The organism is Paraburkholderia sp. RL17-373-BIF-A (assembly GCF_046030175.1).
GTDB lineage: Bacteria > Pseudomonadota > Gammaproteobacteria > Burkholderiales > Burkholderiaceae > Paraburkholderia.
Genome location: NZ_JARESO010000039.1, coordinates 1 through 57671, shown reverse-complemented (window position 1 = coordinate 57671; position 57671 = coordinate 1). Strand labels below are relative to the sequence as shown.

At 62.9% G+C, this 57671-nt stretch carries 49 protein-coding genes and 1 tRNA gene; 16 read left to right on the top strand and 34 right to left on the bottom strand.

Annotated elements, in window-relative coordinates:
- Positions 1–348: 348 nt before the first annotated feature.
- From P0D80_RS34190 to P0D80_RS34175, 4 genes are all read right to left on the bottom strand, one after another.
- A complete protein-coding gene (locus tag P0D80_RS34190; protein ID WP_408180867.1) occupies positions 349–3345 on the bottom strand; it encodes a ribonucleoside-diphosphate reductase subunit alpha in 2997 nt (998 codons plus the stop codon).
- Positions 3346–3887: 542 nt separating this feature from the next.
- Positions 3888–4484, bottom strand: a complete 597-nt coding sequence (ampD, locus tag P0D80_RS34185) for a 1,6-anhydro-N-acetylmuramyl-L-alanine amidase AmpD (RefSeq protein ID WP_408290463.1) — start codon at positions 4482–4484, stop codon at positions 3888–3890.
- Positions 4481–4795 (bottom strand): PP0621 family protein, encoded by a 315-nt coding sequence (locus P0D80_RS34180; RefSeq protein WP_408290461.1) that lies wholly within the window; start codon positions 4793–4795, stop codon positions 4481–4483. The genes ampD and P0D80_RS34180 overlap by 4 nt, the downstream gene beginning before the upstream one ends.
- Positions 4796–4804: 9 nt before the next feature.
- Positions 4805–5734, bottom strand: a complete 930-nt coding sequence (locus P0D80_RS34175; protein ID WP_132372976.1) for a cytochrome C assembly family protein — start codon at positions 5732–5734, stop codon at positions 4805–4807.
- Between the two features lie 81 nt (positions 5735–5815).
- Here P0D80_RS34175 and ffh point away from each other — a divergent pair, with 81 nt between their 5' ends.
- Positions 5816–7183, top strand: a complete 1368-nt coding sequence (gene ffh, locus P0D80_RS34170) for a signal recognition particle protein (protein WP_408180864.1) — start codon at positions 5816–5818, stop codon at positions 7181–7183.
- A gap of 142 nt (positions 7184–7325) precedes the next feature.
- The gene (locus P0D80_RS34165; protein ID WP_007180337.1) at positions 7326–7877 is read left to right on the top strand and encodes a hypoxanthine-guanine phosphoribosyltransferase; all 552 of its coding nucleotides are present in this window, start codon (positions 7326–7328) and stop codon (positions 7875–7877) included.
- A gap of 112 nt (positions 7878–7989) precedes the next feature.
- Here the strand turns inward: P0D80_RS34165 and P0D80_RS34160 are convergent, their stop codons facing one another.
- Together P0D80_RS34160 and P0D80_RS34155 are read right to left on the bottom strand one after the other, a co-directional pair.
- Entirely contained in the window at positions 7990–8589 is a 600-nt protein-coding gene (locus tag P0D80_RS34160; protein WP_132372972.1) for a MarC family protein, read from the bottom strand.
- Positions 8590–8601: 12 nt separating this feature from the next.
- Positions 8602–10338, bottom strand: a complete 1737-nt coding sequence (locus P0D80_RS34155; RefSeq protein ID WP_408290458.1) for a proline--tRNA ligase — start codon at positions 10336–10338, stop codon at positions 8602–8604.
- Between the two features lie 315 nt (positions 10339–10653).
- Here P0D80_RS34155 and P0D80_RS34150 point away from each other — a divergent pair, with 315 nt between their 5' ends.
- Positions 10654–11394, top strand: coding sequence for an RNA pyrophosphohydrolase (locus tag P0D80_RS34150; RefSeq protein WP_132372968.1), 741 nt, complete (start codon positions 10654–10656; stop codon positions 11392–11394).
- A 77-nt stretch (positions 11395–11471) separates the two neighbouring features.
- Positions 11472–12029: a CNP1-like family protein gene (locus tag P0D80_RS34145; protein WP_132372966.1), complete on the top strand. Its 558-nt coding sequence runs from the start codon at positions 11472–11474 to the stop codon at positions 12027–12029.
- Positions 12030–12160: 131 nt separating this feature from the next.
- Here the strand turns inward: P0D80_RS34145 and proB are convergent, their stop codons facing one another.
- From proB to rplU, 4 genes are all read right to left on the bottom strand, one after another.
- Positions 12161–13279: a glutamate 5-kinase gene (gene proB, locus P0D80_RS34140; protein ID WP_132372964.1), complete on the bottom strand. Its 1119-nt coding sequence runs from the start codon at positions 13277–13279 to the stop codon at positions 12161–12163.
- A 69-nt stretch (positions 13280–13348) separates the two neighbouring features.
- Entirely contained in the window at positions 13349–14470 is a 1122-nt protein-coding gene (gene cgtA / locus P0D80_RS34135; protein WP_132372962.1) for an Obg family GTPase CgtA, read from the bottom strand.
- 233 nt (positions 14471–14703) lie between these two features.
- A complete protein-coding gene (rpmA, locus tag P0D80_RS34130) occupies positions 14704–14967 on the bottom strand; it encodes a 50S ribosomal protein L27 (protein WP_007180330.1) in 264 nt (87 codons plus the stop codon).
- A 25-nt stretch (positions 14968–14992) separates the two neighbouring features.
- Positions 14993–15304 (bottom strand): 50S ribosomal protein L21, encoded by a 312-nt coding sequence (gene rplU / locus P0D80_RS34125; RefSeq protein ID WP_007180329.1) that lies wholly within the window; start codon positions 15302–15304, stop codon positions 14993–14995.
- Positions 15305–15550: 246 nt separating this feature from the next.
- Here rplU and P0D80_RS34120 point away from each other — a divergent pair, with 246 nt between their 5' ends.
- The 9 genes from P0D80_RS34120 to P0D80_RS34080 all read left to right on the top strand — a co-directional run bounded on the left by P0D80_RS34120 (position 15551) and on the right by P0D80_RS34080 (position 23730).
- Positions 15551–16543 (top strand): polyprenyl synthetase family protein, encoded by a 993-nt coding sequence (locus P0D80_RS34120; protein WP_132372958.1) that lies wholly within the window; start codon positions 15551–15553, stop codon positions 16541–16543.
- A gap of 48 nt (positions 16544–16591) precedes the next feature.
- Positions 16592–16668: transfer RNA gene (locus tag P0D80_RS34115), tRNA-Pro, on the top strand.
- Between the two features lie 215 nt (positions 16669–16883).
- Entirely contained in the window at positions 16884–18182 is a 1299-nt protein-coding gene (locus P0D80_RS34110) for an HlyC/CorC family transporter (protein WP_408180860.1), read from the top strand.
- Positions 18183–18356: 174 nt separating this feature from the next.
- A complete protein-coding gene (locus tag P0D80_RS34105; protein WP_408290454.1) occupies positions 18357–19652 on the top strand; it encodes a GspE/PulE family protein in 1296 nt (431 codons plus the stop codon).
- Positions 19649–20878: a type II secretion system F family protein gene (locus tag P0D80_RS34100; RefSeq protein ID WP_408290452.1), complete on the top strand. Its 1230-nt coding sequence runs from the start codon at positions 19649–19651 to the stop codon at positions 20876–20878. The genes P0D80_RS34105 and P0D80_RS34100 overlap by 4 nt, the downstream gene beginning before the upstream one ends.
- Positions 20879–20905: 27 nt before the next feature.
- On the top strand, positions 20906–21847 hold the full coding sequence (locus tag P0D80_RS34095; RefSeq protein WP_408290450.1) for a prepilin peptidase: 942 nt from the start codon (positions 20906–20908) through the stop codon (positions 21845–21847).
- 3 nt (positions 21848–21850) lie between these two features.
- Complete coding sequence (coaE, locus tag P0D80_RS34090) at positions 21851–22459, top strand: dephospho-CoA kinase (RefSeq protein ID WP_408290448.1); 609 nt, start codon at positions 21851–21853, stop codon at positions 22457–22459.
- A 194-nt stretch (positions 22460–22653) separates the two neighbouring features.
- On the top strand, positions 22654–23409 hold the full coding sequence (zapD, locus tag P0D80_RS34085) for a cell division protein ZapD (protein ID WP_106285174.1): 756 nt from the start codon (positions 22654–22656) through the stop codon (positions 23407–23409).
- A 123-nt stretch (positions 23410–23532) separates the two neighbouring features.
- Positions 23533–23730, top strand: a complete 198-nt coding sequence (locus P0D80_RS34080) for a DNA gyrase inhibitor YacG (protein WP_408180855.1) — start codon at positions 23533–23535, stop codon at positions 23728–23730.
- Positions 23731–23805: 75 nt separating this feature from the next.
- On the opposite strand, the gene P0D80_RS34075 is transcribed toward P0D80_RS34080, so the two are convergent.
- The 4 genes from P0D80_RS34075 to secA form a co-directional block, all read right to left on the bottom strand.
- Positions 23806–24228, bottom strand: a complete 423-nt coding sequence (locus P0D80_RS34075) for an NUDIX domain-containing protein (protein ID WP_408290445.1) — start codon at positions 24226–24228, stop codon at positions 23806–23808.
- Between the two features lie 8 nt (positions 24229–24236).
- The gene (locus P0D80_RS34070) at positions 24237–25106 is read right to left on the bottom strand and encodes an ATP-binding protein (protein WP_408290443.1); all 870 of its coding nucleotides are present in this window, start codon (positions 25104–25106) and stop codon (positions 24237–24239) included.
- 54 nt (positions 25107–25160) lie between these two features.
- A complete protein-coding gene (argJ, locus tag P0D80_RS34065; protein WP_408180853.1) occupies positions 25161–26402 on the bottom strand; it encodes a bifunctional glutamate N-acetyltransferase/amino-acid acetyltransferase ArgJ in 1242 nt (413 codons plus the stop codon).
- A gap of 151 nt (positions 26403–26553) precedes the next feature.
- Positions 26554–29364, bottom strand: a complete 2811-nt coding sequence (secA, locus tag P0D80_RS34060) for a preprotein translocase subunit SecA (RefSeq protein ID WP_132372940.1) — start codon at positions 29362–29364, stop codon at positions 26554–26556.
- Between the two features lie 290 nt (positions 29365–29654).
- Here secA and P0D80_RS34055 point away from each other — a divergent pair, with 290 nt between their 5' ends.
- Positions 29655–30140, top strand: coding sequence for a DciA family protein (locus P0D80_RS34055; protein WP_132372936.1), 486 nt, complete (start codon positions 29655–29657; stop codon positions 30138–30140).
- A 71-nt stretch (positions 30141–30211) separates the two neighbouring features.
- On the opposite strand, the gene lpxC is transcribed toward P0D80_RS34055, so the two are convergent.
- From lpxC to coq7, 18 genes are all read right to left on the bottom strand, one after another.
- The gene (gene lpxC / locus P0D80_RS34050; protein ID WP_132372934.1) at positions 30212–31129 is read right to left on the bottom strand and encodes a UDP-3-O-acyl-N-acetylglucosamine deacetylase; all 918 of its coding nucleotides are present in this window, start codon (positions 31127–31129) and stop codon (positions 30212–30214) included.
- Between the two features lie 288 nt (positions 31130–31417).
- Positions 31418–31921 (bottom strand): peroxiredoxin, encoded by a 504-nt coding sequence (locus P0D80_RS34045; RefSeq protein WP_408290439.1) that lies wholly within the window; start codon positions 31919–31921, stop codon positions 31418–31420.
- 266 nt (positions 31922–32187) lie between these two features.
- Entirely contained in the window at positions 32188–33384 is a 1197-nt protein-coding gene (ftsZ, locus tag P0D80_RS34040) for a cell division protein FtsZ (RefSeq protein ID WP_132372932.1), read from the bottom strand.
- Positions 33385–33516: 132 nt separating this feature from the next.
- Positions 33517–34749 carry a cell division protein FtsA gene (ftsA, locus tag P0D80_RS34035; protein ID WP_007180311.1) on the bottom strand — a complete coding sequence of 411 codons (1233 nt, stop codon included), beginning with the start codon at positions 34747–34749 and terminating at the stop codon, positions 33517–33519.
- A 27-nt stretch (positions 34750–34776) separates the two neighbouring features.
- A complete protein-coding gene (locus P0D80_RS34030; RefSeq protein WP_132372930.1) occupies positions 34777–35529 on the bottom strand; it encodes a cell division protein FtsQ/DivIB in 753 nt (250 codons plus the stop codon).
- A 24-nt stretch (positions 35530–35553) separates the two neighbouring features.
- Entirely contained in the window at positions 35554–36495 is a 942-nt protein-coding gene (locus tag P0D80_RS34025; RefSeq protein ID WP_408180850.1) for a D-alanine--D-alanine ligase, read from the bottom strand.
- A 5-nt stretch (positions 36496–36500) separates the two neighbouring features.
- Entirely contained in the window at positions 36501–37904 is a 1404-nt protein-coding gene (murC, locus tag P0D80_RS34020) for a UDP-N-acetylmuramate--L-alanine ligase (RefSeq protein WP_408290436.1), read from the bottom strand.
- Positions 37901–39019, bottom strand: a complete 1119-nt coding sequence (murG, locus tag P0D80_RS34015; protein ID WP_408290434.1) for an undecaprenyldiphospho-muramoylpentapeptide beta-N-acetylglucosaminyltransferase — start codon at positions 39017–39019, stop codon at positions 37901–37903. Before murG ends, murC begins: the two co-directional genes overlap by 4 nt.
- Positions 39016–40290, bottom strand: a complete 1275-nt coding sequence (gene ftsW, locus P0D80_RS34010) for a putative lipid II flippase FtsW (RefSeq protein WP_132372922.1) — start codon at positions 40288–40290, stop codon at positions 39016–39018. The genes murG and ftsW overlap by 4 nt, the downstream gene beginning before the upstream one ends.
- On the bottom strand, positions 40287–41801 hold the full coding sequence (gene murD, locus P0D80_RS34005) for a UDP-N-acetylmuramoyl-L-alanine--D-glutamate ligase (RefSeq protein WP_408290431.1): 1515 nt from the start codon (positions 41799–41801) through the stop codon (positions 40287–40289). Before murD ends, ftsW begins: the two co-directional genes overlap by 4 nt.
- Before the next feature lie 23 nt (positions 41802–41824).
- Positions 41825–42994 (bottom strand): phospho-N-acetylmuramoyl-pentapeptide-transferase, encoded by a 1170-nt coding sequence (gene mraY / locus P0D80_RS34000; protein WP_106285161.1) that lies wholly within the window; start codon positions 42992–42994, stop codon positions 41825–41827.
- A 17-nt stretch (positions 42995–43011) separates the two neighbouring features.
- On the bottom strand, positions 43012–44424 hold the full coding sequence (locus P0D80_RS33995; RefSeq protein ID WP_408290428.1) for a UDP-N-acetylmuramoyl-tripeptide--D-alanyl-D-alanine ligase: 1413 nt from the start codon (positions 44422–44424) through the stop codon (positions 43012–43014).
- Complete coding sequence (locus tag P0D80_RS33990) at positions 44421–45968, bottom strand: UDP-N-acetylmuramoyl-L-alanyl-D-glutamate--2,6-diaminopimelate ligase (RefSeq protein WP_408290426.1); 1548 nt, start codon at positions 45966–45968, stop codon at positions 44421–44423. Before P0D80_RS33990 ends, P0D80_RS33995 begins: the two co-directional genes overlap by 4 nt.
- The gene (locus P0D80_RS33985; RefSeq protein ID WP_408290424.1) at positions 45965–47830 is read right to left on the bottom strand and encodes a peptidoglycan D,D-transpeptidase FtsI family protein; all 1866 of its coding nucleotides are present in this window, start codon (positions 47828–47830) and stop codon (positions 45965–45967) included. The genes P0D80_RS33990 and P0D80_RS33985 overlap by 4 nt, the downstream gene beginning before the upstream one ends.
- A complete protein-coding gene (gene ftsL, locus P0D80_RS33980; protein WP_408290422.1) occupies positions 47827–48177 on the bottom strand; it encodes a cell division protein FtsL in 351 nt (116 codons plus the stop codon). Before ftsL ends, P0D80_RS33985 begins: the two co-directional genes overlap by 4 nt.
- Entirely contained in the window at positions 48174–49127 is a 954-nt protein-coding gene (gene rsmH, locus P0D80_RS33975; protein WP_408290420.1) for a 16S rRNA (cytosine(1402)-N(4))-methyltransferase RsmH, read from the bottom strand. Before rsmH ends, ftsL begins: the two co-directional genes overlap by 4 nt.
- Positions 49128–49142: 15 nt before the next feature.
- Entirely contained in the window at positions 49143–49571 is a 429-nt protein-coding gene (gene mraZ, locus P0D80_RS33970) for a division/cell wall cluster transcriptional repressor MraZ (RefSeq protein ID WP_012434430.1), read from the bottom strand.
- A 409-nt stretch (positions 49572–49980) separates the two neighbouring features.
- On the bottom strand, positions 49981–50619 hold the full coding sequence (gene coq7 / locus P0D80_RS33965; RefSeq protein ID WP_132372908.1) for a 2-polyprenyl-3-methyl-6-methoxy-1,4-benzoquinone monooxygenase: 639 nt from the start codon (positions 50617–50619) through the stop codon (positions 49981–49983).
- A 303-nt stretch (positions 50620–50922) separates the two neighbouring features.
- Here coq7 and P0D80_RS33960 point away from each other — a divergent pair, with 303 nt between their 5' ends.
- Positions 50923–52092: a porin gene (locus P0D80_RS33960; protein WP_132372906.1), complete on the top strand. Its 1170-nt coding sequence runs from the start codon at positions 50923–50925 to the stop codon at positions 52090–52092.
- Between the two features lie 182 nt (positions 52093–52274).
- Here P0D80_RS33960 and P0D80_RS33955 read toward each other — a convergent pair whose 3' ends face one another.
- Entirely contained in the window at positions 52275–53948 is a 1674-nt protein-coding gene (locus P0D80_RS33955; protein ID WP_408180843.1) for a long-chain fatty acid--CoA ligase, read from the bottom strand.
- A gap of 146 nt (positions 53949–54094) precedes the next feature.
- On the bottom strand, positions 54095–56173 hold the full coding sequence (locus P0D80_RS33950; RefSeq protein ID WP_408180842.1) for a molybdopterin-containing oxidoreductase family protein: 2079 nt from the start codon (positions 56171–56173) through the stop codon (positions 54095–54097).
- 187 nt (positions 56174–56360) lie between these two features.
- Between P0D80_RS33950 and P0D80_RS33945 the strand changes: the two genes are divergently transcribed.
- Positions 56361–57557: a M20 aminoacylase family protein gene (locus tag P0D80_RS33945; protein ID WP_408180879.1), complete on the top strand. Its 1197-nt coding sequence runs from the start codon at positions 56361–56363 to the stop codon at positions 57555–57557.
- Positions 57558–57671 lie beyond the last annotated feature (114 nt).

The following is a 57671-nucleotide window of genomic DNA, read 5'->3' as shown; positions in this document are numbered from 1 at the left end:
GGCGAGGTGAAGTTCAATGCAATGTCGAGCGATGCATCGGGCCGGCTGCGTTGATCGACCCATCGATCGAAGCGTTTGCTGCGCGCACTGTGTCGCGCGCTTCGTCTGGTGCTGCCGACTGCTGACTGCTGATTGACCGGGTCACGATGACCGCGTTACGGCTTCAGTGACCTGCCCTGCTTCGCTGCGTTGCGATGAACGGCGCGCTTCGTATTCCACTCGCCGCGCCGCTCATCGACTTCACTTCTACTTCACTTCCTTCGCTTCGCTGCTCGCTGCATGCGGGTCATTACCTACGACCCGTCAGCAAGCAGCGATCCTGCTGCCTGCCGCGCACTTGCCAACTACTTACTGGCAAGCCTCGCACTCGTCGAAGCCTGGATCGCCCGGACGCATCATGCACACCGGACCATCCGCTTCCGGCGCTGCTTCAACCGCGACTGCCGGAGCGGCCGCCGCTGCCTGAATGCCACCCGAAGCCGCGCCGCCGCTCACGCCGAAGCCACCCGCCGCGCCGCCGGCAGCACCGCCCGAACCTTCGCCGCCACCCGAGCTCACCGCGTTCAGCGCGCCGTGCGCCACCGTCGACTTCTCGACGTGGGTCGCCGCCATCGTGCGGAGGTAGTAGGTCGTCTTCAGGCCGCGCACCCATGCGAGCTTGTAGATCTCGTCGAGCTTCTTACCCGATGCGCCGCCCATGTAAATGTTCAGCGACTGCGCCTGGTCGATCCACTTCTGACGACGCGAGGCCGCTTCGACCAGCCACTTCGGATCGACTTCGAACGCGGTGGCGTAGATCGCGCGCAGGTCGGCCGGGATCCGGTCGATGCGCGAGAGCGTGCCGTCGAAGTACTTCAGGTCGGCGACCATCACTTCGTCCCACAGGCCGCGCGCCTTCAGGTCGCGCACCAGGTAGTCGTTGACCACCGTGAATTCGCCCGACAGATTCGACTTCACATACAGGTTCTGGAAGGTCGGTTCGATACAAGCCGACACGCCGATGATGTTCGAGATCGTCGCCGTCGGCGCGATCGCGACGCAGTTCGAGTTACGCATGCCGTAAGTGGCGATGCGCGAACGCAGTTCGGTCCAGTCCATCGACTCGCTCGAATCGACTTCCACGTAACCGCCGCGCGCTTGCTCCAGCAGCTTCACCGAGTCTTGCGGCAGGATGCCGCGATCCCACAGCGAGCCGCGGTAGCTCGAGTAGCGGCCGCGTTCCTGCGCCAGTTCCGTCGACGCGTAGTAAGCGTAGTAGCAGACCGCTTCCATCGACGTGTCGGCGAACTTGACCGCTTCTTCCGACGCGTAGGGCGTGCGCAGCAGGTGCAGGCAGTCCTGGAAGCCCATGATGCCCATGCCGACCGGACGGTGCTTCAGGTTCGAGTTACGCGCCTTGGCGACCGCGTAGTAGTTGATGTCGATCACGTTGTCGAGCATGCGCATGGCCACGCTGACGGTGCGCTTCAACTTGTCGTGGTCGAGCACCAGGGTGCCGTCGGCCTGTTCCTTCAGGTGAGCGACGAGGTTCACGGAGCCCAGGTTGCAGACGGCGATTTCGGCGTCGCTGGTGTTCAGCGTGATTTCCGTGCACAGGTTCGACGAGTGGACGACGCCGACGTGCTGTTGCGGCGAGCGCACATTGCACGGATCCTTGAACGTGATCCACGGGTGGCCGGTTTCGAACAGCATGCCCAGCATCTTGCGCCACAGTTGCGCCGCCGGGATCTTCTTGAACAGCTTGATCTCGCCGCGCGCGACCTTGTCTTCGTAAGCCGTGTAAGCCGTTTCGAACTCGGCGCCGAACTTGTCGTGCAGGTCCGGGCAGGTGGACGGCGAGAACAGCGTCCAGTCGCCGCCTTCCATCACGCGCTTCATGAACAGGTCGGGAATCCAGTTCGCCGTGTTCATGTCGTGGGTACGGCGGCGGTCGTCGCCGGTGTTCTTACGCAGTTCGAGGAATTCCTCGATGTCCAGGTGCCACGATTCCAGGTACGCGCAAACCGCGCCCTTGCGCTTGCCGCCCTGGTTCACGGCGACCGCCGTGTCGTTGACGACCTTCAGGAACGGCACGACGCCTTGCGACTTGCCATTGGTGCCCTTGATGTGCGAACCGAGCGCACGCACGCGCGTCCAGTCGTTGCCGAGGCCACCGGCGAACTTCGACAGCAGCGCGTTTTCCTTCAGCGCTTCGTAGATGCCGTCGAGGTCGTCGTCGACCGTCGTCAGGTAGCACGAGGACAGTTGCGAACGGCGCGTGCCCGAGTTGAACAGCGTCGGCGTGGACGACATGAAATCGAAGCTCGACAGCACGTTGTAAAACTCGATCGCGCGCGCTTCACGGTCGATCTCGTTCAGCGACAGACCCATCGCGACACGCATAAAGAATGCCTGCGGCATTTCGATGCGCACGCCGTCGTGATGCAGGAAGTAGCGGTCGTACAGCGTCTGCAGACCGAGGTAGCCGAATTGCAGGTCGCGGTTGTTATCGAGCGCGGCGCCGAGGCGCTTCAGGTCGAACTGCAGCAGCTTGTCGTCGAGCAGCTCGGCTTGCACGCCGCGCTTGATGAACTGCGGGAAGTACTCGGCGTAGCGCTCGCCCATTTCCGTTTGCGTGACTTCCTCCTCGAGGATTTCGCGGCGGATCGTGTGCAGCAGAATGCGAGCGGTGACCTGGCTGTACGCCGGGTCCTTTTCGATCATCGTGCGGGCAGCCAGGATGGCCGAGTCGTAGACCTGGCTCATCGGCACGCCATCGTACAGATTCTTGACCGTCTCCGCGATGATCGGATCAGCGCTCACGGCGTCGCCGAGATTCGAGCAAGCGAGTTCGATGATGCCGCGCAGAGCAGCCATATCCAGCGGACGCGTGACGCCGTTGTCGGTCACGTTCAGACCCGGCGTGTTCGCCACGATCTGGTCGTCATGACCGCGGGCTTGCGTGCGCTTCTCGCGATACAGCACGTACGCACGTGCGACGTTGTGCTCGCCGCCGCGCATCAGCGCGAGTTCGACCTGATCCTGAATGTCTTCGATATGGAACGTGCCGCCGTTCGGGCGGCTGCGCACGAGGGCGCGCACCACGTTCTGCGTGAGTTGCTCGACCAGTTCGCGCACACGCGCCGAGGCGGCGCCTTGACCACCGTTCACGGCCAGAAATGCCTTCGTCACGGCGATGGCGATTTTCGACGGTTCGAACGACACGACGCTGCCATTACGGCGGATCACCTTGTAGTCGGCGAAGGTCGCTTGCGGCGCGAGCGCTTGTGCGCCTTGTGCCTGGCCAAAGGCCTGGCCAGTCGGTGAGCCCTCGTACCGGGTCGTCACGTTGTCGGTGGTTTGCATGTGCAAAGCTCCTGGTCCTGGAAATGTTGCGGGAAAATCCGCGGATTAAAACGAACGCTGCGCCGCCGCGTGCGCAAGCGATGGGGTGCAGGAAGGGGACCGGCTGAGCCGGTTGGCGGGCTGCGACTGCGATGAAGCCTGGTTCGAATTGATAACGGTCTTCATCGTGTGTGTCGCGATCACTTGCCAAGCCCCTTTCCTGAATGCTTCTGAATGCCGCCGGTGGTCTCTCCGGCCGCGCCACAGGAATATTTTTTTCGCTGCCTGAAATGCTTGCGGCGCCATGCTCGGAGAGCGGACGCCGCTGACTTATTCACCCAGTTGTGCACTTGGTTATTCACATGGTTATGCACAGCACAACACAAGATATAGTGCAAAACTGGATTTGTGGCACCAAGTATAGTGGAGAATCGAGACAGGTCAAATCGTTTTATTTGCTTTCGAAGTCTTGACTTTTGCTTGGCGCGGCGCGCAGCCGACTCCCCGGAGAACAAGGCGGCGCCTTGTTCTCCTCGCATCACGCGAAGTTGCGCGAAGGGTCGTTACGGCGTTTTGGAAAACTTGAGATAGGGGAAATACTGAGCGTCGAGCGACGTGTCGTGCTGCAGACGCGACCACTCGAAATGCGGCCCTGGATCGGTCTTGCGACCGGAGGCGATGTCCGAGTGACCGGCGAGCGCCGCGACCGGATAGCGGGCCTTGAGCGCGCTCACGAGGGCGCCGAGCGTGCGGTATTGAGCTGCTTCGAAAGGCGTGGTGTCGCTCCCCTCCAACTCGATGCCGATCGAGAAATCATTGCAGCGCTCGCGACCAAAGAAATTCGACGGCCCGGCGTGCCACGCGCGCTCGTTGCACGACACGAACTGCTCGAGCGCGCCGTCGCGATGAATCACGAAATGCGCCGACACCCGCACGCCGCGCAGGTGCGAATCGTAGTACGGGTGAGCGTCGCAATCGAGCGTGTTGAGGAACAGTTCAGCGATCGCAGTGCCGCCGAATTCGTTGGGCGGCAGGCTGATGTTGTGAACCACGATCAGGGACGGCACGGCCCCGTCGGGCCGCGCTTCGAAATTCGGCGATGGCAGTTTGCGTGCGGCGGCGACCCAACCGTCGGTATCGACGGTGAACTCGACGCTCATCGAGCGTCGCGGCCCGTGGGTCGCGCGCCATGACGCTGCGCGTGCGCGGCGCTGCAGAACGGCTGCCCCGCCACGACCACGGAATCGCTCTTCGGCGCGTGCACGCCGCATTCGACGCAACGGATCATCGGCTCGGCGAGTTGCGCCGGCGCGGCAGCGCGTGCGCCGCCGTTCGGACCATTCGCGCCTTTGGCACCCGCGGCGCCGTTGGCGCCGCTGCGTTGGGACGCCTGCGCGTCATGACGACGCAGCGCCTTCACCAGCCACTGGCCGACGATGAACAACAGGATCAGCAGAAATATTTGTCGCATGGGACACGCTCACACTACAGCACGGTGCAACAGCACCTCGAAAACAAAACGGCTGCCGACGTACGCCAGCAACAGCGCGACGAACGACGCCAGCACCCAGCGCAATGCCGCACGGCCGCGCCAGCCGGAAACCTTGCGCGCGGTCAGCAGCGCGCCGAACATCACCCAGGAAAGAATCGCGAACACGGTTTTGTGATCGAGCCGCAACGCGCGGTCGACCAGTTGCTCGCTGAACAGAATGCCCGACACCAGCGTCAACGTCAGCAGGACAAAACCCGCGCCGATCAGACGGAACAGCAGCTTCTCCAGCGTGAGGAGCGGCGGCAGCGTATCGAGCCAGCTCGACAGCCAGCCGTTGCCCGCCGCAGCCGCGTGCCGCTGCGCCATGCCGCCGCGCATGGCATGCAGACGCCGCTCGACCAGCAGCATCAGAATGGCGTGCAGCGCCGCGATCGCAAACAGACCATAGGCGATGTTGGCGATCAGGAAGTGCAGCTTGAACATCGGCGCGGCCGAATACGGCAGCACGCGCACGCCGTTGAACGCAAGCGGCAACAGCGAGGCGACGCAGGCGAGCGGCAGGACCAGCAGACGCAAGCCGTCGAGCGGAAAGAAAAAGCTCTCGATCCAGTAGATGCCGGCGCCGAGCCAGAACATGGCCGACAGCGCGAACGCGAAACCGAACACCATCGCGTTCTGCGGGAAGATGGTGGTATGCAGCAGCACGCCGTGGGCGAGCAGCGCCACGAACAGCAGCGCGCGGCCCGACGCGCTCATACCCGAAGCGGCCGATGGGGCCGACACGGGCGCCGCTGCGGCGGGCACCGGCGGCACGCTTTCGAGCATGGGACGCATCGCGGCGTGCCGGTGCGAGCGCCAGCCGGCCACGGCTAAACCGCCGTAGAGGAGCGCAGTGAGGGCATACAGTACAATATCCATATTCGAAGTTTACACTAGGCCCCTACTCCGCGACGTCTTCCGCTTCGCGCGCTGCCCGGGCCGCACTGTTCATCGCTCCCCATGCTCGACAATCTGACTCAACGGATGGCGCGCGTCGTCAAGACGCTGCGCGGCGAAGCCCGGCTCACCGAGGCGAACACCCAGGAAATGCTGCGCGAGGTGCGCCTTGCGCTGCTCGAGGCCGACGTGGCGCTGCCCGTCGTGCGCGAGTTCATCGCCAAGGTGAAGGAAAAGGCGCTTGGCGAGGAAGTCATCAGCAGCCTCTCGCCGGGTCAGGCGCTGGTCGGCGTGGTGCAGCGCGAGCTGACCGCGATCATCGGCGGCGACTACGAAGGCAAGGCGGTCGAACTGAACCTCGCCGTCACGCCGCCGGCCGTCATCCTGATGGCGGGTCTGCAGGGCGCGGGTAAGACGACCACCGTCGGTAAGCTCGCCAAGCTGCTGCGCGAGAAGTACAAGAAGAAAGTACTGACCGTCTCGTGCGACGTCTACCGCCCCGCCGCTATCGCACAGTTGAAGACGGTGACCGAGCAGGTCGGCGCGGATTTCTTCCCGTCGGAACCGGATCAGAAGCCGGTCGACATCGCGCGCGCCGCCGTGGATTGGGCCAAGCGCCACTATCACGACGTGCTGCTGGTCGACACCGCCGGCCGTCTCGGTATCGACGAAGTGATGATGCAGGAAATCACCGCGCTGCATAACACGCTGAAGCCGGCGGAAACGCTGTTCGTCGTCGACGCGATGCTTGGTCAGGACGCGGTGAACACCGCCAAGGCCTTTAGCGACGCGCTGCCGCTCACCGGCGTGGTCCTCACCAAGCTCGACGGCGACTCGCGCGGTGGCGCGGCGCTCTCCGTGCGCCATGTCACGGGCAAGCCGATCAAGTTCGTCGGCGTCGCGGAAAAGCTCGACGGCCTCGAAGTCTTCTACCCGGATCGCATGGCGAACCGGATTCTCGGCATGGGCGACATTCTCGCCCTCGTCGAAGAAGCGCAACGCGGCGTGGACGTTCAAGCCGCTCAGAAGCTCGCCGACAAGGTCAAGAAAGGCGGCGACTTCGATCTGAACGATTTCCGCGCGCAGTTGACGCAAATGAAGGGCATGGGCGGGCTGTCGTCGCTGATGGACAAACTGCCCGCGCAATTCCAGCAGGCCGCCGCCGGCGCTGACATGAGCCAGGCCGAAAAGCAGATGCGCCGCATGGAAGGCATCATCAATTCCATGACGCCGCTGGAGCGTGCCAAGCCCGATCTCATCAAGGCCACGCGCAAGCGCCGCATTGCCGCGGGCGCGGGCGTGCAGGTGCAGGAAGTCAACCGCATGCTGAATCAGTACGACCAGATGCGCACCATGATGAAAAAGCTCAAGGGCGGCAATCTGCAAAAGATGATGCGCGGCATGAAGGGCATGTTGCCCGGCATGCGCTAAGCTTTAGCAAGACGGCGGCGCGTGCGTTCCGAGCCTGGACCACGGAACGCGCGGCTGACTCCGGATTCGTGCGGGTTTATTCTGTACCGCGCGCCGCCGATCTCACCCACACTATGTATACAGTTACCGTCCGTCAGACGTCATGAACCGCGAAGAAGCTCTCCACATTTTTAGCCACTCCGAAGAAATCGTTTCGGCCGACGACGTCAACGCGTCGATCAGCGGCATGGCGGCCGCCATCCGCGACGAGATGAGCGAGGACTTCCCGCTCGTGCTGTCGGTCATGGGCGGCGCGGCGGTGTTCACCGGCATGCTGTTGCCGCACCTCGATTTCCCGCTCGAGTTCGACTACATCCACCTGACCCGCTACCGCAACACCACCAAGGGCGGCAACGAGATGCAGTGGCGCGTGGCGCCGGCGGAGTCGGTGAAGGATCGCGTCGTGCTGGTGCTCGACGACATTCTCGACGAAGGCGAGACGATGGCCGCGATCCGCGACCGCATTCTCGCGATGGGCGCGAAGCGCTTCCTGAGCGCGGTGCTGTGCGAGAAGATCATTCCGAAGGCCAAGCCGCTGCGTCCGGATTATTGCGGCTTCGAAGTGCCGGACCGCTATGTGTTCGGTTGCGGCATGGATGCAAAGGGTTACTGGCGTAACCTGCCCACGATTCGCGCGCTGACTGAAGGCGCTTGATCTTCTTAGAGGCGGCCGCCAGCGGGCGGTGAATCGATATAGAAAAAGCGGCCCACGGGCCGCTTTTTTTGCGCTGTCCTGTGCGGGGCTGAGCGCTCCGGCGGCTCCTGCATCACAGTTGATGCACGAACGACCGGATACCGCCAAGCATCATCTCCACCGAAATCGCCACCAGCACGAGGCCCATAAGCCGTTCGAAGGCCATCATGGCGCGCTCGCCGAGCCACGCCTGGATGCGCTCCGCCAGCATCAGCACGATCGCGCAGACGATCATCGTGACGGTCAGCGCACCGATCCACTCAAACATCTTGCCGGGCGCCTGCGACGTCAGCAGCATCACTGTGGCCAACGCCGACGGACCCGCCAGTGCCGGTATGGCGAGCGGCACGATCAGCGGTTCGCCGCCGCGCGTGTCGCCGCCCAACGGGCCGTCCGGATGCGGAAACACCATTCTGAGCGCGATGAGGAACAGCACGATCCCGCCGCCGATACGCAACGACTGGTCGGTCAGGCTCATCATGCGCAGAAAACCGTCGCCGACCACCATGAAGGTCAGCAGGATCATGAAGGCGATCGCCACCTCACGGAGAATGACGATCGTGCGCCGCTTCGGCGACACACCGCGCAGACAACTGACGAAGAGCGGAATGTTGCCGAGCGGATCGGTGATCAGAATCAGCAGGATGGTCGCGGAGGCGAAGGTGTACTCCACCGTGCACTCCGCCTAGCGCGCCAACGCTGCGCGAACTTTCCCGATCACCGTTTGCGCGGCGTCTTCGACCGGCAGCAGCGTCGCTTCAGCGTCGCGGCGGCCCTGGTATTCGAGCTTGCCTTCCTTGAGGCCACGGTCGCCGATCACGAGGCGATGCGGCACGCCGATCAGCTCCCAGTCGGCGAACATCACGCCGGGGCGTTCGCCGCGATCGTCGAGGATCACGTCGACGCCCGCTTCGACCAGTGTCGCGTACAGCTTGTCGGCTTCTGCGCGCACGGCTTCGCTGCGGTCATAGCCCATCGGGCACAGCACGACTTCGAACGGCGCAATCGATTCCGGCCAGATGATGCCCTTGTCGTCGAAATTCTGTTCGATCGCGGCGCCCAGGATACGCGTCACGCCGATACCGTAGCAGCCCATTTCCATCGGCCGCGGCTTGCCGGTTTCGTCGAGGCAGGTCGCGTTCATCGCTTCGGAATACTTGGTGCCGAGCTGGAACACGTGACCCACTTCAATACCGCGGCAAATGTCGATCACGCCCTTGCCGTCCGGCGACGGATCGCCCTTCTTCACGTTGCGAATGTCGGCGACGACCGGTTCCGGCAGATCGCGGCCCCAGTTCACACCGGTGGTGTGGTAGTCCACCTCGTTCGAGCCCACAACGAAGTCGCTCATGTTCGCGACCGTGCGATCCGCGACGACCTTGATCGGCTTCTTCGTGTCGATCGGGCCGAGGTAACCCGGCGGCGTACCGAAGGTTTCGATGATTTCAGCCTCGGTCGCCATGCGGAAGTCGGCCAGACCCGGCAGCTTGCTCGCCTTGATCTCGTTCAGATCGTGGTCGCCGCGCAGCATCAGCAGCCAGATGGTCGGCTCCGCGCCTTCGTTTTCGGTCGCGAGGATGATCGACTTGATCGTGCGCTCGAGCGGAATGTTCAACAGCTCGGCCACCGCTTCGCACTTCGCCTTGCCCGGCGTGGGCGTCTTCTTCATCTCTTCGGCCGGCGCCGCGCGTTCCGCGTAAAGCGGCAGCGCTTCGGCCGCTTCGACGTTCGCGGCGAACTCGGAGGTCGGGCAATAGGCGATCGCGTCTTCACCCGTCTCGGCGATCACGTGGAATTCGTGCGAACCGCTGCCGCCGATCGAACCGTTGTCCGCCGCCACCGCGCGGAAGTCCAGACCGAGGCGCGTGAAGATGCGCACGTACGCGTCGTACATCTTGCGATACGACTCGCGCAGGCCGTCCATGTCCTTGTCGAACGAGTACGCGTCTTTCATGATGAACTCGCGGCCGCGCATCACGCCGAAACGCGGACGGATCTCGTCGCGGAACTTTGTCTGAATCTGGTAGAAGTTCACCGGCAACTGGCGATAGCTCTTGATCTGATTGCGCGCGATGTCCGTCACCACTTCTTCGTGGGTCGGTCCGATCACGAAATCGGACTGCTTGCGATCCTTGAAGCGCAGCAGTTCGGGACCGTACTTCTCCCAACGGCCCGACTCCTGCCACAGCTCGGCCGGCTGCACCGCCGGCATCAACAGCTCGATCGCGCCTGCCCGGTTCATTTCTTCGCGCACGATGGCTTCCACCTTGCGGATCGAACGCAGGCCGACCGGCAGGTAGTTATAGATACCGCCGGCAACGCGCCGGATCATGCCGGCGCGCACCATGAGCTTGTGGCTGACGATCTCTGCGTCGGCGGGAGCTTCTTTGAGGGTACCGATAAAGAAACGGGAAGCTTTCATTCAGATTATCCAAAAGCGGCGGCTCCGGAGGGACCGCCCGAAAGGTGAAAACGGTGGGGAAATCGACACAGATCCGGCTCTGAGCCGGCACGGCTCACCTGCCAATGCCACTGACACCGGCACAACGCAGCCCGACCGCGGCGCCGAAGCCGCCGCGCAAAGCCTTTGCACAAGGGATAAGGCACGGAAAGACTGACAGGCTACCGCAAACGCGGGCCTTTGGCGGCGAATCGTTCCAATCTGGTGCGAATCGGTGCGTCAGGCCCGTTATCTGTTTATAATCAAAGCAATTTTAAAGGATTCGAAGGTGGTTGTATGCTGGATCGTGAAGGCTTTCGCCCGAACGTCGGCATCATCCTCTTGAACGCGCACAACGAGGTGTTTTGGGGCAAACGGCTCCGTGAACATTCCTGGCAGTTTCCGCAAGGGGGCATCAAGTACGGAGAGACCCCCGTGCAAGCGATGTATCGGGAGTTACACGAAGAAACCGGGCTGCTTCCTGAGCACGTCAAGGTGATTGGTCGCACGCGCGACTGGTTGCGTTACGAGGTGCCTGACAAGTTCATCAAGCGCGAAGTACGCGGTCATTACCGCGGCCAGAAACAAATCTGGTTTTTGCTCCGGATGGTTGGACGCGACTGCGACATCTGCTTGCGCGCCACCGACCACCCTGAGTTCGATGCGTGGCGCTGGAACGAGTACTGGGTGCCGCTCGACTGTGTGATCGAGTTCAAGCGGGATGTATATCAGTTGGCGCTGACGGAGCTATCCCGTTTCATGCGCCGGGCTGCGCCGCGTGCGGAAAAACCTGGCGGGCACCATGGGCCGCGTTATCCCCGGATAGCGTCGTCAATGGAAAGTCCGCCGGATTCCACGGTAATGACGGTGACTTCTGTGACCACCGTCAGCATCGAAACATCGGTTCACGCAACGATCGTGTCCGATTGCGGTCCGGGCTCCGGGTCAACGGCAGAAGTAGGCGCCGCGCCGGAGCACGAAGACGAATCGGAACGCGAAACGGCCGGCTCGCTGTTCCGCCCGGGCGTGCGCAATTAACAACTCTGTGCGGCTGTCCACGCCGCCTCTCTCTGACGCGGCTCGTCGAGCCGCGTCAGTGTTTCGAGGAAATCATATTGAAAGCACTTGCTCTCGTCGTGGCGTGCGTCGCCACCGGCGCCCTGCTGGCTGGCTGTTCGAGCGCCAGCAAACCTACCAATAAAGACGACAGCGCGTTTACGTACCTGCTGGACCGGCAGAGCAATTGGGTGGAGAACAAGGTGGACGCTTTGCCGCCGCTGCCGCAAGACTCGAATCTCCTGCCTTTCGAAGTCTCCGGCAATACGCCGCTGCAGTTCGCGGTCGACCGGAATTCGCTAACCGTCGGTACGGACGGAGTGGTTCGCTTTACGGTCGTCGTGGCAAGCCCGAGCGGCGCTCGTAACGTAATCTACGAAGGGATTCGCTGCGACACGTATGAATGGCGCCAGTATGCGGGCCTGAATTCTGATCACGACGGCTGGGACACGACGGTCGCGAACAACTTCACGCGCATCGAGAACGGCGCCCTGAACGCCTATCAGGCGGCGCTGTATCAGGATTATCTGTGCGCGAACAAGATGCCCATGGGCAACGCGGCTTCGATTCTGGAGAATATTCGGTACAAACGCACCGCGAGTTCGTTGATCCACTGAGGCGCTTTGGTGGGCGCGTTTTGAATGGGGGCGCGTTGCGTTGCAGACTTGAAAAAGCCGGTCCAGCTTTCGCTGGAACGGCTTTTTTTGTATGCCCGCACCGTGCCCGTGCGCCAGCGCCGGTCAGTGACTCAGATCAGCACCAGGTTGTCGCGGTGAATCAACTCCGGCTCCAGCATATAGCCGAGCACCGATTCGATTTCACCGCTCGGGCGCCGCTGGATCAGCTTGGTTTCGGCGCTGCTGTAGTTCGTGAGGCCGCGCGCCACTTCCCGCCCCGCGGCGCTAAGACAAGCAATCACTTCACCGCGCGCAAATGCGCCCTGCACGCCGACAATACCGATAGGCAGCAAGCTCTTGCCGCCATCGGTCAGCTTTTCGACTGCGCCGTCGTCGATCACCACGTGGCCACGCACTTGCAGATGATCCGCCATCCATTGCTTGCGCGCCGCCATCCGCGCCGTGCGCGCGATCAACTGCGTGCCGATCGCCTCGCCCGACGCCAGCCGCGACAACACATCCGCTTCGCGCCCGCTTGCGATCACCGTATTCGCGCCGCTGTGCGCCGCGCGCTTGGCGGCGAGAATCTTGGTCAGCATGCCGCCGCGACCCAGACTCGAACCGGCGCCGCCCGCCATGGCTTCGAGCTCCGGCGCGCCGGCATCGGCCTGCTGGACCAGCGTGGCAGCCGGATCCTTGCGCGGGTCGGCGGTAAAAAGCCCTTGCTGATCGGTGAGAATGACGAGCGCATCGCCTTCGATCAGGTTTGCGACGAGCGCGCCCAGCGTGTCGTTGTCGCCGAATTTGATTTCGTCGGTGACGACCGTGTCGTTCTCGTTGATGATCGGCACCACGCCCAAGCGCAGAAGCGTGAGCAGCGTGGAGCGCGCGTTCAGATAGCGTTCGCGGTCCGCCAGGTCGGCGTGGGTCAGCAGAATCTGCGCGGTCTGAATGGAGTGCTCGGCAAAGCGGCTTTCGTAGACCTGCGCGAGCCCCATCTGGCCGACGGCCGCGGCCGCTTGCAGTTCGTCGATCTCACGTGGCCGTTTGGTCCAGCCGAGCCGTTGCATTCCCTCGGCAATGGCGCCCGAACTGACGAGCACCACTTCCTTGCCTTGCGCGCGCAAGGCGGCAATCTGCGCGGCCCAGCGGCCGATAGCAGCATGATCGAGGCCGCGCCCGTCATTCGTGACGAGGCTCGAACCGACTTTCACTACCAATCGCCGTGAATCTGCGATGACGGAACGCATTGTGCGCAATCTCCAAGATGACGCGTGATGCATGCCGGCAGCCCGTTTGGGCGCCGGCGCTCGAGCTTTTTATGCCTGCGGGTCGATGCCGGCGTCGTCCGCGGCGGCCGGAGCTTCCGGCTTTTCGCGGAAACGCACGTCCGCAGCGAGATCTTCAGCCTCGGCCGCGCGCTGCGCGTCCGAATGCGCGGCGATGTGGTCGAACACAGCGTAGCAAAGGTTTTCACAGCCCTGACCGGTCAGCGCCGAGATTTCGAACACCGGACCGTCCCAGCCGAAGCCTTCGAGGAATGCCGAGACGCGCGCTTCGCGCTCGTCTTCGGGCACCATGTCCAGCTTGTTCAGCACGAGCCAGCGTGGTTTTTCATACAGCAGCTCGTCGTACTTGCGCAATTCGTTGACGATCGCCTTGGCTTCCGCGACCGGATCGACCGCGTCGTCGAACGGTGCGAGGTCGACGATATGCAGCAACAAGCCCGTGCGCTGCAAATGCCGCAGGAACTGGTGGCCGAGGCCCGCGCCTTCCGCCGCGCCTTCGATCAGGCCCGGAATGTCCGCAATCACGAAGCTGCGGCTCGGCCCGACGCGCACCACGCCGAGATTCGGCGCGAGCGTCGTGAACGGATAGTCGGCGATCTTCGGCTTCGCGTTCGACACCGACGCGATGAAGGTCGATTTGCCGGCGTTCGGCATGCCGAGCAGACCGACGTCCGCCAGCACCTTCAGTTCGAGGCGCACCATGCGGCGCTCGCCCGGCTTGCCGTCGGTCTTCTGACGCGGCGCGCGGTTCGTACTGGACTTGAAATGCAGGTTACCGAGGCCGCCCGCGCCGCCCTGAGCAATCTGCACGCTCTGGTTGTGCTCGGTCAGATCGGCGATCAACTCGCCGGTCTCCATGTCGGTGATGGTGGTGCCGACCGGCATGCGCAACGTGATGTCGTCGCCGCCCTTGCCGTAGCAGTCCGCGCCGCGGCCGTTTTCGCCGTTGCGCGCCAGATGTTTCTTCGCGTAGCGGTAGTCGATCAGCGTGTTGATGTTGCGGTCCGCGACCGCGATCACGCTGCCGCCCCGGCCGCCGTCGCCGCCATCCGGGCCGCCGAACGGAACGAATTTCTCGCGGCGCATCGACGCGCTGCCATCCCCTCCGTCGCCGGCGATGACTTCAATCCTCGCTTCGTCAATGAACTTCATGCGTAACTCCGTCCCGTGGTGTACTGCCAGATGGTGCTGCTAGATTTGATGCTACTGGATGATGCTATTTTGCCGCGCCCGCCGCGCGCTGATCAATCGACTGAACGGCATAGGCGTGCCGGCGCGAGCGGAACATTCACGCCCATTCGTCCGGCGAAAACCGCCGGAATAAAAAAAGCCCCGCTAACTTCGCGGGGCCTTTTTCCGGTCCTGAAGCCCGTGCCTGAGTAAACTCAGACTGCTGCCGGGACGACGTTGACCATGTGCTTCTTCGCTGCGCCCTTCGTCGAGAAATTGACGTGGCCGTCCGTCAGCGCGAACAAGGTATGATCCTTGCCGATACCGACGTTTTCGCCCGGGTGCATACGCGTGCCGCGTTGGCGAACGATGATGCCGCCAGCGTTGATAGCCTGGCCGCCATAAACCTTCACGCCGAGGCGCTTCGATTCAGAGTCGCGGCCGTTGCGGGATGATCCGCCTGCCTTTTTGTGTGCCATTTGATTTGCTCCTTAACCGGCGCGCTTACGCGTTGATCGCGTCGATGCGCAATTCGGTATAGTTCTGGCGGTGGCCGCCATGCTTCTGGTAGTGCTTCCGGCGACGCATCTTGAAGATGGTCACTTTTGCGTGACGACCTTGCGACACGACGGTAGCCTTGACGGAAGCCCCACTGACCAGCGGCGTACCGAACTTAATCGATTCGCCTTCGCCCACTGCGAGAACCTGGTCGAGCGTGATTTCAGCGTCAATGTCTGCCGGTATCTGTTCTACTTTAAGTTTTTCGCCGACGGCAACTTTATACTGCTTGCCACCGGTTTTTATGACCGCGTACATTGAGAACCTCACTCTGTGTTCATTTTTCCCACGCACCGCGCGCGGAAACCCGTGATTATACATAGAGTTAGCTGCTCGGTCAAAACTCATTGAGAGGCGCCGCGCGCCGCGCGCAGCGCCCGGCGCCTTGCCACACAGCCCCGGCGCGCGGTTCTGCCGCCGCCCGGAACGCGCCGCGCCGCAGCCTGCGACCCGGAACTGTCGCGATTCGCCTTATAATTCGCGGCACTACCCAAATCAGCCATCATGTCGTCGACTGCCACCCCCTCCTCCAACGCCGCCAGCCTGCTTGCTCCGATCGCCGAAGACATGCAGCAGGTCAATCGCGTCATACGGCACCGTCTCGCGTCCGACGTGATGCTGATCAACCAGATTTCCGAGTACATCATCAGCGCCGGCGGCAAACGGCTGCGGCCCGCGCTGCTGCTGCTGGTGGCCGGCGCGCTGGGCGAAACCACGGGGCACCGGCATGAACTGGCCGCGGTCGTCGAATTCATCCATACGGCCACGCTGCTGCACGACGACGTGGTCGACGAATCCGATCTGCGGCGCGGCCGGCAGACCGCCAACGCGCTGTTCGGCAACGCCGCGAGCGTGCTGGTGGGCGATTTCCTGTACTCGCGCTCGTTTCAGATGATGGTCGGCGTGGGCAAGATGCGCGTGATGGAGATTTTGTCGGAGGCAACCAACATCATCTCCGAAGGCGAAGTGCTGCAATTGCTCAACATGCACGACGCCGACGTGGACGAAGCCCGCTACATGCGGGTGATCCGCTACAAGACCGCCAAGCTGTTCGAGGCCGCGGCCCAGCTGGGCGCGGTGCTGGCCGGCTCGGACGCGAAAACCGAAGCCGCCGCGGCGGAGTTCGGCCGGCGCATCGGCACTGCGTTCCAGATCATGGACGACTGGCTCGACTACACGGGCACGGCCGAATCCATGGGCAAGAACGCCGGCGACGATCTTCGCGAAGGCAAGCCCACGCTCCCGCTGATCTATCTGATCGAACGCGGCACGCCTGAGCAGGCGACGCTCGCGCGGGAAGCAATCGAACAAGGCGGCACAGATCGTTTCGACACCATTTTCGAGGCGATCACGCGGTCCGGCGCGCTGGATCACACGCTCGAATGCGCGAAACAGGAAGCACAGGCCGCTGCAGCCGCAATTTCTTCATTTCCCGATTCCATTTTTAAAGAGAGCCTGCTAGAATTATGTTCTTACTCGACGGCAAGACAGTCTTGAACGGGACTGAAACACCGGCTTAGTCTGAATCGAGTCTGTAGTACAAATCGGGGTGTAGCTTAGCCTGGTAGAGCGCTACGTTCGGGACGTAGAGGCCGGAGGTTCGAATCCTCTCACCCCGACCAAATTTGCCTTGTTAGTGCAAGGCTCGAAAAACCGCCCAGCTTGCTCGGCGGTTTTTTGTTTTTGGGTCACGTACGGCGTGTTCGCCGAGTGTTGTTCCCCATACGCGCCCTGCGCCGCTGCTCCCACTCAGCCTGTTTTTTGCCGCCAGGCCGAACGGCGCACGCAAGCCCCTCTGCTATATTCTCTTCATCCTTTCCCCTATCCTTCACGACGCGTGGAACAACTTCCCTTATGGGCGCAGATTGGCGCCGTCTTCCTGCTGCTTGTCTGCTCGAGCTTTTTTTCGATTTCCGAAACGGCGATGATGGCGATCAACCGCCATCGCCTGAAACATCTTGCCAACCAGAACGCGCTCGGCGCGAAGACCACGCAGGGTCTGCTGGCGCATACCGATCAACTGCTGAGCGTCGTGCTGATCGGCAACAACCTGTTCAACACGATCATTCCGGTGCTCACCACCTCGATCGCGCTGCACACGTTCGGACGTAACAACCTGGTGCTGTCGATCGCGACCGGTATCGTCGCGTTTCTGATCATCGTATTTGCGGAAATCACGCCGAAGATCGTTGGCGCGACGTTCCCGGAAAAGATCGCGCTGCCCGCCAGCCTGCTGATCGCGCCCATGATGCGCGTCGCCAAACCGCTCGTCTGGTTCGTCAATCTGTTCGCGAACGGCATCTTGCGCGTGCTGCACATCAATACGAAAGGCGCGCACGATCAGCGCCTGTCGACAGAAGAACTGCGCACCATCGTGCTCGAGTCCGGCAGCTTCATGCCGACCAAACACCGCAGCATTCTGCTGAACCTGTTCGACCTCGAAAACATTTCCGTCGACGACGTGATGATCCCGCGCCGCCGCATCGAGGCGCTCGACTTCGACGCGCCGTTCGAACAGATCCTGCATCAACTCGAAACCTGCTATCACAACAAGCTGATCGTCTATCAAGGTGACATCGACCGGGTGCTCGGCGTGCTCCACGTACGCAAGACGCTGGCCGCGCTGCACAACCAGGAACTCGAACGCGAGACGCTGCGCGAGTTGCTGGCCGAGCCGTATTTCGTGCCGAGCGGCACGCCCGTGTTCCAGCAACTGCAATTCTTCCAGGAGAGCCGTCACCGCACGGCGCTGGTCGTCAACGAATACGGCGAGTTGCAGGGGCTCGTCACGCCGGAAGACATCATCGAGGAACTGATCGGCGAATTCACCACGTCGATTCCGCGTGGCGCCAATTCGCGCGGCGGCTGGAACGAAAACGGCGAATGCATCGTGGCCGGCAGCATGCCGCTGCGCGAACTGAACCGCTGGCTGCATCTCACGCTACCCACCGATGGGCCGAAAACGCTTAACGGCCTGATCCTCGAAATTCTCGAAGACATTCCCGACGGCGACGTGTGTGTGCAGATCGGCGAAGTCAAACTCGAAGTGATGCGCAGCGACGACCAGGCGATTCGCACCGTCAAGCTGTTCCGACCGCCGACGCGCGCGAAAGCCAGCAAGGTATTGCGCGGCTAGGCTAGTCGAAGCAACTGCGCGACGCGGCCGAACACCACAGTCAGGCACGACACGCAGCAGCATCGCACACAGGCGCAGCGCGCGCCATTAGCCGAATGGCTGAATAGCGGCGCCCGCCGCCGTACCGGAAGATGAAGCCGTCGTGTTCTACAGGCGGCTCATCACCGGTCCCTCATGCAAGCTTCTTTTCAACCCGCGGCAGCGTCGCCGCGTCCCATCGCAAACGCCCACGAAAGCGCTGTCAAAGCGAAGCCGAAGGCATTCGCCCGCGACGTTAACGCAGCAAGTCTCACCGATCCCGACAACGCTCCCGCCGTGCGTCTGCTGACCGATACATTGCAGGAAGCGACCCGCCGCAACGCGTCGGACCTTCACATCGAGCCGGCGGAACACGGCTGGCGCGTGCGCTTGCGAATCGACGGCGTACTGCACGAAATCCCACAGCCGCCCGCGCATCTGCGGGACGCATTCATCACTCGCGTGAAGGTGCTCGCTCGCATGGATATCGCCGAGCGTCGCGTGCCGCAAGACGGTCGGCTGCGCATTTCCAGTTCGCCCGGCCGAGTCGAGGACTACCGCGTCAACTCGCTGCCTACGTTATTCGGCGAAAAGCTCGTGCTGCGCAGACTCGACGCGCTGCCCGCCGATCTCTCACTCGACTCGCTCGGCCTCGATCCGCATCAACGCGATACCGTGGATGCCGCGATTCGCGCGCCGCACGGCCTCGTGCTCGTCACCGGACCCACCGGGAGCGGCAAGACGCTATCGCTGTACTGTTTCCTGAATCTCCTCAACGGCGAGGCGCGCAATCTCTGTTCGGTGGAAGACCCCGCGGAGATCCAGTTGGCGGGCATCAATCAGGTCAGCGTGCGCGAGAAAGCCGGACTCACCTTCGCGGTCGCGTTACGCGCATTTCTTCGTCAGGACCCCGACGTGATCATGGTCGGCGAAATCCGTGACGAAGAAACCGCCGACGTCGCCGTGAAAGCCGCGCAAACCGGCCACCTCGTCCTGTCGACCCTGCATACGAACGACGCGCCGGCAGCCGTCGCGCGCCTGATCGATATCGGCGTCGAGCCGTATAACCTCGCGGCCGCGTTGCGGATGGTGACCGCACAACGGCTGGTGCGGCGGCTGTGCGTCGCGTGCCGCGTGCCGGCGCCGCAGTCGGTCGCGGCGCTTCGAGCGGCGGGATTCAGCGAGCATCAACTCGACGGCTGGCAGCCTTACGCCGCGGCCGGATGCGCAGCGTGTCATGGCATCGGTTACCGGGGCCGCGTCGGCGTTCATCAGGTAATGCCCGTGTCCGACGCGATGCGCGAGCTGATCGTCGCAAGCGCCGGCACACATGAACTCGCGCGGCTCGCGCAAACCGAACAGGTGGGCACCTTGCGCAACGCGGCTTTGAGTCGCGTGCGCGACGGCACCACCAGTCTCGCCGAAGCACTCGCCGCCACCGAGGTCGCATGAACACGGCCACGACCCAACGGCCTCTGGCCTCCGACATGCGTTTCAAATGGCGCGGCGTCGATGCCGACGGTGTGCGAAAAAACGGCGCGCTCATCGCACCGGATGCGGCCATCGCACGCTCACTGCTCAAGCGCGACAATCTGTTCATCATCGAACTCACAGCGCACGGACCGGCACCGCGTCCGACCGCACGCGCCGCGGACATCACGTTATTCACCCGGCAACTCGCCAGCCTGCTGCGAGCCGGCCTGCCGCTCGCGCCCGCGCTGGACCTGCTCGCGCAAGCGCAGGCTTCACGCCGCCAGGGTATGCCGCGGATCGTTGGCGCTCTCGCGCGCGACATCACCGGCGGCCTGCGTTTTTCCGCGGCACTGCAGCGGCATCCCGCGCAATTCAACGCACTGTACTGCCAGCTTGTCGAAGTCGGCGAGGCGGCCGGCGCACTCTCGGCCGTCCTCGCCCGCATCGCCGATGACCGCGAGCGCGCCGCCGCGCAGCGCGCCAAAGTGCGCGCGGCACTGACCTATCCCGTCGCGATCCTCGTGCTGGCGATGGCGATCACCGCGGCATTGCTCGTGTGGGTCGTGCCGACCTTCAAACAAATCTTCGACGGCTTCGGCGCCAGACTGCCCGCACCGACTCAATTCGTGCTGGCGTTGTCGTCCGGTGTGGCGCGATGGAGCATACCGTCATTCGCCATGATCTTCGCAGCGGGTTCGGCAGCGACGTTTCTACTGCGACTTTCCGAAGCCGCGCGCATCCGCTTTGCGCGCATATCGCTGACAATACCGGTCGCCGGTCCGCTGCTGCGCACGTTGTGTGCGGCACGCTGGAGTCGTGCGCTCGGCACCTTGTTATCAGCCGGCACGCCGCTCGCTGACGCGTTCGATTCGCTGACTCACGCCACCGGTAACGCCTTCTTCGACCGCGCCACCGCGGAAATCGCCGCGCGGCTGCGGCGGGGCGAGCGGCTCGCCGCAGCGATGCGCGCGGCACACTGCTTTCCGCCCGAGGTCGTGCAGCCGATCGCAGTTGCCGAGGAGTCCGGAGCACTCGACACTATGCTGATCGACGTGGCATCGCTCGCTGATCGTCAGGTAGACGAAAAGATCGGCACGCTGTCGAGCCTGTGCGAGCCGCTCGTCATCATCGTGCTTGGCGCGCTGGTCGGCGGCCTCGTGATCGCGATGTATCTTCCCATTATTCAACTCGGCAACGTGGTGTAGGATCGCAGCCGAATCCATCCTTAATCTATGCGGGCTACTCTTCCACTCGTGCCAGACACTTCTTCCAGCCTGCTGTCGGGCTTGCTGCCCGGCCATTTCGCGACCGGTCTCGGCCAGGCGTTCGGCAGCTTGCCCGCCGCCCTGCAGATGACGTTCGCCATTGTGTTCGGCCTCGTGATCGGCAGCTTCCTGAACGTGGTCGTGCATCGGCTGCCGATCATGCTCGAGCGCGCATGGCGCGCGGAGGTCAGCGAGACCACCGACGAACCGCTGGAAGAAGACGGCCTGCCGGCGCGCTACAACCTGTGGGTGCCGCGCAGCGCGTGTCCTCACTGCGGCCATACGTTGAGCGCATGGGAAAATCTCCCGGTGCTGAGCTACGTGCTACTGTGCGGCCGCTGCTCCGCATGCAAGGCGCCTGTGAGCCTGCGCTATCCGCTGCTCGAAATCGCCAGCGCGGCGTTCGCGGCCGGTTCGCTCGCGTTGTTCGGCCCGACTCTCACGGCGCTCGCCGCCTTCGGCCTATGCGCCGCGCTGCTCGCCATGAGCGCGATCGACATCGACACGCATCTGTTGCCTGACTCGATGACGCTGCCGTTGCTGTGGGCGGGCATCATCGTCAACTTCAACGGCATGTTCACGAACCTGCACGACGCGGTGCTCGGCGCGATCTTCGGCTATCTGGTGCTGTGGGTCGTGCATTGGGTATTTCTCCTCGTACGCGGCGTCGAAGGCATGGGTTATGGTGATTTCAAACTGCTGGCGGCGCTCGGCGCGTGGCTCGGCTGGGCGGCGCTGCCGCAGATCGTGCTGATCGCGGCGGTGGCCGGCGCGGTCGTCGGCCTGCTGGCAACATGGCGTGGCCGTATGCGCTTCGAAGAGCCGCTGCCCTTCGGGCCGTTTCTCGCGGCAGGCGGTGCATTGACGCTGTTTCTCGGCACACCGCTTTATCTGGCTCTGGGAGGCTGAAGCATGTTTGCTGTGGGATTGACCGGCGGCATCGGCAGCGGCAAATCGACTGTCGCCGACCTGTTTGCGGCGCACGGCGTGCCGCTCGTCGACACCGACCTGATCGCGCACCGCATCACCGCGCCGCACGGCATCGCCATGCCGCAGATCGCCGCGGAATTCGGCGAGGCGTTCGTCGCCCCTGACGGCTCGCTCGACCGCACGCGCATGCGCTCGCTCGTATTCAGCGAGGACAGCGCGCGCAAACGCCTCGAAGGCATCACGCATCCGTTGATTCGCGCAGAAACCGAACGCGAGCAACGCGAGGCTCAGGGGCCTTATGTGATCGTGGTGGTGCCGCTGCTAGTTGAATCCGGCAAGTGGAAGACGCGCGTGAATCGCGTGCTGACGGTTGACTGCAGCGTCGAAACGCAGATCTCGCGCGTGATGAGCCGCAACAATTTCAGCCGCGAACAGGTGTTGGCGATCATCGCCCGTCAGGCGACGCGCGAAGCGCGCCTCGCCGCGGCCGACGACGTCATCGACAACAACAACGACAACGCGCCGCTCGACGCGCTAAAAGCCCAAGTCGACGCGCAGCATCGCATGTATCTGGCGCTCGCCGGCGCATGACGCCGACGTGACACCTCGGGAAATCCCGGTTGAACTTCGCGGCGATGCGCATGCCAAAAGTGCGTTGAAAACTGCCCGAAACACGTGAAAAAAGTTGCGAATGCGTGCTGAAAAAGTGCGTGATTGCTAGGGTAGTCTCACGGCATTAGAATGTTCTGCATTCCCGTCACCGACCACGCCCGAGGCGAGCCCGCTTGATCCTTTACGAGTATCCCTTCAACGAGCGAATCCGGACGCTATTGCGCCTCGAAGATCTGTTCGAGCGCTTCACGTTCTTTCTGACTCAGGAAGACGCTAGGGAACATCACGTCGCACTGACAACGTTGTTCGAAATCTCAGAGGTTGCGGGCCGTGCGGATCTGAAGTCGGATCTGATGAAAGAACTCGAGCGTCAACGGCAAACGCTGGCGCCGTTTCGCGGCAATCCTGGAATCGAACAGAATGCGCTCGAGGCCGTACTCGGCGAGATCGAGCAAACTCTCGCGGGCCTTTCGCAGATGCAGGGCAAGACCGGCCAGCATCTTGCAGACAACGAGTGGCTCGCCAGCATCCGCAGCCGCGCGATCATTCCAGGCGGCACCTGCAAGTTCGATTTGCCGTCCTACTATGCCTGGCAGCAGATTCATCCCGATCAGCGCCGTCAGGACATCGCCAAATGGGTGACGCCGCTGCTGCCACTGCGCGATGCGGCCATCATCGTCCTGCGGCTCGCGCGCGAATCCGGCCAGGCATCGAAGGTCATGGCCATGCAGGGCAGCTATCAGCAAATGCTGTCCGGCCGGTCGTATCAATTGATGCAAGTACGGGTGGCACCGGAATTGCGCGTGATCCCCGAAGCCAGTGCGAACAAGTACATGCTGTGGGTGCGCTTCACGGTGCAGGACGGCGATCTGCGTCCGCGTGCGGTCGATGTCGACGTCCCGTTCCAGCTCACGCTTTGCAGCCTGTAAATCACGCTCGCAAGCTTGTCACGTTCACCTGGTAAATCCGAACCGAAGGGGCACGCCTTTAAAGTGGCGAGAAATGCCCCTATATTCGTTACTTATTCCGTTTGCGATTGACTGCCTGACCGTATGCCTACTGTCGTCAAATGCCCCACTTGCGGAAAGGACGTCCGCTGGACACCTGAAAACCGCTTCCGCCCCTTCTGCTCCGATCGCTGCAAGCAGACCGACCTCGGCGCCTGGGCCGCTGAGAAGTACAAGATCGGCGGGAGCGAGCAGGAAGCGTCGTCGGACGAGACGCCCAGCGGGGACTACACGCCGCATTGAGCGCGGCCCGTTGTCCGGGTCACGCGGACCGGCGCTGCTTGCACAGCGCCTGCTACCGCGCGCCCTAATCCTTTATCAGGCCTTCTCGGCTGCGAGCCATTCCAGCACGGGAATGGTCGCCGGCAACAGCGGCTTGACGTCCGCAGGCAACGTCTGCCAGACAAAAGCCTGGCCTTCGCGGCCGTGCGGCTCGCCGGACCACTGAGTCACCTTGCAGAAAAAGAGCCGCACGTAGGCGTGCGGGTAATCGTGTTCGAGCGTATGCCAGAGATGGCTTGCCTCGACGTCGATGCCCAGTTCCTCGTGCAACTCACGGGCGAGCGCGGCTTCGACCGACTCGCCCGCTTCCAGCTTGCCGCCCGGAAACTCCCAATACCCCTCGTACGGCTTGCCTGCCGGGCGCTGCGCCAGCAGATAGCGGCCGTCGGGCTGAACCAGCACGCCGACAGCAACTTCTGTCACCTTGCGACCGGCGGCATTCTTCTGGGCGTCGTTCATGCCGCGGCTCACGCTGAGGTTTTGCGGCCGGACCAGTCGCGCGCGAACTGCCACGCAACACGTCCCGAACGCGAGCCGCGCTCCAACGCCCACACCAGCGCATCGCCGCGCGCCGCTTCGACTTCGGCGTCGTCGCAGCCGAAATGCCGCAGCCAGTGGCCGATGATCGACAGGTAGTCATCCTGCTTGAACGGATAGAAGCTGACCCACAGCCCGAAACGCTCTGACAGCGAGATCTTTTCTTCGACCAGTTCGCCGGGATGAATCTCGCCATCGGACGTGTGCTTGTACGTCTCGTTGTCGCTCATGTATTCGGGCAACAGATGGCGGCGGTTCGACGTCGCGTAGATCAGCACGTTGTCCGATTGCGCGGCGATCGAACCGTCGAGCGCGACCTTCAGCGCCTTGTAACCCGATTCGCCGTCTTCGAACGACAGGTCGTCGCAGAACACCACGAAGCGCTCCGGCCGGTGCGCGATCAGGTCGACGATATCGCCCAGGTCATGCAGATCGTCCTTATCCACTTCGATCAAACGCAGGCCGTCTTTTGCATACGCGTTCAGGCATGCCTTGATCAGCGACGACTTGCCGGTGCCGCGCGCGCCCGTCAGTAGCACGTTGTTGGCCGGCTGCTTGTGCACGAATTGACGCGTGTTCTGCTCGATCAGACCTTTCTGGCGTTCGATGTTTTGCAGATCGTCGAGCGTGATCGTCGAGATGGCCGGCACCGGCTGCAGATAGCCGCGCCCCTGGCGCTTGCGCCAGCGGAAGGCGACCGCCGCCGACCAGTCGATATTTGGCGTGGCGGGCGGAAGCATCGCTTCGAGGCGGACGAGCACGGCTTCGGCCCGGGTCAGAAACTGTTCGAGTTTGTCCATGGCTGGTGAGTAAGGGGCCCGCAGGCCGCTTTAAAACCCCTATGAGAAACCTGGTTACGAACGATAGTCGGCGTTGATGCTCACGTAGTCGTGCGACAGATCGCAAGTCCAGATCGTGGCTTGCGCATCGCCGCGGCCGAGTACGACGCGAATGCCGATCTCGCTCTTTTTCATGACGCGCTGGCCGTCTTCTTCACGGTAGGCCGGATTGCGGCCGCCAGCAGTCGCAACCAGCACGTCGTCCAGATACAGATCGATCTTGCCGACGTCGAGATCGTCCACGCCGGCATAGCCGATGGCCGCCAGAATGCGGCCGAGATTCGGGTCCGATGCATAGAAGGCCGTCTTCACGAGCGGCGAGTGGCCGATCGCATAGGCGATCTGGCGGCATTCGCCGACGCTAGAGCCGCCTTCCACCTGCACGGTCATGAATTTGGTCGCGCCTTCGCCGTCGCGCACGATCAACTGCGCGAGGGTCTGCGCGACTTCGGTCACCGCGTCGCGCAGCGCTGCATAAGCGGGCGAGTCGGTGGACGTGATCGCCGGCAGGCTCGATTTGCCCGACGCGATCAGGATGAATGAATCGTTGGTCGACGTATCGCCATCGATCGTGATGCAATTGAACGAGCGGTCCGCCACGTGCTTGACCAGTGCGTCGAGCACCGGCTGGGCGACGGCGGCATCGAACGCGAGGAAGCCGAGCATGGTCGCCATGTTCGGCTTGATCATGCCCGCGCCCTTGCTGATGCCGGTCAGCGTGACCGTATGGCCGTCGATCGTGACCTGACGCGACGTGGCCTTGGGCAGCGTGTCCGTGGTCATGATCGCCTGCGCGGCGTCGTACCAGTTCGCTTCCTTGCGGTTCGCCAGCGCGGCCGGCAAACCCGCCTTCAGGCGATCGACCGGCAGCGGCTCGAGAATCACGCCCGTCGAAAACGGCAGCACCTGCTCCGGCGTGACATCCGCGAGACGTGCGAGTTCGGCACAGGTTTCACGCGCCGCCACGAGGCCTGGCTCGCCCGTGCCCGCGTTCGCGTTGCCGGTGTTGATCACCAGCGCGCGAATCGGCTTGCCGCCGGCGCGCACACGCTCCAGATTCTCACGGCACACCGTGACGGGCGCCGCACAAAAACGGTTCTGTGTGAACACGCCGCCCACCGTGGCGCCTTCGCCCACGGAAATGACGAGCACGTCCTTGCGGTTCGGCTTGCGGATATTCGCCTCCGCCCAGCCGAGCGAAACGCCGGCGACGGGGTGGAGTTGAGCGGGATCGATCGAGGGGAAATTGACAGCCATGGTCGCGACCTGTCGAAGAAAATGCCGGCAGGCGCCGGCATCGGGGGAAACGGAAACTGATGGCCCGGGCGTGCTGCCGGATCACCGCGAAATCAAGGCAAAGTACCGCGTAAAACGACGCGGCGCGCCTCGCAGCGCGCCGCCTCCGGCATTACACGATCTTGCCGTGGCACTGCTTGTACTTCTTGCCGCTGCCGCACGGGCACGGGTCGTTACGGCCGACCTTCGGCACATTGTCCGCGCTCATGTTCGCTGCAGCCGTATGCGACGAGCCGTGGCTCATTGCATCGCCGATCATGGCGGCGGTGGCCGCTTCCGCGGCAACAGGCGCCGCGGCTGCGGCTTCGGCGAATTCGGCGTGGCGGAACTCGACGTTTTCGAGGTGGCCACCCTGCTCTTCGAGCTGTTCGGCGGCCTGTTCCAGCTGTTCCGGCGACTGGATCTGCACGTTCATCACCACGCGGGTGACTTCGAGCTTCACAGCGTCGAGCATGGCGGCGAACAGTTCGAACGCCTCGCGCTTGTATTCCTGCTTCGGATTCTTCTGCGCATAGCCGCGCAGATGGATGCCCTGGCGCAGGTGATCGAGCGCGGCCAGATGTTCACGCCAGCTACGATCCAGCGTTTGCAGCATGATCGAGCGTTCGAACGCGCTGAACGATTCCCGGCCGACCAGTTCGACCTTCGCCTCGTAGGCTTCGTCCGCGGCGGCTTCGACCGCTTCGAGAATCTCGTCCGCGCTGATCGAGTTCGACTCGTTGATCATTTCCTGGATCGCGAGGTCGAGCTGCCATTCGTTGCGCAGCACTTCTTCCAACTCAGGCACGTCCCACTGCTCTTCAATGCTGCCAGCCGGCACGAACTGGTGAACGATGTCGGCAATCACGCTCTGGCGCATCGCGCCGATGGTTTCCGTGATGTCGTTCGCTTCGAGCAATTCATTGCGCTGCTGGTAGATCACCTTGCGCTGATCGTTCGACACATCGTCGTATTCGAGCAATTGCTTGCGAACGTCGAAGTTGCGCGCTTCCACCTTGCGCTGCGCCGATTCGATCGAGCGCGAGACGATGCCCGCCTCGATCGCTTCGCCTTCCGGCATCTTCAGGCGGTCCATGATTGCGCGCACGCGATCGCCGGCGAAAATGCGCAGCAGCGGATCTTCCAGCGACAAATAGAAGCGCGACGAACCCGGGTCGCCCTGACGACCGGCACGGCCGCGCAACTGGTTGTCGATCCGGCGCGATTCGTGGCGCTCGGTGCCGATGATGTGCAGACCACCCGCGGCCTTCACCTGATCGTGCAGCGCTTGCCATTCGTCGTGCAGCTTCTGGATGCGGCGCTGCTTGTCGTCGTCGGCGAGCGTTTCGTCCAAATCGATGAACGACGCCTGCTTTTCCGCGTTGCCGCCGAGCACGATGTCGGTACCGCGACCGGCCATGTTGGTGGCGATCGTGATGCGCTTCGGACGGCCGGCTTCGGCGACGATCTCGGCTTCACGCGCGTGCTGCTTGGCGTTCAGCACTTCGTGCGGCAAACCGGTTTGCTTCAGCAGATGCGACAGCAACTCGGAGTTTTCGATCGACGTCGTACCGACCAGCACCGGCTGACCGCGCTCGTAGCAATCGCGGATGTCGCGGATCACCGCGTCGTAGCGTTCCTTGGCGGTCTTGTAGATCTGATCTTGCTTGTCGATCCGCTTGGGCGGACGGTTGGTCGGGATCACGACCGTTTCGAGACCGTAGATCTCGTTGAATTCGTACGCTTCCGTATCCGCCGTGCCGGTCATGCCGGACAGCTTCGCGTACATGCGGAAGTAGTTCTGGAACGTGATCGACGCGAGCGTCTGATTCTCGCTCTGGATCTTGACGTGTTCCTTCGCCTCGACGGCCTGGTGCAGGCCGTCCGACCAGCGGCGCCCCGCCATCAGGCGGCCGGTAAATTCGTCGACGATCACCACTTCGCCGTTCTGCACCACGTAATGCTGGTCCTTGAAGAACAGCGTGTGTGCGCGCAGCGCGGCGTACACGTGGTGCATGAGCGTGATGTTCTGCGGCGCGTACAGGCTTTCGCCCTCGCCGATCAGGCCCCACTCGGCGAGCAGGCGCTCGGCCTTTTCGTGGCCCGATTCCGTCAGGAACACCTGGCGGCCTTTCTCGTCCAGCGTGTAGTCGCCCGGCTTTTCGACGCCGGTGCCGTCCGCTTTCTCTTCGCCGATCTGGCGCTCGAGCAGCGGCGGCAGCGCATTCATGCGCACGTAGAGTTCGGTATGGTCTTCAGCCTGGCCGGAGATGATCAGCGGCGTACGGGCTTCGTCGATCAGGATCGAGTCGACCTCGTCGACCACCGCGAAATTCAGGGCTCGCTGCACGCGTGCATCGGTCTCGTAGACCATGTTGTCGCGCAGGTAGTCGAAGCCGAATTCGTTGTTGGTGCCGTACGTGATGTCAGCCGCGTAGGCTTCCTGCTTCGCGCCGTGATCCATCTGCGACAGGTTGATGCCGACCGACAGACCGAGGAAGTTGTACAGCCGCGCCATCCATTCGGCGTCGCGCTGGGCGAGGTAGTCGTTGACCGTGACCACGTGCACGCCGCGCCCCGACAGCGCGTTCAGGTACACCGGCAGCGTGGCGACGAGCGTCTTGCCCTCGCCAGTGCGCATTTCGCCGATCTTGCCGTAGTGCAGAACCATGCCGCCGATCAGCTGCACGTCGAAGTGGCGCATTTTCAGCACCCGCTTGCTGGCCTCGCGGCATACCGCGAAGGCTTCCGGCAGGAGCTTGTCGAGCGACTCACCGCTCGCGACGCGCTGGCGGAATTCACCCGTTTTGGCGCGCAGTTGATCGTCCGTCAATTGCTCGATCTGCGGCTCGAGCGCATTGATCGCCGTGACGGTCTTTTGATATTGCTTGACTAACCGCTGGTTGCGGCTGCCAAAAATCTTCTGTAGAAAACCGGTGGTCATCGGATCGGTGTCTGCGTCGCGGCTTCGGCTGGGTCGCGGCGTGCAGTTCGTGCACGTGCGCTCCGGGGTCGGAAGGGCCTCGGCGGCTTAGTCCAAGAGTGAATTCGAATCGCGCATTTTAGCACGCGCCCCCGCCCACGCTGATGTCGGCAGCGAGACGGCAGCGGGGCATCCGAAGCCCGCCGCAGCGAGCTCTGACAGTCCGCATTGAGGCAGGTCCGCGTGCATCCCGCGCGGTACAATCGCGGCGTGAACGCGCATAGGGTGCGGACACGCCGTTACCATCGAACATGAGCCGTATTCCTTCCTTTTCAAGGCCGCCGCCCCAGCAGTTCAAGGCGCGCCGCCCGCAGCCGGTCGCCGAGGTGCTCAATCGCACGGACGCGTTCGCGGCCCTGCGCGCGGGCGTCGAGCAGATTGCGGCGTTGGAGAAGGATCTGCGGGCGCTGCTGCCGGACTATCTGGCGACGAGCGTCGAGCCCAGCTTTATCAAGGAAGGCGTGTTGGCCCTGTTCGCCGGCCATAACGCGCTGGCGGCACGGCTGCGGCATCTGGAACCGCGGCTGCTGTCGGATCTGCAACAGCGCGGCTGGCCGGTCAATGCGCTGCGGATTCGCGTGCGGCCGCAGGCTGTCAAGGAACCGCCGCCGGTCAAACAGGCGCGCATGACGCCGGCCGGCGCCGACGCGCTCCACGCGCTGAGCGAATCGCTGGCGCCGTCGCCCTTACAGGAAGCGCTGGCGAAAATGGCGGCCCGGCATCGGAGAAATCGCTAGGCAAAAGAAAAGCGGCCCGACTGGGCCGCTTACTTTTCGTACGATTGCTTCGGAAAATTCACCCGAAGGCGTCAGGCAAAAGCCGTCTGGGTCTCGTAGGCGAAACCGCGCGGTGCCTTCTGCGTGTCGTCGAAGGTGACGATTTCGTACGAATCTTCGTGCGCCAGCAGTTCACGCAGCAGCGCATTGTTCAGGCCGTGGCCCGACTTGTACGCGTTGTACGACGCCAGCAGCGGGTGGCCAATCACATACAGGTCGCCGATCGCGTCGAGCATCTTGTGCTTCACGAACTCGTCGTCGTAGCGCAGGCCGTCGTTATTCAGGATGCGGTACTCGTCGAGCACGATCGCGTTGTCCATGCTGCCGCCACGCGCCAGACCGAGTTCGCGCATCATTTCCACTTCATGCGCGAAACCGAAGGTGCGGGCACGCGCGATTTCACGCACGTACGACGTATTGGCAAAATCCACTTCCAGCGCCTGACCGGTTTTATCCACGGCCGGGTGACGGAAATCGATCGTAAATTTGAGCTTGAAACCGAAATACGGGTCGAGACGCGCGAATTTATCGCCGTCACGAATTTCGACCGGCTTGGTGACCTTGATGAATTTCTTCGCCGCGTTCTGCTCTTCGATGCCTGCCGATTGAATCAGAAACACGAACGAACCCGCGCTGCCGTCCATGATCGGGATTTCTTCGGCGGTGACGTCGACGTACAGGTTGTCGATGCCGAGACCGGCGCAGGCGGACATCAGATGCTCGATGGTCGAGACGCGCGCGCCGTCCTTCTGCAACACGGAAGCCAGACGCGTATCGCCAATCGCCATCGCCGACGCAGGAATGTCCACCGGCGTGGCCAGATCCACGCGCGAAAACACGATGCCCGTGTCCGGCCCGGCCGGACGGAGCGTCAGTTCGACTTTACGGCCGGAGTGCAGGCCAATGCCGACTGTCTTGACGATTTGCTTGATAGTGCGCTGCTTCAACATGGTGATCTTCTATTCGATTGAAAATCCCAATCGGGACTTTTTATTCCATAGCACGAATTATACTCCAATACCCTAAGGAGCGTCTTTTCGCGGAACGTATCAATCTGTTTCGCTGCATTACCCCTGGGCGCCCGTCAGGAAAGCGTGACGGGCCGATGCCCCGGAACGGAGGCGTTTCCGGTCATCGGCCCGCGTAACGGCCTGTCACAAAAGCGTCTTATCGACCGTTGCCCCGGCACAACGCGCCAACCGCGCGTGCCTGTGGCGAAGGCCACGACGCCCACGTGCCTAGCTCAACGTAGCGAGAATACTCCCTGCATCGCTGACTTCGAATTTGCCGGCAGCCTCGACGTTCAACGTCTTGACCACGCCGTCGTCGACCACCATCGCGTAGCGCTGGGAACGGATTCCCATGCCGCGCGCCGACAAATCCTGCTCGAAACCGAGCGCTCGCGTGAAAGCCGCACTGCCGTCCGCCATCATGCGCACCTTGCCCGAGGCGTGCTGATCGCGTCCCCACGCGCCCATTACGAACGCGTCGTTGACGGACACGCACCAGATCTCGTCGATGCCAAGAGCGCGCAACTGCTCGGCGTGTTCGACATAACCCGGTACATGTTTGGCCGAACAGGTGGGCGTGAACGCGCCCGGCAATCCGAAGATCACCACACGCTTGCCCGCTGTCTGTTCGCGCACGTCGAAGCTGTTAGGCCCGATCGTGCAGCCCGCCCGCTCGTCTTCGATCAACTCGAAGAGCGTCGCGTCGGGCAGCTTGTCACCTGCTTGAATCATGCTCAAGTCCTTTGCATCGATGCGAAGCACGCTCGCACGTCGTCGTGTCGCAGTGAAAAATCCGGCGTGAGCCTCACACTATGCTCCGCCGCCCGGCGACAGTCGCCCACTCCGCTTCGCGAATCCGAAGAGGGCAGTCGTCCTTGCCGCGAATCCTCAAAGATACGCGACTTGTTTGCCGTTCACCCGCCACGCTCGTGCATTCGTCCGCCAGCGCTGCACTGCTGTCCAACTCGCAGCGCCGCAACGAAAGCCTGCTCGTGCGCTCAGTCCGCCTGCTTGCGCAGGAATGCCGGAATGTCGTACGTGTCGACGCCCTTTTCCTGCAGCGCCTGCACATGCGAAGCGGCCGTATCGCGCGACGTGCGCCACACTGCCGGCGTGTCCAGCGCGCCGTAGTCGGCGGTGCTGGCGTGCGACGACTGCGGTGTGTAGGCAGCGTGTGCATTGATCGGCTGGTTGTCGGTGCCGGTGCGCAGCAGCGTCATCGGTGCCGATTGCTGCTTCTTCGCCGCACGGCCCAGGCCCGTTGCCACGACCGTCACGCGCAGCGCGTCGCCCATCGCATCGTCGTACACCGCGCCGAAGATCACGGTCGCGTCTTCCGCAGCATAGCTCTTGATGGTGTTCATCACTTCGCGCGTTTCCGACAGACGCAGCGAACGGCTCGACGTGATGTTGACCAGCACGCCACGCGCACCCGACAGATCCACACCTTCCAGCAGCGGGCTGGCGACAGCCTGCTCAGCAGCGAGGCGTGCGCGATCGACGCCGGCAACCGTCGCCGTGCCCATCATCGCCTTGCCTTGCTCGCCCATCACCGTCTTCACGTCTTCGAAGTCGACGTTCACCAGACCGTCGACGTTGATGATTTCCGCGATGCCGGCAACTGCGTTGTTCAGAACGTCGTCTGCGCACTGGAAGCACTTGTCCATCTCGGCGTCATCGCCCATCACCTCGAACAGCTTGTCGTTCAGGACGACGATCAGCGAGTCGACGTGATCCTCCAGTTGCTGCGAACCGGCTTCCGCGACGCGCATGCGCTTGCCGCCTTCGAATTCGAACGGCTTGCTGACGACGCCAACGGTCAAGATACCCATTTCCTTGGCGATCTGCGCGACCACGGGTGCTGCGCCCGTGCCCGTGCCGCCGCCCATGCCGGCCGTGATGAAGACCATGTGCGCGCCGCGCAATGCGTCGGCGATGCGCTCACGGGCTTCTTCCGCTGCGGCGCGGCCCATTTCCGGCTTGGCGCCCGCGCCCAGACCCGTGTTGCCGAGCTGGATCACCGCGGTGGCGCGCGAACGCGACAAAGCCTGCGCGTCCGTGTTCATCACGATGAAGTCGACGCCTTGCACGCCTTTGTTGATCATGTGCTGGACAGCATTGCCGCCAGCGCCACCTACTCCGACCACCTTGATGATGGTGCCGTTCGTTTCGGTTTCCAGCATTTGGAAATCCATGATGCCTCCGTCAAGATAAAAAATTTACAGCCACTCGGCCGTTATTCGGCAGGAGATCGGGCAACCTCCTGTCGCGCGCCGGCCGCCGGCACCGGCGCGTATTTCTAAAAACCGTTCTGTGCAGCGAATGCGTTAGAAGTTGCCGAGGAACCAGTCCTTCATGCGCGTGAACACCTGTCCCATCGACCCCGACTGCACCGCGACCTTGCGGCCGCGCATGCGCTGCGAGCGTCCTTCGACGAGCAGGCCCATCGCCGTCGAGTAGCGCGGATTGCGCACCACGTCAGCGAGACCGCCCGCGTATTCCGGCACGCCGATGCGCACCGGCTTCAGGAAGATGTCCTCACCCAGTTCGACCATGCCGAGCATCATCGACGCGCCGCCGGTCAGCACCACGCCGGAGCTCAGCAGTTCCTCGTAACCCGACTCGCGCACCACCTGCTGCACGAGCGAAAACAGTTCTTCGACACGCGGCTCGACCACTGCCGCCAGCGCCTGGCGCGACAGCGTGCGCGGACCGCGCTCACCGAGACCCGGCACCTCGATCATCTCGTCCGGATCGGCGAGCGCCTGCTTGGCAATGCCGTAATCCACCTTGATGTCTTCCGCATCCGGCGTCGGCGTACGCAGCGCCATCGCGATGTCGCTCGTGATCTGGTCGCCGGCGATAGGAATCACCGCCGTATGACGGATCGCGCCTTCGCTGAAAATCGCAATGTCCGTCGTGCCGCCGCCGATATCGACCAGCACCACGCCGAGTTCTTTTTCATCTTCCGTCAGCACCGCCAGCGACGACGCCAGCGGTTGCAAGATCAGATCGTTCACTTCGAGCCCGCAGCGGCGCACGCACTTGACGATGTTCTGCGCTGCGCTCACCGCGCCGGTGACGATATGCACCTTCACTTCGAGGCGAATGCCGCTCATGCCGATCGGCTCGCGCACATCTTCCTGACCGTCGATGATGAATTCCTGCGTCAGGATGTGCAGCACCTGCTGATCGGTCGGGATGTTGATCGCCTTCGCCGTTTCGATCACGCGCGCCACATCCGTCTGCGTGACTTCCTTCTCCTTGATCGCCACCATGCCGCTCGAGTTGAAGCTGCGGATATGGCTGCCGGCAATTCCGGTAAATACGTTTGTGATCTTGCAGTCGGCCATCAGTTCGGCTTCTTCGAGCGCGCGCTGTATGGACTGCACGGTGGCTTCGATATTCACCACCACGCCTTTCTTGAGCCCCTTCGATTCGCTCTGGCCGAGGCCGATCACCTCGTAGTGACCTTCGCCCTTCAACTCGGCGACGATGGCCACGACCTTCGACGTCCCAATGTCGAGGGCGACCAGCAGATCTTTATAGTCTTTACTCATAGCGTGCTCATTGCGTGTGATGTCCGTTTACTTCTTGCCCTTGTCGGGTTCGGTGATAAAGCGCATCCCTGCCGCGCGAATCGCGAAACCGTTCGGATAGCGCAAGTCCGCATACTCGATATCCTTTCCCCAACGTTGCGTCACCGCGTTCCACGCCGCGCTCAGACGCTTGCTCCGGTCGAGCAGCGTGTCCTGATTGCGTTCGCGCCCAAGTTCCACCTGCGTGCCGTTCGAGAGCTTCACCGTCCACGCGTAGCGCGGCGACAGTGTCACTTCTTCAGGCGTCGCGCCCAACGGCGCAAACCATTTCTGGAAGTCGTGATAACGCGCGACCACCTCTTTTGCCGTGCCGTCCGGACCATCGAACGCGGGCAAGTCTTCTTCGAGCTCGCCCTGGTTCGCCGTGAACAGTTCGCCGTCGACGCTCACCAACTGATCGCTGCCCCACGTTCCCAGCGGTTTGTACTCTTCCAGCGTGACAGCCAGTGCATTCGGCCAGACTCGCCGCACGCTCGCATGACGCACCCACGGCATCTGCTCGAACGCCTGACGCGCCACGTCGAGATCCACCGTGAAAAAGTTGCCCTTCAAGCGCCCCACGACACCCGCGCGCACCGTCGGCGAATTGATGTGCTCGGTATCGCCGTCGATCTGGATTTCGCGCAACGCGAAATTCGGGCGCTGGATCAGCCAGTAACCGCCCGCCGCCAGCAGCACGAGCACCAGCAACGCATGCAATGCGTTGGCGGCGAAATTGAGCTGGCGAACGTTGTTCCACATGGTGTTGCTTTCGGGTCGCCCCGGTTAGTCCTGCAGCGTCAGCGCCAATACGCCGACAACCAGTTCCTGATAGCTGATGCCCACCGCGCGCGCCGCTTTCGGCGGCAGCGAGTGATCGGTCATGCCAGGCGCCGTGTTCACTTCGAGGAAATACGGGTTGCCGTCGGCGTCGAGCATGAAATCCGCACGGCCCCAGTCGGTGCAGCCGAGCACGTCGAAGGCACGGCGCGCCAGCACTTTCAGGCGCGCTTCCTCGTCCGCCGCCAGACCGCACGGGATCAGGTACTGCGTGTCGTTCGCGATGTACTTCGCGTGATAGTCGTAAAACTCGCCGGCCGGCACGATGCGAATCACCGGCAAGTCGAGATTGCCGGCGATGCACGCGGTGTATTCGCCGCCGCCTTCAATGCTCTTTTCGACCACCACGATCTTGTCGTACTTGACCGCTTCGATCAGCGCGGCGGGCAGTGCGTCGGCGCTCTTCACCTTGATCACCGCGACGCTCGAACCTTCGCTCGCCGGCTTCACGAAGATTGGCAAGCCGAGCTTCGCGACAATGTCTTTCGAACGCGCTGCGTAGTCGTCGCCGCGCAGCACGGCTTCGAACGGCGGCGTCGGAATGCCGAGTTGCTGCCACACGAGCTTGGTGCGGAACTTGTCGAGACCGAGCGCCGAGCCGAGCACGCCGCTACCCGTGTACTTGATGCCGTAAAAGTCGAGCGCGCCCTGGATCTGGCCGTTCTCGCCATAGCCGCCATGCAGCGCGTTGAACGCGCGCACAAAGCCTTCTTCCTTCAATGCGGCGAGCGGACGCTCGGCCGGATCGAACGGATGCGCGTCCACGCCGGCGTCGCGCAGACCTTGCAGCACCAGGCGGCCGGAGTTGAGCGATACCTCGCGCTCGGCGGAGTCCCCACCGAGTAGCACTGCCACTTTGCCGAATTGTTTCGGGTCGATACTGCTCATTTCGCTCACACCTTCGTTTCCTGCGCGAGGCGACCCGGCACACCGCCGATCGAACCCGCGCCCATCGTGATCACCACATCGCCGTCGCGCACCACTGCTGAGAGCGCGTCCGGCACTTCATCCACCGTATCGACAAACACCGGCTCGACCTTGCCCGCCACACGCAGCGCACGCGCCAAGGCGCGGCCGTCCGCGGCGACGATCGGCGCTTCACCAGCCGAATAGACTTCGGTCAGCACGAGCGCGTCGACGGTCGACAGCACTTTCACAAAATCCTCGAAGCAATCACGCGTACGCGTGAAGCGGTGCGGCTGGAACGCCAGCACCAGACGCCGGCCCGGAAATGCGCCCCGCGCCGCCGCCACCGTGGCCGCCATTTCGACCGGGTGATGACCGTAGTCATCCACCAGCGTGTATGCGCCCGCGGCTTGACCTTCGCTTACGACAGGCACTTCGCCGTAGCGCTGGAAGCGTCGGCCCACGCCGTTGAAATCCGCCAGCGCTCGCTGGATATCGGCATCTTTCACTTCAAGTTCAGTCGCAATTGCAATTGCGGCCAAAGCGTTCTGCACGTTGTGCTCGCCCGGCAGGTTCAAAACGATGTCGATCGGCGCCGCGTCTTCGCGCATGGCGGTGAAATGCATCTTGCCGTCGCGCGCCTGTACGTTGACCGCGCGCACCTGCGCATCCGGCGCGAAGCCGTAGCGGATGATCGGCTTCGACACGAACGGCAGAATTTCCTTCACGTTCGGATCGTCGACGCACAGCACCGCGATACCGTAAAACGGCAGACGGTGCGTGAATTCGATGAACGCCTGCTTGAGCCGCGCGAAGTCATGGCCGTAGGTGTCCATGTGATCGGCGTCGATGTTCGTGATGACTTCGATCACCGGGAACAGATTCAGGAACGACGCATCCGACTCGTCGGCTTCCGCGACAATGAAGTCGCCCGTGCCGAGCCGCGCATTCGCGCCCGCGCTGATCAGCCGGCCACCGATCACGAAGGTCGGATCGAGACCGCCCGCCGCGAGCACGCTCGCCACCAGCGAAGTGGTCGTGGTCTTGCCGTGCGTGCCGGCAATCGCGATGCCCTGCTTCAGGCGCATCAGTTCCGCGAGCATCACTGCGCGCGGCACGATCGGAATGCGGCGATGACGCGCGGCCAGCACTTCCGGGTTGTCGCTGCGCACCGCCGTGGAGACGACCACCGCGTTCGCGCCTTCGATGTTCTCCGCCGCGTGACCGATCGCGATCCGTGCGCCGAGTGCGGCGAGGCGATCCGTGATCGCGTTGCTCGTGAGATCCGAGCCGCTCACCTGATAGCCGAGGTTGACCAGCACCTCCGCGATGCCGCTCATGCCGACACCACCGATGCCGACAAAGTGAATGTGTTTGACGATGTGTTTCATTGCTTTCCTTCTGGGCTCGCGCCCGAAATCGAACCCGCCACGGTCGCGCAAATCTGCGCGACCTGTTCCGTGGCGTCGGGTTTCGCGAGCGAGCGCGAACGCTCCGCCATCTCCGCGAGGGTTTCTCGCGTCTGGCTGCGCAACCAGTCAGCGAGGGTTTCCGCCGACAGATCGCGTTGCTGCACGACCAGCGCCGCGCCGTTGTCGGCGAGGAACGCTGCATTAGTGGTTTGGTGATCGTCTACTGCATACGGGAACGGCACGAAGAACGCCGCCACGCCTACTGCTGAAATCTCGGACACCGTCATCGCGCCGGACCGGCAAATCACCAGGTCCGCGTTCGCGTAGGCGCTCGTCATGTCGTCGATGAACGGTACGAGTTCGACGCCGGCGCCCGCTTGCAAACCGGCTACCGCGTAGTTCTCGCGCAGCGCCTCAATGTGCTTCGCGCCCGCCTGATGCACGATGCGCGGCCGTTCGTTCGGCGCGAGCAAGGCCACCGCGCGCGGCACGACTTCATTCAATGCCGTCGCGCCCAGACTGCCGCCCACGACCAGCACATTCAACGGACCGCTGCGTTGCGCGTAGCGTGTTTTGGGTGCAATTGCGCGCGCAAGTTCCTCACGAATCGGATTTCCCGTCCATTCGCCGTGCGGCAATGCATTCGGGAACGCAACCAGCACACGCTTGGCAACTTTCGCGAGCACCTTGTTCGCTAGACCGGCAATCGAATTCTGTTCATGCAGCACCAGCGGACGGCCGCTCAATGCGGTCATCAAGCCGGCCGGAAACGTGATGTAGCCGCCCATGCCGAGCACCACATCCGGCTTCACGCGACGCAGGACGGAGAGGCTTTGCGTGCAGGCGCGCAGCAGATTCAGCGGCAGCATCAGCTTGGTTTTCATGCCCTTGCCGCGCAGTCCGCCGAAGCGCACGTATTCCATCGGGATGCCGTGCTTCGGCACCAGCGTCGCTTCCATGCCCGCGGGATTGCCGAGCCATACGACCTTCCAGCCCCACGCCTGCATCAGATGAGCGACCGCGAGCCCAGGGAACACGTGTCCCCCGGTGCCTCCGGCCATCACCATCAGCGTGCGTTGCGGCAGAGCGGTCATACTTTCCCTCCGCGCATCAACACCCGGTTCTCGTAATCGACGCGCATCAACACTGCAACCGCGACGCAGTTCAGCACAATGCCCGAGCCGCCATAACTGACGAGCGGCAGCGTGAGACCCTTGGTCGGCAGCAAGCCGAGGTTCACGCCCATGTTGATGAAGGTCTGCGCGCCGAACCAGATGCCGACGCCCTTCGCGACCAGGCCCGCGAACGTGCGATCGAGTGCGAGCGCCTGACGGCCGATCTCGAACGAGCGGCGCACGATCCAGTAGAACATCAGGATCACCACCAGCACGCCGATAAAACCGAGTTCCTCGCCGATCACCGCGAGGATGAAGTCGGTATGCGCTTCCGGCAGATAGTTGAGCTTCTCGACGCTGCCGCCGAGACCCACGCCGAACCACTCGCCGCGGCCGAACGCGATCAGCGAGTGCGTCAATTGATAAGCCTTGCCCTGCGCGTAACGGTCGTCCCACGGATCGAGGTACGCGAAAATCCGTTCACGACGCCACGGCGACGCCCACACCAGCAAACTGAACGTGCCGACCGCGGTTGCCACCAGGCCGCCGAACAGCTTGCCGTTCACGCCGCCGAGAAACAGCACGCCCATCGCGATCGCCGCGATCACCATGAACGCGCCCATGTCCGGTTCGAGCAGCAGCAACGCGCCGACGAGACCCACCGCCACCGCCATCGGCAAAAAGCCTTTGGCGAAGCTGTGCATGTATTCCTGCTTGCGCACCGTGTAGTTCGCCGCGTAAATCGTCACGGCGAGCTTCATGATTTCCGACGGCTGCATGTTCGTGATGCCGAGCGGAATCCAGCGGCGCGCGCCGTTCACGCCCTTGCCGACGTGCGGAATCAGCACGATCACCAGCGCGACCAGCGAAATTAGAAACAGCTTCGGCGCGTACTTGTCCCACGTCGCGATCGGAATGCGGAACGACACGACGCCGATCACCGAGCCCATCACCACGAAGATGATCTGGCGCACGAGAAACGCGTAGTCGCGATAGGACGCGTACTTCGGCGAATCGGGCATGGCGATCGACGCCGAATACACCATCACGACGCCGAGACCGAGCAGCGCGACGACCACCCACAGCAGCGAGTGATCGTAGTCGAGCATGCGCGAGCGCAATGGACGCACGCCGTTGACGGCGCTTGCGAGCCCACTGCCGCCCGTGCGGCCGACACGCGCCGCACCGCCCGAACCACCCGCGTCGCCGGCGGCGGCTTGACGCGAACCGAAACGTTCCGACCAGCTCATATCATCGTCCCCCGTTCGGCCGCGATGTCTTCTACCGTGCTGCGGAATACCGCGGCGCGGTGCGCGTAACCCTTGAACATGTCGAAGCTCGCGCAAGCCGGCGACAACAACACGGCGTCGCCCGGCTCCGCGAGCGCGGTTGCGGCGCGCGTGGCTTCTTCGAGCGTGGCGTGATCCGTCATGGCGATGCCGGTGTCTTCCAGCGCGGCGCGGATCTGCGGCGCGTCGCGGCCGATCAACATCACGGCGCGACACCAGCGCATGACCGGCGCGGCGAGCGGTTCGAAATCCTGGCCCTTGCCGTCGCCGCCGGCGATCAGCACGATGCGCTGCGCAAGGCCGTCGAGCGCGGCCACCGTCGCGCCGACATTGGTGCCCTTGCTGTCGTCCACATAGTCGATACCGTCGATCGACGCGATTAATTCCACACGATGCGGCTCGCCGTGATATTCGCGCAGGCCGTGCAGAAGCGGCGCGCCCGGCAGACCGATCGCGCGCGCGAGTGCATAAGCGGCGAGCGCATTGGCGGCGTTGTGCAGACCGCGAATACGCAAGGCGTCCGCGGGCATCAGTTGTTTTAGCGCGATGTTCGGCGGCGTCACCACTTCGTTCTTGCGACGGCGCTTCGGCACCGGCTCGTCGCTCGCGTCGCGATCGTGCGCCTCTACGAGCCAGATCATGCCGTTGTCGCGCAGCAGACCGTAGTCGCCGTCGTTCTTCGGCTCGGTGACGCCGAATGTGACCATCTCGGCTTCGTTGTCTTCCGCGGGCGCGAGCTTCATGACGCGCGAGTCATCGCGATTCAGCACGCGCACGGTCTGTGCACCAAAGATGCGGCCCTTCGCGGTGGCGTAGGCGTCGAGACCGCCGTGCCAGTCCAGATGATCCTGGGTGATGTTCAGCACGACTGCCGCATCCGGCGTAAACGTATGCGCGGTTTCCAACTGGAAGCTCGACAGCTCCAGCACCCACACGTCGGGCAATGCGGTGTTGTCGATCGCTTCCGAGAGTTTGTCGAGCAGCGCCGGGCTGATGTTGCCGGCCACCGCGACCTTCTTGCCGGCGCGTTCGCACAGCAGGCCGGTCAGGCTCGTGGTCGTGGTCTTGCCGTTGGTGCCGGTAATCGCGATCACCTTCGGCGCGTAGCCGCTTTCGCCGAGCGTCTTCAACGCCTGCGAGAAGAGTTCGAGTTCGCCCCACACGGGGATGCCCTGTTCGCGCGCCGCCGAGATCAGCGGCAACAGGTCAGCAGCCAGCGGCGACAAACCGGGGCTGATGGCGACGAGTTCTACGCCTTCGAGCAGCGCCGTCGAAAACGGGCCACCGACGAATGCGGCGTCGATGCCGTGCGCTTCCAGCGCGGGCAGGTTCGGCGGCACTTCACGCGTATCGGCCACACGCAGCCGACAGCCGTGCCGCGCGCACCAGCGCGCCATGGCGAGACCGGATTCACCCAGTCCCAGCACGAGCACCATCGGCTTTTGCCGATCCCGAAACTTCTCGCCGAACATCGCCTGCTTCCCCTAATACCTGCTTAACGCAACTTGAGCGTGGACAAACCAAAGAGACACAACATCAACGTGATGATCCAGAAGCGCACGACCACCTGCGTTTCCTTCCACCCCGACAATTCGAAATGGTGATGCAGCGGCGCCATCTTGAAGAGACGCCGCCCTTCGCCGAAACGGCGCTTGGTGAATTTGAACCACGTCACTTGCAACATCACGGAAAGCGTCTCCGCGACGAAAATGCCGCCCATGATGAAGAGCACGATTTCCTGGCGCACGATCACCGCCACGGTGCCGAGCGCGCCGCCGAGCGCGAGCGCGCCGACGTCGCCCATGAACATCTGCGCCGGGTGCGTGTTGAACCAGAGGAACGCGAGCCCTGCCCCGCCCATCGCCGAACAGAAGATCAGCAATTCGCCCGCGCCTGCGATATGCGGAAACAACAAATACTTCGAGTAGACCGAGCTGCCCATCACATACGCGAACACACCCAGCGACGCGCCGACCAGCACGACCGGCATGATCACGAGACCGTCGAGGCCGTCGGTGAGGTTGACCGCGTTGCTCGCGCCGACGATCACCAGATACGTCAGCACGATGAAGCCCCACACGCCGAGCGGATAGCTGATCGATTTGACGAACGGCAGCATCAGGTCGGCGCGCGCCGGCAGGCCCATCGAGAGGCCGCTGCGCACCCACGCCATGAACAGGTCGAACACGCGCACATTGCTCGCTTCGGACACGCTGAACGCGAGATACACGGCTGCGAACAGACCGATCACCGACTGCCAGAAATACTTTTCGCGCGACGACATGCCGCGCGGATCCTTGTAGACCACCTTGCGGTAATCGTCGACCCAGCCGATCACACCGAAACCGAACGTGACGAGCATCACGATCCAGATGAAGCGATTCGTCAGATCGGCCCACAACAGCGTGGCCACGGCAATGCCGAGCAGAATCAGCACGCCGCCCATGGTCGGCGTGCCGGATTTGACGAGGTGAGTCTGCGGACCGTCTTTACGAACTGCCTGACCGACCTTCATGGAGGTCAGCTTGCGAATCACCGCCGGGCCACAGACGAGCCCGATCAGCAGCGCGGTGATGGTCGCCATCACCGCACGGAAAGTCAGATAACTGAACACGCGCAAGAAGCTTGCGTCATTCTGCAGCCATTGCGCCAGCGCCAGTAGCATGCTTCGGTCCTTCTATTTCAATGTGCGGCGGGCTTACTGCCCGCAGCGTTGGGTTGTGGACTCGTTACGGCGTCCACCACGCGCTCCATCTGCATGAAGCGCGAGCCTTTCACGAGAAGCGTTGCGGCAGGACCGAAACCGGCCTGCTGCAATTGCGCGACCAGCGTGCCGATATCGGCGACGTGATGCGCGTTGGCGCCGTACGCGGTGCAGGCGTCGCGCGAAGCGTCGCCCATGGCGTACAGCGCGTCGATACCGCGTTCCTTGGCGTAAGCGCCGATTTCGCGGTGAAACGCCGGACCGTTGTCGCCGACTTCGCCCATGTCGCCCATCACCAGCACGCGCGGCGCGGCGCGTGAGGCGAGCACGTCGATCGCGGCGCGCATCGAATCGGGGTTGGCGTTGTAGGTGTCGTCGATCACAGTGGCGCCGGCGAGCGTGCCGAGGACGGCCTGCTTCACCTGCAAGCGGCCTTTCACGGCGCCGAACGATTCGAGACCGCGCTTGATCGCGTCGAGCGAAACGCCTGCGGCCAAAGCGGCCGATGTTGCGGCCAGCGCGTTGTGCGCATTGTGGTCGCCGAGCACTTTCAGCGTGACTTCGACTTGCCCTTCAGGCGCGTCGATGCTCAAGACGTTGCCGTCGAACGTGCCTTTTACCGCGGCTTCGGTCGTGCGCTCGGCGGAGTTCAGCGCGAAGTCCATGATGCGGCTGCCGGTGGCGGCTACGCGCCAGATGCTCGCGTAGGCGTCGTCGGCGGGGAATACGGCGACGCCTTCCGGCGACAGCGCGTGAATCACGCTGGCGTGTTCGAGCGCGACGGCTTCGACCGTCGCCATGAATTCCTGATGCTCGCGCTGCGCGTTGTTCACCACCGCGACCGTCGGCTCGGCGATTTTCGCGAGCTCCGAGGTTTCGCCCGGATGGTTCATGCCGAGTTCGACTACCGCCAGTTGGTGCGCGGCGTGCAAACGGAACAACGTGAGCGGCAAGCCGATGTCGTTGTTGAAGTTGCCCGCGGTGGCCAGACGCGCGTCGGCGCCGACCGCGGCGGCGAAGATCGACGCGATCATTTCCTTGACCGTGGTCTTGCCGTTGCTGCCCGTCACGGCGACGAGCGGCATGCTGAACTTGCGACGCCAACCGCGTGCGAGCGCGCCCAGACCCACGCGCGTGTCGGTGACTTTCAGCGCGGGAACATTCCAGTCTTGCGGCGTGCGCGAGACCAGCACGGCGCTCACGTTGCGCGCGGCGACGTCCGGCAGAAAGTCGTGCGCGTCGAACCGGTCGCCCTTGATCGCGACGAACAGATCGCCCGGTCCGGCGCTGCGGCTGTCGGTGGAAACGCGATCGAACGTGACGTCGTCGTCACCCAGCACGGTTGCGCCCGTGATCAAAGCGGCGGCTTCACGCAGCGAGAACATGCTCATTCGCCACCTCCGCGTGCTTGCGTCGCGCGCGCGGCCAGCGCGAGGCGAGCGTGATCCTGATCGGAGAAAGCGCGTTTCTTGCCCATGATTTCCTGTGTTGCTTCGTGCCCCTTGCCGGCCAGCACGATGACGTCTTCGCGCGCGGCGCTGCGGATCGCTTGCAGGATCGCGCTCGCGCGGTCCTCGATACGGCGCGCTTTCGACGCGTCTTTCATGCCCGCCGCGATCTGCTCGATGATCGATTGCGGATCTTCGCTGCGCGGGTTGTCGCTGGTCACCACGACGCCGTCGGCGATCTTCTCGGCGATCGCCCCCATCAGCGGACGCTTGGTCGCGTCGCGGTCGCCGCCGCAGCCGAACATGCAGATCAGTTCGCCGCCGCGCGCGGTTGCCATCGGGCGCAGCGCTTCGAGTGTCTTTTCCAGTGCGTCCGGCGTGTGCGCGTAATCGATCACGACGAGCGGCTCGTCGTTCTGCAAGCGGCCGCCCAGACGCTGCATGCGGCCGTTCACCGACTCGAGCTTCGCCAGTTCGGCCAGCGCGGCGTCGAACGGCACGTCAGCGGCGAGCAATGCGCCCAGCACGCCGAGCAGATTGCTCACGTTGAACGCGCCGAGCGTTTGCACTTCGACGTCGGCATCGCCCCAGTCGGAAGTGCTCAAATGGAATGCGGTGCCCGTTGCCGTTGCGCGCACATTCGAGGCGAGCAGCAACGCGTCGGCTTGCGGCGCGTCTTGCAGCGTGTCGTCTAGCCCATAAGCGATCGTGCGTGCATGGCCTTGCGTGCTGGCGAGCAAACGACGGCCCGCCGCATCGTCGCGGTTGATCACGGCCGCGCGCAGTTCCGGCCAGGCGAAGAGACGCGCCTTGGCGGCTTCGTAGGCTTCGAACGTGTGGTGATAGTCGAGATGGTCTTGCGTGAGATTCGTGAACACGGCGATGTCGAACGCCGTGCCGTTCACGCGCCCCTGATGCAGCGCGTGCGACGACACTTCCATCGCCACCGCCTGCGCGCCCGCGTCGCGCAAGTGCGCGAGACTGCGTTGCAGTTGCGGTGCGTCGGGCGTGGTGAAGCCGGTGTGCACGAGGTGGCCCGGCAAACCGGTGCCGAGCGTGCCGATGATCGCGCAGCGCGTGCCGAGCGCCGTCAGCGCCGCCGAGATCCACTGGCTGCACGAGGTCTTGCCGTTCGTGCCGGTGATGCCGACCGTCAGCATGCCGTCGCTCGGATCGTTGTACCAGCCGCTCGCGATCGAACCCGCGAGCTCGTTCAACGCCGGCACGGCCAGCGTGTTCGACGGATCGATCGCGCCGCTGAAGCCTTCAGGCTGAACCAGCACGGCGGCGGCGCCGCGTTCGATCGCGCCGTCAATGAACGGGCGGTTGTCAGCGCCGTCCACCGCATAGGCGAAAAACGCGTCGCCGGCCGCGAGCGAGCGCGTGTCGGCGTGCAGATGCGCGCCTGGTTGCACGCGCGCGTGCAACCAGGCGAGGGCGTCGGCGATCTGCCGCTGCGCGGGATGCTTCTGCCGCAACATGCTCATCGCACGACTCCCGGGTGGCTTTTCGCGTTCGCGGAAATCGTCATCTTCTTCGCGCCGGCGCTGGTGGAAAGCTTCTTGACCGTGGCAGGCGTAGCCGGCGCGGTCGGCGCGGCCGGGGCCGAATCGTCGGACACCACCATTTGCTTGACCGGCATGTCCGGCGGCACATTCAACGAGCGCAACGTATCGCCGACGATGCTCGAAAACACCGGGCCCGACACCTGACCGCCGAAGTGGCTGCCCGCCGTCGGTTCATCGACTGAGACGGCCACGACGATGCGCGGGTTCGGCATCGGCGCCATGCCGACGAACGAAGCGCGATATTTGGAGTGGTCGTAGCCGTGTGCGCCGTGCTTGTATGCCGTACCGCTCTTGCCGCCGACGCGATAGCCGGGCACTGCCGCATCCGGCGACGTGCCGCCCGGCGCCGTGACGGTTTCGAGCATGGCGCGCACCTGGCGAGCGGTGGTCGGCGCGAAGATCTGCGGACCGGTGGCCGGCTGATCGCCAGGCGTGCGGAAAATCGACACGGGCATGATCTCGCCGTCATGCGCGATCGCGGTGTAAGCACGGCCCAACTGGAACAGCGACACCGACAGGCCATAGCCATACGACATGGTCGCCTGTTCGATGCGGCGCCAGCTCTTCCACGGACGCAGACGGCCCGCCGCCGCGCCCGGGAAACCGACCTTCGGCGCCTGGCCGAGACCGATGCTGGTGTACATGTTCCACATCTCTTCGGGCTTGAGCTGCATGGCGATCTTCGTCGCGCCGATGTTGCTCGACTTCTGGATCACGCCGCCCACCGTCAGCACGCCGAACGCGCTGTCGTCGGTAATCGGCGCACCGTCAAGCACGAAGCGGCCGCCGCCTGTATCAACCAGTGTAGTCGGCGTGACGCGGTGCAGATCGAGCGCGAGCGAGACCGTGAATGGCTTCATGATCGAGCCGGGCTCGAACGTGTCGGTCAGGATGCGGTTGCGCAACTGGTCGCCGGTCAGGTGTGAACGGTCGTTCGGGTTGTACGTCGGGTAATTGACGAGCGCCAGCACTTCACCGGTGCGCACGTCGATTACCATCGCCGCGCCGGCCTTCGCCTTGAATTTCTCGACTGCCGCCTTCAGGTTCGTATAGGCGATGTACTGAATCTTGCTGTCGATCGAGAGATCCACGTCCTGGCCGTTGTGTGGCACGACCTGCTCGTCCACGTCCTCGATGATGTGGCCCATGCGGTCCTTGATCACGCGGCGGCTGCCCGACATGCCGGCGAGCAGCTTCTGGTCGCCGAGTTCGACGCCTTCCTGGCCTTCGTCTTCCACATTGGTGAAGCCGATCAGGTGAGCCGTGATCTCGCCTTCCGGATAGAAGCGCTTGTACTCGTCGCGCGCGTAAATGCCGGGGATGTCCAGCGCGGTGACTTTCGCGGCAACGTCCACCGGCACCTGGCGCTTCACGTAGACGAAGTTCTTGTCTTCCGAGAGCTTGGCGCGCAGTTCCTTGTTGGTCATGCCGAGCAGCTTGCCGAGCGACGTCAGCTTGTCCGCGCCGAGGTCGTCCGGCACCGATTCGGGAATCGCCCAGATCGCGCGCACCGGCAGACTCGTGGCGAGCACGAGACCGTTGCGGTCGAGAATCTTGCCGCGCGTGGCCGGCAGTTCGAGCCGGCGCTGATAGCGGATTTCACCCTGCTTCTGATAGAACGCGTTGCCCGGGCCCTGGATCCAGAACGCGCGCGCGGTGAGCGCGACGAACGCCAAGAACAGCAGGAACACGACGAGTTTCGAACGCCACATCGGCAGGCGCACCGACAGGATCGGATTGGCCGAGAAAGCCACGCTCTTGCGAGCCGATGATTTTTTCATCGCACGCCTCCGCGACGGGTCGCCGCCGGCGCCGATGCCGGGCCGGAAGTCGGAATCGGTGCGTCGTCGGCCTTCACCGCGCCCGGATCGAGCGTGAGGTACTGGGTGCGGCCGGTGGTGACCGATTGCATCTTCAGGGAATCAGTGGCGATATTCTCGATGCGCGACGTTTTCGACAGCGCACTCTGCTGATATTGAAGTTGCGAATAATCCTGCTGCAGCTGACGCTCCTGCGATTGAGCGCGCTGCAACTGGATGAAGATCTGACGCTGCTGATTGGTAGCGTTGACGACAGACAAGGCGCAGCCCATCACGATGATCAGCAGGAAGATATTGAGGCGGTTCATGGTGCGATCCGCTCCGCCACACGCATCACGGCAGAACGGGCGCGCGGGTTCGCGGCGACTTCAGCGTCGCTCGCGAACACACGGCCGATGATTTTGAGCGGAGGGCTCGGCAGATCGACTGCGCGAATCGGCAGACGGCGATCCACCGCAGGCGTACTCGCGTGCGCCTGCATGAATCGCTTGACGATCCGGTCCTCGAGCGAATGAAAGCTGATGACCACCAGCCGCCCCCCTTGCTCCAACAGCGACAACGCTGCTTCTAAAACGACTTGCAGCTCCGCAAGCTCTTGATTGATGTGAATCCGTATAGCTTGAAAGGTGCGGGTTGCCGGATCCTTGCCCTTCTCACGGGTTTTGACGACGTTAGCCACGATTTGGGCAAGCTCGCCCGTGCTGACGAGAGGCCCAAGACGGTCGGACTCTGCCCGGCGAGCAACAAGCGCCTTTGCAATCTGAAAAGCAAACCGTTCTTCCCCATAATCTCGTATCACCTCCGTCAATTCCTGCACCGTGGCCCGCGCCAGCCAGTCAGCCGCGGATTCGCCGCGCGTCGGGTCCATCCGCATGTCGAGCGGGCCGTCGGCGCGGAAGCTGAAGCCCCGCTCCGGATCGTCGACTTGCGGCGACGACACGCCCAGATCCAGCAAAACACCCGACACCCGTCCTACGCCGCGCTCCGCAATCGCGGTGCGCAGTGAAGCAAAACTCTCGTGCACGATGCCAAAGCGCGGATCGGCAATCTGCTGCGCCGTGGCGATGGCGAGCGGATCTTTGTCGAAAGCGATCAGACGCCCGCCTTCACCCAGCTTCTCCAGCACCAGGCGGCTATGACCGCCGCGCCCGAACGTGCCGTCCACATACACGCCGTCCGCGCGTGTGACCAGCGCTTGAACCGCTTCTTCCAACAGCACCGTGCGATGCTGCAATTCGTTTCCCATCGCAGGTGCCATATATGTAAACCGCGATCAGAACGTGAAATCTTTTAACGCGTCGGGCATGCCCTCGGCCATTGCCGCCTGTTCCTTCGCGGCGTATGTTTGTGCATCCCACAACTCGAAGTGACGACCCATGCCGAGCAAGGTCACTTCTTTTTCCAGCCCACCAGCCGTGCGCAATTCCGGCGACACGAGCACGCGCCCTGCACCGTCCATTTCAACGTCCATTGCGTTGCCGAGAAAAATGCGCTTCCACCAGGTCGCGTTCATAGGCAGCTTGTCGACCTTGTCGCGAAAGATCTCCCACTCGGGGCGCGGAAAGAGCAACAGGCAGCCGTCCGGGTGCTTGGTGATCGTCACCCGGCCCTCTGCCTGTGTCTGCAGCGCATCCCGATATCGAGAGGGAATAGACATCCGCCCTTTCGCATCGAGCGTCAGCGCCGACGCCCCTTGGAACACTTCGCTCTCCCCTGCGGCGCTTTTGCGCCGGCTACCCGATCCGTGAAAATCTACCCGAAACCGTTTGTGAGATCACACAAAAATACACTTTCTCACACTGTCTCCCACTTTAGAGGAACGCTAAACAGGGGTCAAGGGAGATGCGTGCTTTTCCGGCGAATTTTGTTTGTTAGAACAAGGACTTAGCGCGACTCCTTCACGTCAAGCATAAAACGGAAAACCGTTATAAATGAATGAGCTAGTGCAACTTGTGAAGGTGTTACGTGAAAAGTGCGGGGGAAAGGCGCGGAATGAAAGAGATCGTTAAGCGGGATCGGCAGGTGTGGGATGGCGTTTCCGGGTACTTCGGGCGGACGGCGCGCGAGGCGCCGTCCCACTTTCGAGAGGTGCGTGAACGGCGGGCTTTAACTTATATGTAATAGGCGGTGCGCGTCATGACTTTCGACACGGCGCGCATCAATGCGCGCGCGGGAAACGGCAGTTCGAGGCCGCCGGCCTCCATCGCCGCCTTGCCATGCTCTGCTTCGTCCACGCGCATCTGTTCGACGATCGCACGCGACTCGTGGTCGGCGGCCGGCAACTCGTCCAGATGACTGTCGAGATGCTGCTCCACCTGGCGCTCGGTTTCGGCCATAAAGCCGAGGCTGACGCGGTCGCCCATACGCCCTGCCGCGAGGCCGATTGCGAGCGCGCCGGTGTACCAGAGCGGATTCAACAGACTGGGACGCGAGTCGAGCGCTTCGAGACGTTTGGAAGTCCACGCGAGATGATCTTCTTCCTCGATCGCGGCGCGATTGAACACAGCCCGCAAGGAAGGCGATTTGGTTGCGAGTTTCTGAGCCTGATAGAGCGCCTGGGCGCAGACCTCGCCGACGTGGTTCACGCGCATCAATCCAGCCGCGTGCGCACGCTCCGCCGGTGAGAGTTCGGGCGCCGGTTCCGTCACCGTAGATTCTTGCGGAACCGGCAACGGACGACTCATCCGCGACACGCCGGTCATTGAGCGTAAACCCCGATCAAACTCGCTAATCAACTCGTCCAGAAACATTCAGCACTCCCTCATTCGACAGCCGCCTCACCGATCCGCCAAGGCCGCTCAACAAGGCTTTGCGGCGCAAATCAGGCTTCACGGAAACCTTCAAACCGCATGACTCGAGCGGCCAATCTCCGATTCTAGACCATGTTGCGTAAACGAAACAGGAGCGTTCCCGCCCCGCTCCTTTTTCTTTGTGCCATGTATGCCTTTTGTTACATTACGTGCAACTTCTCGCGAAGTTGGACAAGCAAGGCCTCAACGCTAGATAAATATTCCGCCTTGTACAAAAGATTCGTAATCCTTGGAGATCATTCGATGAAAAAGTCGCTTCTCGCTCTCGCAGCACTGGGCGCATTCGCAGGCGTCGCACATGCTCAGAGCAGCGTGACCCTGTACGGTATCATTGACGAAGGCTTCAACATCAACACCAACTCGGGTGGCAAGCACCTGTACAACCTGTCCAGCGGCGTTCTGCAAGGTTCGCGTTTCGGCCTGCGCGGCACGGAAGATCTGGGCGGCGGTCTGAAGGCAATCTTCGTGTTGGAAAACGGCTTTGACGTGAACAACGGCAAGCTGGGTCAAGGCGGCCTGATGTTCGGTCGTCAAGCTTACGTCGGCCTGTCGAGCCAGTTCGGTACGGTCACGCTGGGTCGTCAGTACGACTCCGTCGTCGACTACGTCGGTCCGCTGGAAGCAGGCGACCAGTGGGGCGGCTACATCGCTGCTCACCCGGGCGACATCGACAACTTCAACAACGCGTACCGCACCAACAACACGGTCAAGTACACGAGCGCAAACTACGGCGGCCTGACGTTCGGCGGCACGTACAGCTTCGGCGGCATCGCCGGCAACGTCACGTCGAACCAGATCTGGTCGTTGGGCGCTGGCTACAACAACGGTCCCCTCGTCTTGGGCGTTGGTTACTTGAACGCACGCAGCCCGGCAGCTTCGGGTGGCCTGTTCAACAACGGCGGCACGGCTGCAGCACCGGCTGCTGCTGTGACGTCGCCGGTCTACGCTGGCTTCTCGTCGGCTAACACGTACCAGGTGATCGGTGCAGGCGGCGCATACACGTTCGGCGCAGCAACGGTTGGCCTGACGTACTCGAACATCCGCTTCGGCAACCTCGGCGCTTCGTTCGCATCGCCGTTCAAGGGCCAGTCGGCTACGTTCAACAACGCGGAAGTCAACTTCAAGTATCAGTTGACCCCGGCGTTGCTGGTCGGCGCAGCGTATGACTACACGCGCGGCGCAGAAATCAACGGCAATTCGCGCGCTCAGTACCACCAAGGCGCGATTGGCGTGGACTACTTCCTGTCCAAGCGTACCGACGTGTACGTGACGGGTGTGTACCAACACGCTCTGGGCGACACGGTCACCGCTGGTGGCGCTGTGGTCGACGCAACGGCAGGCATCAACGGCCTGACCGGTTCGTCGAACCAGAACCAGTTCACGGCTCGCGTCGGCATCCGCCACAAGTTCTAATAAGTCGTAAAAAAGCAGTTTGCCTCAAAGGCGCCTTCGGGCGCCTTTTTTTATGGCGCGCGCTGTCGGCGGGTTTTCGCGGTGGCCGAAAAGAAAAGGCCCGGCAGACTTTCGTCTGCTGGGCCTTTTTCGCTTACTCGCTACTTCGCGCCGGCTTCGTGCGTGATCAGCGTGTGATCCGCCTATGCCCGCCCGTCGCGCAACTCGCGGCGCAGAATCTTGCCGACGTTGCTCTTCGGCAGTTCAGTGCGGAATTCGACGATTTTCGGCCGCTTGTAGCCGGTCAGCTGCTGCTTGCAGTACGCGAAGATGTCAGCATCGGTGAGCGCCTGGTCCTTCTTCACGACGAACAGCTTTACGGCTTCGCCCGAATGCTGGTCCGGCACGCCCACCGCCGCGACTTCGAACACGCCCGGCAGCTTGGCGACCACGTCTTCGATTTCATTCGGATAGACGTTGAAACCGGACACCAGAATCATGTCCTTCTTACGGTCGACGATCTTGACGAAACCGCCGTCGTTCATGAAGCCGACATCGCCTGATTTGAAGAAGCCGTCCGGCGTCATCACTTTCGCGGTTTCGTCGGGACGGTTCCAGTAGCCCGCCATCACCTGAGGGCCGCGGATGCAAATTTCGCCCGGCTGGCCGAGCGGCACTTCGTTGCCCTCGTCGTCACGAATCGAGATTTCTGTCGACGGCAACGGCAAGCCGATCGTCCCGCTGTATTCGGTGACGGTGACCGGATTACAGGTCACGCACGGCGACGTTTCCGACAACCCGTATCCTTCGATGATCGGCGTATGCGTCTGCTCGTACCAGCGCTTGGCGACGGCTTCCTGCACCGCCATACCGCCGCCGTTCGCGGCGATCAGCTTCGAAAAATCGAGCTTGTGGAAATCCGGGCTATTCAACAATGCGTTGTACAGCGTGTTGACGGCGGGAATCGTCGTGATCGGATAGCCTTCCAGCGCTTTGATCATGCCGGGAATGTCACGCGGATTCGGAATGAGCACGCCGAGGCCGCCGGTACGGATTGTCAGCAGCCCGCACACGGTCAGCGCGAACACGTGATACAGCGGCAACGCGACGACGGTGACGAACTGATCGAGATCCGTGCGATTTGCGCGAACCGGATCGAGCCAAATCTCCGACTGCAGCACATTGGCGATCAGGTTCCGATGCAGCAGCGTCGCGCCCTTGGCCACGCCCGTCGTTCCACCGGTGTACTGCAAAAAAGCGACGTCTTCAGGTCCTTGCTGGACCGGCTTGAAATTCTGGCGCGCGCCTTCCGCGATCGCGGTGTTGAATTTGACGTGCCCGGGCAGACTCCAGGCCGGCACCATCTTCTTCACCTTGCGCACGACGAAATTCACCAGCGTGCCCTTGATCCCCATCAGGTCGCCCATTGCGGCCACGACGACATGCTTGATCGAGGTGTTGCGTACGATCGCCTGCAGCGTGACCGCAAAGTTCTCGAGCAGAATGATCGCTTCCGCGCCGCTGTCCTTGAGCTGATGCTCGAGCTCGCGCGGGGTGTAAAGCGGGTTCACGTTCACGACCACATAGCCCGCGCGCAAGATGGCTGCAATCGCCACCGGATACTGCAGCACGTTCGGCATCATGATCGCGATGCGCGCGCCGCGGACAAGGCCCTTCGACTGAAACCACGCAGCGAGCTTGCGCGAAAGCGCGTCGAGCTCGCCGTAGCTGATCTCCTTGCCCATGCAGACGAATGCCGGTTTGGCGCGGTGGTCGCGGAAGGCTTCTTCGAGCAGTTCTCCCACCGACGAATAGCGGCTCGGGTCGATCTCTGCGGGAACGCCGGGCGGATAAGATTTCAGCCAGATTTTGTCCATGCAGCGTCTCCTCCTTTATTTTCGAATGGTCGTGCTAAAAACGCATCGTAGCATGGGCACCCCGTTGCTATTCGCGAAAAGCGGCTTGGTTAGACTGCAGCCTCGAACCCGTGAAAGACGAGCGTTGCGGGATGCTTGAGCGGGTTTCAGATGCGCTCGACTTCGACCAGGCAGTCGTAGAAAGTTGCCGATCCGCCCAGGTCGGTGAGCGCCTGGCTGGTGAGCTGATTGGCATTGCGGCCGTCGGGCGCGAGCTTCTTCCACCAGATCGACAGGCCGACGACGAGCCCTTCGCGTGCTTTATCGGTGACGCGTACGCGCGCCTGCATCGAACCGCGATCGTTGAAGATGCGCACCTGATCGCCGTCGACGATGTCGCGTACTTGTGCGTCGGCCGGATGCATGTCGAGATGCGGCTCCCCTTCCGTCGAACGCAGACTTTCGATGTTCACGAAGGTGCTGTTCAGGAAGTTGCGGGCCGGCGGCGAGATCATGGCAAGCGGATAGCGGGCGGCGAGTTCCGGTGCGCCGTCGGCGGATTCGTAAGGCGGCAGATAGTCTGGGAGCGGGTCGAGCCCCTGCTGTGCGAGGCGCTCGCTGTAGAACTCGCATTTGCCGGACGGCGTTCGGAAACCGCCTTCGGCGAAAGGCGCGTCGGGCAGATTCAGCGGGGCCCAGCCACTTTGCTTCAACGTCTGCCAGTCCACACCTTCGAGCGTCTTGTCTTCCCAGCGGAACGCGGCCTGCGCGACGGTCTCGTCGCTCTCGAACAGCGCCGGTTCATCGAGTCCCATATGGCGTGCAAATCCGCGAAAAATCTCTGTGTTCGGGAGTGCGTCGCCGACGGGTGCGATTGCCGGCAGGTTGACCATCACGTGCGTATGACCGTACGACTTGTGGACGTCGAGGTGTTCCAGTTGGGTCGTCGCAGGCAGGAGCAGATCGGCGTAGTCGGCGGTGTCGGTCTGGAAATGCTCTAGCACGATGGTGAACAGATCTTCACGCGCGAAACCCGCGGCGACTCGCTCGGAATCCGGCGCGACAGCCACGGGATTCGAGTTATAAACGACGATCGCTTCGACTTTAGGGCCGAACGTGGCGTCGCCCTGGTGCAGCAACGCGTCGCCGATCGCATTCATATTGATGACACGGCTTACTTTCGACGGCCACCCGGGCATCAGGTCCGGACGCTGCAACGCATGCGAGTCGACCGGGGCCCAACTGCCCGAAGACAGCAGCACGCCACCCGCTCTCTCGCGCCATGCACCCGTCAACGACGGCAGGCAAGCGATGGCACGCACGGCATTGCCGCCGCCACGCACCCGTTGCAGGCCGTAGTTCATGCGGATCGCAGCCTTTTTCGTGCCACCGTAAAGTCGCGCAAGATCGACGATAACGTGCTCATCAACGCCGCAAATTTCGGCGACACGCGACGGCGGATAGCTGAGCGCGCGGGCCTTCAGCTTTTCAAAACCTAGTGTGTGGGCCTCGATGTATGCGTGATCGAGCAGATTTTCCGTGATCAACACATTCATCATGCCGAGCGCCAAGGCACCGTCGGTGCCGGGTTTCAGGGCAATATGCTGATGGCATTTTTCGGCGGTCAGCGAGCGGTACGGATCGATCGCGATCAGCCGTGCGCCGCGGCGTTTGGCGTGTTGGGCACGCGTCCAGAAATGCAGGTTCGACGCGATGGGATTGGAGCCCCAGATGAGGATGACTTCGCTCTCGTCGAAAAACTCGGTGAGCATGCCAATGTTCGCGCCATAGGTGTACTTCAACCCGGCGGCGCCCGCGGCCGCGCAGATCGTACGGTCCAGTTGCGATGCGCCGAGCTTGTGAAAAAATCGCTGCGCAATGCTGTCGCCCTGAATCAAACCCATCGTGCCGGCATAGCTGTAGGGGACGATCGCTTCCGGCGCGCGGCGCGCAATCTCCGAAAGCCGGCGGGCAGCGAACTGGAACGCCTCGTCCCAGCTGATCGGCTCAAAACGGCCCTCGCCTTTACGGCCGACGCGCTTCATCGGAGTCGTCAATCTTTGTGGATGATGCACACGCTCCGCATAGCGGCTGACCTTCGTGCACAGCGCGCCTTGCGTCGGGGGATGCTCGGGATCAGCGACGACCTTGATCGCGCGCCCGGCCTCGACCGTCACATGCATCGCGCAGGTGTCGGGGCAGTCATGCGGGCATACGGCGCGGGCGAGTTCAGTCGGAGCATTCATCGGCGATCCGTTCAATGGGGCGGTGAGCGGTGGAGCAATGCGGGATTCTATTACGGCAATTGCTGCTTGGCCTGCGTGGTGCCGCCAAAAAGGCCTTCGGCGTAGAATCGGTTATTACCGTGCCCGGGCCAATGGGGCCCCGAGCGATTCCACGCAAGCCAAAGCACAGACGCGTCACCACTACATCATGAAACTGATCCCCGAAATTCAAGCCGCTCACGGCGAAATTCAGACCCTTCGACGAACCATCCACGCCCACCCAGAACTGCGTTACGAAGAAACGGCGACGGCCGATCTGGTGGCACGAACCCTCGAGTCCTGGGGTATCGAAACTCATCGAGGGTTGGGCAAAACCGGCGTCGTCGGCGTATTGAAACGCGGCAATGGTTCACGCTCGATTGGCCTGCGGGCCGACATGGATGCGCTGCCGATACAGGAGATGAACAGCTTCGACCATCGGTCGAAAAACGACGGCAAGATGCACGCGTGCGGCCATGACGGACATACGGCGATGCTTCTCGGTGCCGCGCGGCACCTGGTCAAACACGGCGAATTTGATGGCACGATCGTGTTCATTTTCCAGCCCGCCGAAGAAGGGGGCGCTGGTGCGCAGGCCATGATCGACGACGGCTTGTTCGTGAAATTTCCGGTCGATGCAGTATTCGGCATCCATAACTGGCCGGGCATGCCGGCGGGGCAGTTCGGCGTGACTGAAGGGCCAATCATGGCGTCGAGCAACGAATTTCACATTGAAATCAAGGGCGTAGGTTCGCACGCTGCGCTACCGCACAACGGCCGCGATCCCGTCTTCACTGCAGTGCAGATTGCGAACGGACTGCAGAGCATCATCACGCGGAACAAGAAGCCGCTCGACACAGCAGTGTTGTCGATCACCCAGATTCACGCCGGCGACGCAGTCAATGTCGTTCCGAACAACGCGTGGATCGCCGGCACGGTGCGGACGTTTACGACCGATACGCTTGATCTGATCGAAGCGCGCATGCGCAAAATCGCGGAGAGCACGGCCGAAGCCTACGATTGCTCGGTCGATATTCAATTCCACCGAAACTACCCGCCGACGATCAACAGCAGCGAAGAGGCGCGCTTTGCGGCGACAGTGATGAAGGAAATCGTCGGTCCGGAAAATGTCGACGATGCGGTTGAACCGACGATGGGTGCAGAGGACTTCTCTTTCATGTTGCTTGCCAAACCGGGCTGCTACGCATTTTTGGGTAATGGCGACGGCGGGCACCGTGATTCAGGCCATGGCGCAGGTCCGTGCATGCTGCATAACGCGAGCTATGACTTCAACGACGAGTTGCTGCCGATCGGCTCGACGTACTGGGTACGGCTGGCTCAGCGGTTTCTCGCGCAAGACAAATAGAGTTCGTCCGAGGAGGCTGGCGGCGGTGATTGGTTCATCGCCCCTGTTGTTTCGTCGCGTTAGGGATGAGTGACGTTTCTTGGCGCTTGCACGCTCGCTCGAGCGCGAACGCGG

Coding starts and splice junctions, on each gene's coding strand:
- murD (WP_408290431.1), bottom strand. CDS start 41,801: ATGTTCGGCGAGAAGTTTCGGGATCGGCAAAAGCCGATGGTGCTCGTG.
- P0D80_RS33955 (WP_408180843.1), bottom strand. CDS start 53,948: ATGGACAAAATCTGGCTGAAATCTTATCCGCCCGGCGTTCCCGCAGAG.
- ffh (WP_408180864.1), top strand. CDS start 5,816: ATGCTCGACAATCTGACTCAACGGATGGCGCGCGTCGTCAAGACGCTG.
- P0D80_RS34150 (WP_132372968.1), top strand. CDS start 10,654: ATGCTGGATCGTGAAGGCTTTCGCCCGAACGTCGGCATCATCCTCTTG.
- argJ (WP_408180853.1), bottom strand. CDS start 26,402: ATGGCTGTCAATTTCCCCTCGATCGATCCCGCTCAACTCCACCCCGTC.
- ftsW (WP_132372922.1), bottom strand. CDS start 40,290: ATGAGCTGGTCGGAACGTTTCGGTTCGCGTCAAGCCGCCGCCGGCGAC.
- murC (WP_408290436.1), bottom strand. CDS start 37,904: ATGAAACACATCGTCAAACACATTCACTTTGTCGGCATCGGTGGTGTC.
- secA (WP_132372940.1), bottom strand. CDS start 29,364: ATGACCACCGGTTTTCTACAGAAGATTTTTGGCAGCCGCAACCAGCGG.
- P0D80_RS34165 (WP_007180337.1), top strand. CDS start 7,326: ATGAACCGCGAAGAAGCTCTCCACATTTTTAGCCACTCCGAAGAAATC.
- P0D80_RS34175 (WP_132372976.1), bottom strand. CDS start 5,734: ATGGATATTGTACTGTATGCCCTCACTGCGCTCCTCTACGGCGGTTTA.
- P0D80_RS34105 (WP_408290454.1), top strand. CDS start 18,357: ATGCAAGCTTCTTTTCAACCCGCGGCAGCGTCGCCGCGTCCCATCGCA.
- P0D80_RS33990 (WP_408290426.1), bottom strand. CDS start 45,968: ATGAGCATGTTGCGGCAGAAGCATCCCGCGCAGCGGCAGATCGCCGAC.
- ftsA (WP_007180311.1), bottom strand. CDS start 34,749: ATGAGTAAAGACTATAAAGATCTGCTGGTCGCCCTCGACATTGGGACG.
- ftsL (WP_408290422.1), bottom strand. CDS start 48,177: ATGAACCGCCTCAATATCTTCCTGCTGATCATCGTGATGGGCTGCGCC.
- P0D80_RS34190 (WP_408180867.1), bottom strand. CDS start 3,345: ATGCAAACCACCGACAACGTGACGACCCGGTACGAGGGCTCACCGACT.
- rplU (WP_007180329.1), bottom strand. CDS start 15,304: ATGTACGCGGTCATAAAAACCGGTGGCAAGCAGTATAAAGTTGCCGTC.
- P0D80_RS33995 (WP_408290428.1), bottom strand. CDS start 44,424: ATGAGCATGTTCTCGCTGCGTGAAGCCGCCGCTTTGATCACGGGCGCA.
- mraY (WP_106285161.1), bottom strand. CDS start 42,994: ATGCTACTGGCGCTGGCGCAATGGCTGCAGAATGACGCAAGCTTCTTG.
- coq7 (WP_132372908.1), bottom strand. CDS start 50,619: ATGTTTCTGGACGAGTTGATTAGCGAGTTTGATCGGGGTTTACGCTCA.
- P0D80_RS34055 (WP_132372936.1), top strand. CDS start 29,655: ATGAGCCGTATTCCTTCCTTTTCAAGGCCGCCGCCCCAGCAGTTCAAG.
- P0D80_RS34100 (WP_408290452.1), top strand. CDS start 19,649: ATGAACACGGCCACGACCCAACGGCCTCTGGCCTCCGACATGCGTTTC.
- P0D80_RS34095 (WP_408290450.1), top strand. CDS start 20,906: ATGCGGGCTACTCTTCCACTCGTGCCAGACACTTCTTCCAGCCTGCTG.
- P0D80_RS34030 (WP_132372930.1), bottom strand. CDS start 35,529: ATGTGGAACAACGTTCGCCAGCTCAATTTCGCCGCCAACGCATTGCAT.
- ftsZ (WP_132372932.1), bottom strand. CDS start 33,384: ATGGATTTCCAAATGCTGGAAACCGAAACGAACGGCACCATCATCAAG.
- rpmA (WP_007180330.1), bottom strand. CDS start 14,967: ATGGCACACAAAAAGGCAGGCGGATCATCCCGCAACGGCCGCGACTCT.
- P0D80_RS34080 (WP_408180855.1), top strand. CDS start 23,533: ATGCCTACTGTCGTCAAATGCCCCACTTGCGGAAAGGACGTCCGCTGG.
- P0D80_RS34120 (WP_132372958.1), top strand. CDS start 15,551: ATGTCGTCGACTGCCACCCCCTCCTCCAACGCCGCCAGCCTGCTTGCT.
- P0D80_RS34045 (WP_408290439.1), bottom strand. CDS start 31,921: ATGATTCAAGCAGGTGACAAGCTGCCCGACGCGACGCTCTTCGAGTTG.
- P0D80_RS34075 (WP_408290445.1), bottom strand. CDS start 24,228: ATGAACGACGCCCAGAAGAATGCCGCCGGTCGCAAGGTGACAGAAGTT.
- P0D80_RS34025 (WP_408180850.1), bottom strand. CDS start 36,495: ATGAGCAGTATCGACCCGAAACAATTCGGCAAAGTGGCAGTGCTACTC.
- murG (WP_408290434.1), bottom strand. CDS start 39,019: ATGACCGCTCTGCCGCAACGCACGCTGATGGTGATGGCCGGAGGCACC.
- rsmH (WP_408290420.1), bottom strand. CDS start 49,127: ATGGCACCTGCGATGGGAAACGAATTGCAGCATCGCACGGTGCTGTTG.
- P0D80_RS33960 (WP_132372906.1), top strand. CDS start 50,923: ATGAAAAAGTCGCTTCTCGCTCTCGCAGCACTGGGCGCATTCGCAGGC.
- coaE (WP_408290448.1), top strand. CDS start 21,851: ATGTTTGCTGTGGGATTGACCGGCGGCATCGGCAGCGGCAAATCGACT.
- P0D80_RS34180 (WP_408290461.1), bottom strand. CDS start 4,795: ATGCGACAAATATTTCTGCTGATCCTGTTGTTCATCGTCGGCCAGTGG.
- P0D80_RS33945 (WP_408180879.1), top strand. CDS start 56,361: ATGAAACTGATCCCCGAAATTCAAGCCGCTCACGGCGAAATTCAGACC.
- P0D80_RS34070 (WP_408290443.1), bottom strand. CDS start 25,106: ATGGACAAACTCGAACAGTTTCTGACCCGGGCCGAAGCCGTGCTCGTC.
- ampD (WP_408290463.1), bottom strand. CDS start 4,484: ATGAGCGTCGAGTTCACCGTCGATACCGACGGTTGGGTCGCCGCCGCA.
- P0D80_RS33950 (WP_408180842.1), bottom strand. CDS start 56,173: ATGAATGCTCCGACTGAACTCGCCCGCGCCGTATGCCCGCATGACTGC.
- P0D80_RS34155 (WP_408290458.1), bottom strand. CDS start 10,338: ATGAAAGCTTCCCGTTTCTTTATCGGTACCCTCAAAGAAGCTCCCGCC.
- proB (WP_132372964.1), bottom strand. CDS start 13,279: ATGCGTTCCGTCATCGCAGATTCACGGCGATTGGTAGTGAAAGTCGGT.
- cgtA (WP_132372962.1), bottom strand. CDS start 14,470: ATGAAGTTCATTGACGAAGCGAGGATTGAAGTCATCGCCGGCGACGGA.
- P0D80_RS33985 (WP_408290424.1), bottom strand. CDS start 47,830: ATGAAAAAATCATCGGCTCGCAAGAGCGTGGCTTTCTCGGCCAATCCG.
- lpxC (WP_132372934.1), bottom strand. CDS start 31,129: ATGTTGAAGCAGCGCACTATCAAGCAAATCGTCAAGACAGTCGGCATT.